The sequence below is a fragment of the Streptomyces sp. NPDC046931 genome (genome assembly GCF_040644655.1).
GTDB lineage: Bacteria > Actinomycetota > Actinomycetes > Streptomycetales > Streptomycetaceae > Streptomyces.
The window spans coordinates 1-54,809 of sequence record NZ_JBEYWX010000015.1; the positions used below are offsets into that span (position 1 = coordinate 1).

The window sequence follows — 54,809 nt, forward strand, 5'->3', positions numbered from 1 at the left end:
AAGCACGGTAACGTGTGGAGGTGACCGGTACTAATAGGCCGAGGGCTTGTCCTCAGTTGCTCGCGTCCACTGTGTCGGTTCTGAAACCACGAACAGCCCCATGTGCCACACATGGTGCGGCGTTCACAGTTTCATAGTGTTTCGGTGGTCATAGCGTGAGGGAAACGCCCGGTTACATTCCGAACCCGGAAGCTAAGCCTTACAGCGCCGATGGTACTGCAGGGGGGACCCTGTGGGAGAGTAGGACGCCGCCGAACAATTCTTGAGAAAACCCCGCACCGTTTCGGTGCGGGGTTTTTCTGCGCTCCGCGCGTACCTCCCACCCCTCTGCACCGCGGCGCGAACCATGCGGGTAAGGTCAGGGGGCATCGTTGGCTCGTTCTCCGCAGGAGGCCCCCGGGTGGAGGTCCAGGAGACCCGTGTCCAGACGGACCGGGTCCTCACCATCCCGAACATCCTCAGCATGGCGCGTCTCGTCGGCGTGCCCGTCTTCCTGTGGCTGATCCTCAGGCCCGAGTTCGGCGGGCCGAACAGCGACGGCTGGGCGCTGCTCGTGCTCGTAGCGAGCGGCGTCAGCGACTATCTGGACGGCAAGCTGGCCCGGCGCTGGAACCAGATCAGCAGCCTCGGCCGGCTCCTCGACCCCGCGGCCGACCGGCTCTACATCGCATCCACGCTGGTCGGCCTCACCTGGCGCGGGATCCTGCCGCTGTGGCTGACCGGCGCACTGGTGGCCCGTGAGCTGGTCCTGCTGGTGATGGTGGGCATCCTCAGGCGTCACGGGTATCCGCCGCCCCAGGTGAACTTCCTGGGGAAGGCTGCCACCTTCAACTTGATGTACGCCTTCCCGCTGCTGCTTCTCAGTGACGGAACAGGATGGATCGCGTCACTCGCTGCTATTTTCGGATGGGCGTTCGCCGGGTGGGGTACAACCCTGTACTGGTGGGCAGGAGTTCTCTACGTGGTCCAGGTCCGCCGCCTTGTCCAAGCGGATGCCAAGGCCGGTTGAGCTCGCCGATCGGCGGCCGCAGTGGCTCGATGGCCCGCGCAGGGAAACTGCGGGACAATCTAGACGGGTGAAGTCGGCTGGACCGTCGTCTCTTAGAGGAGGACGCTTCCGACATGAAGGCCGTCGTAATGGCCGGAGGCGAGGGCACACGCCTTCGCCCTATGACCTCGAGCATGCCCAAGCCGCTCCTGCCCGTGGCCAACCGCCCGATCATGGAGCATGTACTGAGGCTGCTCAAAAGGCATGGGCTCAACGAGACCGTCGTCACGGTTCAATTTCTCGCCTCACTGGTCAAGAACTATTTCGGTGACGGCGAGGAGCTCGGGATGGAGCTCACCTATGCCAACGAGGAGAAGCCACTCGGTACCGCCGGGAGTGTCAAGAACGCCGAGGAAGCGCTCAAGGACGACACCTTCCTCGTAATTTCCGGTGATGCGCTGACCGACTTCGACCTCACCGATCTGATCAATTTCCACAAGGAAAAGGGTTCGCTGGTCACCGTCTGTCTGACCCGTGTGCCCAACCCCCTGGAATTCGGCATCACGATCGTCGACGAAGAGGGAAAGGTCGAGCGATTCCTCGAGAAGCCGACGTGGGGTCAGGTCTTCTCGGACACCGTGAACACGGGCATCTATGTCATGGAACCCGAGGTCTTCGACTACGTCGAGCCCGATGTGCCCGTCGACTGGTCCGGCGACGTCTTTCCGCAGCTGATGAAGGAGGGCAAGCCGATCTACGGCTATGTCGCGGAGGGCTACTGGGAGGACGTCGGCACCCACGAGAGCTATGTGAAGGCGCAGGCCGACGTCCTGGAAGGCAAGGTAGACGTCGAGATCGACGGCTTCGAGATCTCTCCCGGCGTATGGGTGGCGGAAGGCGCGGAGGTGCACCCCGACGCCGTGCTGCGCGGCCCCCTCTACATCGGTGACTACGCCAAGGTCGAGGCCGGCGCAGAAATCCGTGAGGACTCCGTCGTCGGCTCGAACGTCGTCGTCAAGAGCGGGGCGTTTCTGCACAAGGCCGTCGTGCACGACAACGTGTACATCGGCCAGCACAGCAATCTGCGCGGCTGCGTGGTCGGAAAGAACACCGACATCATGCGGGCGGCCCGGATCGAGGACGGCGCCGTCATCGGCGATGAATGCCTCATCGGTGAAGAATCGATCGTGCAGGGCAATGTCCGGGTCTATCCGTTCAAGACCATCGAGGCCGGCGCGTTCGTCAACACCTCGGTCATCTGGGAGTCGAGGAGCCAGGCGCATCTGTTCGGCGCCCGTGGCGTGTCCGGGATCCTCAACGTGGAGATCACCCCGGAACTTGCGGTTCGGCTGGCCGGCGCCTATGCCACGACGCTGAAGAAGGGGTCGACGGTCACCACGGCCCGCGACCACTCCCGCGGCGCGCGTGCGCTGAAGCGTGCGGTCATCTCCGCGCTCCAGGCCAGCGCCATCGACGTACGCGACCTGGAGAACGTACCGCTGCCCGTCGCCCGGCAGCAGACCGCGCGAGGCAGCGCGGGCGGGATCATGATCCGGACGTCCCCCGGTGTGCCGGACTCCGTCGACATCATGTTCTTCGACGGACAGGGCGCCGACCTGTCGCAGGCCGGGCAGCGAAAGCTGGACCGGGTCTTCGCGCGGCAGGAGTACCGGCGAGCCTTCCCCGGTGAGATCGGGGACCTGTACTTCCCGTCCAGCGTCTTCGACTCGTACACCGGCTCGCTGCTGCGGAGTGTCGACACCTCGGGGATCGCCGAGTCGGGCCTCAAGGTCGTCGTGGACGCCTCGAACGGCAGCGCCGGCCTCGTCCTGCCGAGCCTGCTCGGCAAGCTCGGTGTGGACTCACTGACGATCAACCCCGGTCTCGACGAGTCCCGGCCCACGGAGTCCGCCGAGGCCCGGCGCTCGGGGCTCGTGCGACTCGGTGAGATCGTGGCGTCGTCGCGTGCGGCCTTCGGTGTGCGGTTCGACCCCGTGGGCGAGCGGCTGTCGCTCGTGGACGAGAAGGGGAAGATCGTCGAGGACGACCGGGCGCTGCTGGTGATGCTCGACCTGGTGGCCGCCGAGCGGCGCAGCGGGCGGGTGGCGCTGCCGGTGACCACCACGAGGATCGCCGAGCAGGTGGCGGCGTACCACGGGACGCAGGTCGAGTGGACGACCACCTCGCCCGACGACCTCACACGCGTGGGCCGGGACGAGTCGACCATCTTCGGCGGAGACGGGCGCGGCGGTTTCATCGTGCCCGAGTTCAGCAGCGTCTTCGACGGGACGGCCGCCTTCGTGCGGCTCATCGGACTGGTGGCCCGCACCCAGCTCACCCTCAGCCAGATCGACGCGCGGATCCCGCGGGCGCACGTCCTCAAGCGCGATCTCGCGACTCCCTGGGCCGTGAAGGGGCTCGTGATGCGCCGGGTCGTGGAGGCCGCAGGGGACCGCTTCGTCGACACGACCGACGGCGTGCGGGTCGTGGAGACGGACGGGCGGTGGGTACTGGTGCTGCCCGACCCCGCCGAGGCCGTCACGCATCTGTGGGCCGAGGGCCCCGACGACGCTTCCGCGCAGGCACTGCTGGACGAGTGGTCGGCGGTCGTGGACAGCGCCGGACGGTAAAACACCCACCACGCGCGTGTGCCGGACAAGTGTCCCCAAGGGGGCCTGTCCGGCACGCGGGCGGGGCCGTTCGGAGGTATCGCGCACGACGTGCGACGATGTGCGGCATGCCGCAGCCGCCCCCCGTTCGGAGCACAACCACGCGACCGTCGCGTCCGGACGCCTCCATGTCGTTGCTCACCAACGTCATGGACCACAGCCTCGACGACGGATACGCCGAGGCCGCCGCCCGGAAGGCCGGCGGCCCCGGTGGTATGCCCCGGACTGTGCGGGCCAAGCTCGGTCTCGCGGCCGGGCTTGTGCTGGCCGCCCTCGTGGTGACCGTGGGCGCCGCACAGGCCCGCATAGCGGCCCCGACGGTCGCCAAGGAGCGTCAGGAACTCATCGACCGCATCCAGCGGGAGACCGCGGCCGCGGACAAGCTCGAGGCCACGGTCGACAAGCTGCGCGACGACGTGAGCGCACGGCAGCGCGCGGCCCTGAAGAGCGACGGCGGAGACGACGACCTGGTGGGCATCCTGTCGGGCGCTGTCGCCGTCCACGGCCCCGGAGTGAAGCTCGTCGTGAACGACGCGAAGGAAGCCACCACGGGCGGTGGCGGCAATCCCCGCGAGACCTCCGGCTTCTCCGACACCGGGCGCGTACGCGACCGCGACATGCAGCGCGTCGTCAACGGGCTGTGGGAGTCGGGGGCCGAAGCGATCGCGATCAACGGACAGCGGCTGACGGCCCTGTCGGCGATCAGGGCCGCGGGCGACGCGATACTGGTGGACAACAGGCCGCTGGTGCCGCCGTACACGGTGCTCGCGGTGGGGGACGGGCAACGGCTGAGCACCCGGTTCCAGAACAGCGCCGACGGGCTGTACCTTCATGCGCTCCAGCAGAACTACGGGATCCGGACAGGCATCTCCACCGAGGCCGACGTCCGGCTGCCCGCCGCACCAAGTGTGATCGTACGTACAGCACAGCAGAGCACAGGGAAGGGCACATCGTGATCGCCGTACTGGGCCTCGTCGTCGGAGTCGTGGTGGGCCTGCTGGTCCGGCCCGAGGTTCCGGCGGTCGTCGAGCCTTATCTCCCGATCGCCGTCGTGGCGGCGCTGGACGCCGTGTTCGGCGGACTGCGGGCCATGCTCGACGGCATCTTCGACGACAAGGTCTTCGTCGTGTCGTTCCTGTCGAACGTGGTGGTGGCGGCGCTGATCGTGTTCCTCGGCGACAAGCTGGGGGTGGGCGCGCAGCTGTCGACCGGTGTCGTGGTCGTCCTGGGCATCAGGATCTTCTCCAACGCCGCGGCGATCCGCCGTCACGTGTTCCGGGCGTGAGGCCGATGAGCAACGACGACGCGACCCCCGGGCGGGAGCAGCACTCCGGGCGCGAGCCGGGGCCCGGGCAGGAACGGGAGCCCGAGCGCGAGCCGGGGCCCGGGCAGGAACGGGAGCCCCGGCCCGAGCGCGAGCAGGGTGCCGAGCACCGGCTGCGCAGGGAACTTCCGCAGGAGGTCCCCGCCCCGGCTCCCGGGACTCCGCCGGGACCCGAAGCGGTCGAGGACTCCGAGGCAGCGCTGACCGGCCGTCAGCGTCTGGCGAGGGAGCTGTGGCCGCCGCGGGTCGGCCGGGCCCAACTCATCGTCGCTCTCCTGCTGTTCGGCCTGGGCTTCGGCCTGGCCGTCCAGGTCGCCTCCAACAGCGAAGGAAGCAGTGCCCTGCGCGGCGCACGCCAGGAGGATCTTGTGCGCATCCTCGATGAACTGGACGACCGCACCCAGCGTCTTCAGGACGAGAAGCAGGGTCTCCAAGATCAGCAGGCCGAGCTGGAGAACAGCTCGGACCGTGCCGAGGAGGCCCGCAAGCAGACCGCCGAGAAGGAGAAGCAACTCGGCATCCTTGCGGGCACGGTGGCGGCGCAGGGACCCGGCATCACGATGACCATCGGGGACACGAAGGGAACGGTCCAGGCGGACATGCTGCTCGACGCGATCCAGGAGCTGCGCGCGGCCGGTGCCGAGGCCATCGAGGTCAACGGGGTCAGGGTCGTCGCCGGCACCTATCTGTCGGATTCCGGGAAGAGCGTCAGCGTCGACGGGAACAAGATCACCCAGCCCTATCGTTTCAAGGTCATCGGCAAACCGCAGGACCTCGAGCCGGCGCTCAACATCCCCGGAGGTGTGGTGCAGACCCTGGAGAAGGAGCAGGCCACCGTCGCCGTGGACCGTTCGACGAAGATCGTTGTGGACGCCTTGCGAGCGGCGAAGCAGCCTGACTACGCTCGGTCGTCCTCCCAGTGAACCGGCGGTGCATGGGGCCCATCCGACGAGGGCATCAGGTTGCGGGGGGTCGGCGCACCGAATGGGTGGTGCGTGGTGGAAACTGTCTGGTGGATACGGACGTTGTGAGGATGTCCGGATCGGCCGGTGTATGCAATCAGGGTTCGTCCTGCCCCACGGGCGGGTCTGTTTCGGTCAAGGGGAATCGCCCGTGAAGTTGTTTGCGAAGTTGTTCGGCAAGAGCGCGCGAGAGGGCAGCGGCGGCGCGGCTGCCCGACATCGCGCACAGCCGCAAGACGCGGAGGGTCAGCGCCCGCTGTTCCGGGACCAGATCACTGGTCCGGGTGGTGACATTTCCGGAGGTCAGGGCGCGCCGTCTGTTGACCCTGGTGCGTCCGGCCCCATAGGTTTCGGGGACATGTCGGCCCTGGTGTGTACGAGGTGCGGCCACCGCAACGCGGAGAACAGCCGCTTCTGCTCCAACTGCGGCGCGCCGCTTCGGCCCGGGGCGGTTCCGGAGCGTGCGTCGGAGACGACGTCCACGATCTCCATTTCCGGTCTGGAGGCGTACGACGCGGAGGCGACCGGCCAGACGGTCTTGCCCACGCTCTCCCCGGAGGCGCAGGCCGCGGTCGACGCGCTGCCGTTCGGCTCGGCGCTGCTGGTGGTGCGCCGCGGCCCCAACTCGGGCAGCCGTTTCCTGCTGGACAGCGATCTGACCACGGCGGGGCGCCATCCGCAGAGCGACATCTTCCTGGACGATGTGACGGTGTCGCGACGCCATGTGGAGTTCCGCCGCGGCCCCGACGGTTCGTTCACGGTCGCCGACGTCGGCAGCCTCAACGGCACGTACGTCAACCGTGAGCGCATCGACCAGGTCCTGCTCCACAACGGCGACGAGGTGCAGATCGGCAAGTACAGGCTGGTCTTCTACGCCAACCAGCGGGGCATCTGACCCTCCCGCCGACTCCGTCCGGGGGGACTCCCAGGGAAGGTCCCATGCTTCACACACCGAGCGGCGGTGCCGACAGCGGCACCGCCGCCCCGGACAGCGGGCTGATGAGCATCGGCACCGTGCTGAACGTGCTGCGCGAGGAATTTCCCGAGGTCACCGTCTCCAAGATTCGTTTCCTGGAGTCGGAGGGGCTCATCGAGCCGCAGCGCACCCCGTCGGGGTATCGAAAGTTCAGCGCACGGGACGTCGAGCGCCTCGGCCAGGTGCTGAGGATGCAGCGGGACCACTATCTGCCGCTGAAGGTCATCCGTGAGCACCTGGACGCCCTGGAGCGGGGCGAGGAGGTGCGGTTGCCGTCCTTGGGCCGTCCGCGTGACACCGGTGACGGAGAGCTGCTCGGGGACCTCCTGAGTGAGCCCGAGGCCGCTCCGGCCGCGCGGATCGCCCGCGAGGAGCTGATGGCGGCCGCCGGGATCAGCGCCGAGCAGATCGCGGAGTGGGAGTCGTATGGCCTGGTCACGCCGTATATGGAGGGGCTGTACGACGCAGAGGCCGTCACCGTGGCCACTCTGCTGGCCGAACTCGGCCGGCATGGGATCGAGCCGCGCCATCTGCGGGTGATGAAGGCGGCGGCGGACCGCGAGGCGGGCCTGGTGGACCAGGTGGTGGCACCGCTGCGGCGCCACCGCAACCCGCAGACCAGGGCGCACGCCGAAGCCCGCACGAAGGAGCTGGCCGGGCTCGCGGTGAAGCTGCACGCGGCGCTGGTGCAGTCCGCGCTGGGTGTGCGGCTGTCCTGAACCGGCGCGTTCGCCGAGGGCGGATCGCCCCGCCGTTCTGTGCCCGACTACCCAAACATCCCGACCACGGCCTAGGGTTGCTGTGTGAACGAGCTCGATGTCGTAGGTGTCCGGGTCGAGATGCCCTCCAACCAGCCGATCGTGCTCCTGCGTGAAGTGGGAGGCGACCGCTACCTCCCCATCTGGATCGGCCCCGGGGAGGCGACGGCGATCGCGTTCGCCCAGCAGGGCATGGCCCCCGCCAGACCGCTGACGCACGACCTGTTCAAGGACGTGCTGGAGGCCGTCGGTCAGGAGCTCACCGAAGTACGCATCACGGACCTGCGTGAAGGCGTCTTCTACGCGGAGCTGGTCTTCGCCAGCGGCGTCGAGGTGAGCGCCCGCCCGTCCGACGCCATAGCGCTTGCCCTGCGCACCGGGACGCCGATCTACGGCAGTGACGGGGTGCTGGACGACGCGGGCATCGCGATCCCGGACGAGCAGGAGGACGAGGTCGAGAAGTTCCGCGAGTTCCTCGACCAGATCTCTCCGGAGGACTTCGGTACGAGCAGCCAGTGACGGGGCCCTTAGGGACCTGTCGGACGGGGCGTGTGGGCCGAGGGGTGGCTGCGCGTGTGCGCGGCGAGCGTGGTCGGGAAGCAGAGGGCCGTGGAGTGCGTGGGATACCAGGCGCTGAAGCGTGGAGCCGCGCCCGGACGCTCAGGCTCGCCGAGGAACACCGAGTACGCGCAGCTCCGGTCGAAGGCGCGTACGCCGTCTCATGATCCGCGGCCAGGGCATTCGGCTAGCCTTTCCCCGCGGAAGGGCACGGGAAACCACTCGCAGGGTGATTATCACTCGGCGTGCCGAGTGTGGCGATCGTTGACGCACCCCCGGTGACTGCCTACCGTCGAGAAGGCAGGTCAAGGACGGAGGTCGGCGTGAGAAGCAGCGGCGGCGGCACGGCAGGGGGTGCCCCCGGACGCGGTCTGGGGGAGAGCGGCCCGTACCCTCCCTCAAGCTCTCGGCTCCGTTCCAGCGGGGGGTATCCCCCTCATGGTCATGCGTCCGGCTCCCCCTCCCAGCTGCCCGCGGCCGTGCCGGGGGACGCCGGGGCGGCTTCCGAGCACAACGACATCGGCTATCGAGGCCCCACGGCGTGCGCCGCCGCGGGCATCACCTACCGGCAGCTGGACTACTGGGCCAGAACGGGTCTCGTCGAACCGAGCGTGCGACCCGCCTACGGGTCGGGGACTCAGCGTCTGTACAGCTTCCGGGACGTCGTCGTCCTCAAGATCGTCAAGCGGTTCCTCGACACCGGTGTGTCCCTTCAGAACATCCGCACCGCCGTCCAGCACCTTCGGGAGCGCGGCTTCCGTGACCTGGAGCGGATGACGCTCATGAGCGACGGCGCGACGGTGTACGAGTGCACCTCGCCGGACGAGGTCCACCAGTTGCTCCAGGGCGGACAGGGCATCTTCGGCATCGCCGTGGGCGTCGTGTGGCGGGACGTGGAGAACGCGCTGTCGCAGCTGCACGGGGAGCGGGTCGACACCGGCGAGACGATCGTCGGCCACAATCCGGCGGACGAGCTGGCGCGACGCCGCAATCGGGCCGTCTGAGACGCACCGCGGTCGCCCCGCCGCATTGTCAGTGGCGTAGGGCAGCATCGGAAATGTGAGAACCGCGCCCACGATCCTGCATCTCGACATGGATGCCTTCTACGCCTCGGCGGAGCAGGCGGCCAAGCCGAGCCTGCGCGGGAAGGCCGTCGTCGTGGGCGGACTCGGGCCGCGCGGGGTGGTGGCGACGGCGTCGTACGAGGCTCGTGTCTTCGGCGTGCACTCCGCGATGCCGATGGCCCAGGCACGCAGGCTCGCGCCGAACGCCGCGTATCTGGTGCCGCGCTTCGGTTTCTACCGGCAGATCAGCGAACAGGTCATGGGACTGCTGCGGGCCTTGTCGCCGCTGGTGGAGCCATTGAGCCTCGACGAGGCGTTCGTGGACCTGGAGGCCGGGGGAGTGGCCTGGGACGAGGAGTCGGCGCGCCTTGTGGGAGTCGGACTGCGCGCGGACATCCGGTCGGTCACGGGACTGACGGGCTCCGTGGGACTGGCCGCCTCCAAGATGCTCGCGAAGATCGCCTCCGAGCAGGCCAAACCGGACGGCCTGGTGGTGATCCGGCCCGGCACCGAGCGGGCGCTGCTCGGGCCGTTGCCGGTGCGCACGCTGCCCGGGGTCGGGCCCGCCACCGGGGACCATCTGCGGCGGGCCGGGATCACCACGGTCGACGAGATCGCCGAGGCGGGGGAGGACGAACTCGTCAGGCTGCTGGGCAAGGCCCATGGGCAGGCGCTGTACGCGATGGCCCTGGCCAGGGACGAGCGGCCCGTCGTGGCGGAGCGGGAGGCCAAGTCGGTGTCGGTCGAGGACACGTACGACGTCGACATCCACGACCGGGTCCGGGTCGGCCTGGAGGTGCAGCGGCTCGCGGACCGATGTGTGCGGCGGCTGCGGGACGCCGGGCTTTCGGGAAGGACCATCGTGCTGAAGGTGCGCAGATACGACTTCTCGACCCTGACCCGCTCCGAGACCCTGCGCGGACCGACGGACGACCCGGCGGTGGTGCGCGAGGCGGCCGCGCGCCTGCTGGAGTCCGTGGACACCACCGGCGGGGTCCGGTTGCTCGGCGTCGGCGTCAGCGGGCTCGCCGACTACACCCAGGAGGACCTGTTCGCCCAGGCGCATCTGGCCGCGGGGGAGCCGGCGGCCGGGGAGCAGCCGGAGGCGGAGGCCACCGCCGTGCCCTCCGCGGAGGAGCCGGCGGTACCGGCCGAGCCGGTCTGGCGTGCCGGGCAGGATGTGCGGCACACCGACCACGGGCACGGCTGGGTGCAGGGCAGCGGTCTGGGCCGGGTGACCATACGGTTCGAGACCCCCGACTCCGGGCCCGGGCGCGTGCGTACGTTCCGTACCGACGACCCCGGGCTGGAGCCGGCGGATCCGTTGCCCCTGGTGCCACGAAGACCCGAGGCCGCCGAGACGCGGTCGACGCCGGGGGCCCGCGGGGCGTGAGGAGTCCGCCCGGCCGTGGCGTGCCCGGGCCGGAGGAGTCCCGCGCTCAGCTGCCGTCGGACTCCGCGAGCCGCCCGAAGTCGCGGTCCGGCGGCGCCGGCGGCGGGGCCACATCGAGGCCGTAGTGGTGGTAGAGCTGCAGCTCCTGTTCGGGGGAGAGGTGCCGGCCGACGCCGAAGTCGGGCGCCTCCTTGATCAGCGCACGTTCGAAGGGCACGTAGAGCGCGCCCTCGACGAGTCGGCTGGGCTCCAGCGGCACGAAGGCGTCCCTGCTGAACAGGCCCGTCCGTATGGCCGCCCACTCCGGCACTCCGGTCGCGTCGTCGAGATAGACCTCGTCGATCGTGCCGATCTTTACGCCATTCCGGTCGAACGCCTTGCGGCCGATAAGATTCCGCGGATCGATGTCGGTCTGCACGGTCCCTCCAACTGGTCGCAACACATCCGTAGCTCTACAAAAGAGCACATTCAGCACGGCGGCCACTCGAAGACTGTCTTGTTGTGTCCGCTGGTAGTCTGGCAAGCGGCTGCTGACCCCGTGCGGGAGAGCCCTTCGGAGGGATCCGAAGGCGCCGAAGGAGCAAACCCTCCCCGGAAACTCTCAGGCACACGTACCGCACGGACGAGGTCACTCTGGAAAGCAGGGCGGGCGCCGACGGCTCCCGCTCTCACCGACGGTGAAAACCGGAACGCCTTCGCGCGGACCGGTGAAGCTCTCAGGTCGAGATGACAGAGGGGGAGGCCGTCGGGGTACCCGCGCCGGGGTGCCCCTCGAAGGTCGCGTCAGACCAGGAGGCCTCCGCAATGACCGCCCATCGCACTCCGCTCTCCGAGCTCGAGCAGGGAACGCCCTTCGAGCAGCGCCACATCGGGCCCGACCAGGAGGCGCGGGCCAAGATGCTCGCGCACATCGGCTACGGCTCGCTCGACGAGCTCACGGCCGCAGCGGTCCCGGATGTGATCAAGAACGCCGACGCCCTGGACCTGCCGGGCGCGCGCACCGAGGCAGAGGTGCTGGCCGAGCTGCGTTCGCTCGCCGACCGCAACCAGGTCCTCGACTCCATGATCGGTCTGGGCTACCACGGCACCTTCACGCCCCCGGTGATCCTCCGGAACGTGATGGAGAACCCGGCCTGGTACACCGCCTACACCCCGTACCAGCCGGAGATCTCGCAGGGCCGGCTCGAGGCGCTGCTCAACTTCCAGACCATGGTCGCCGACCTCACCGGCCTGCCGACCTCCGGTGCCTCGCTGCTCGACGAGGGCACGGCCGCCGCCGAGGCGATGGCGCTGTCCCGGCGCATGGGAAGGAACAAGAAGGGTCTCTTCCTGGTCGACGCGGACGCGCTGCCGCAGACCATCGCCGTGATCCAGACCCGTGCGGAGCCCACCGGCGTCGAGGTCGTCGTCGCCGACCTCAGCGACGGAATCCCGGCCGAGGTCGCCGAGCGGGAGATCAACGGCGTACTGATCCAGTACCCGGGCGCCTCCGGTGCCGTACGCGACATCCGGCCTGTCATCGAGCAGGCCCACAAGCTGGGCGCGCTCGTCACCGTCGCCGCCGACCTGCTCGCGCTCACCCTGCTGACCTCCCCCGGTGAGCTGGGCGCCGACATCGCCGTCGGCACCACCCAGCGTTTCGGCGTGCCGATGGGCTTCGGCGGCCCGCACGCCGGCTACATGGCGGTGGGCGAGAAGTTCGCCCGGAGCCTGCCCGGCCGTCTGGTGGGTGTCTCCGTGGACGCGGACGGGCACAAGGCGTACCGGCTCGCGCTCCAGACGCGGGAGCAGCACATCCGCCGTGAGAAGGCGACCAGCAACATCTGCACCGCCCAGGTGCTGCTCGCGGTGATGGCCGGCATGTACGCCGTCTACCACGGGCCCGAGGGCCTGCGGACCATCGCGTGGCGCACGCACCGCTACGCCGCGATCCTGGCCGCGGGCCTCACCGCCGGCGGGGTCGAGATCGTCCACGGCTCCTACTTCGACACGCTGACCGCGCGGGTGCCGGGCCGGGCCGGCGCGGTGGTCGCCGCCGCCCGTGAGCGGGGCGTGAACCTGCACCTGGTCGACGCCGACCATGTGTCGATCGCCTGTGACGAGACGACCGGGCGGGCCCAGCTGGGTGCCGTCTGGACCGCGTTCGGGGTCGAGGGCGATGTCGCCGCGCTCGACGCGACCACCGAGGACGCGCTGCCGCAGGCGCTGCTGCGCACCGACGACTACCTCACGCACCCGGTTTTCCAGGAGCACCGCTCCGAGACCGCCATGCTGCGCTATCTGCGCAGGCTGGCCGACCGCGACTACGCGCTCGACCGCGGCATGATCCCGCTGGGCTCCTGCACCATGAAGCTCAACGCGACCACCGAGATGGAGCCGGTCACCTGGTCCGAGTTCGGGCAGCTGCACCCCTTCGCGCCCGCCGAGCAGGCGCAGGGCTACCTCACGCTCATCGGTGAGCTGGAGCAGCGGCTCGCCGAGGTCACCGGCTACGACAAGGTGTCCCTCCAGCCCAACGCCGGTTCGCAGGGCGAGCTGGCCGGTCTCCTCGCGGTGCGCGGCTACCACCGTGCCAACGGCGACGACCGGCGCACCGTGTGCCTCATCCCGTCCTCCGCGCACGGCACCAACGCCGCCAGCGCCGTCATGGCCGGTATGAAGGTCGTCGTCGTGAAGACCGCGGAGGACGGCGAGATCGACGTCGAGGACCTGCGCGCCAAGATCGAGCAATACCGCGACGAGCTCGCGGTGCTGATGATCACCTACCCGTCCACGCACGGTGTGTTCGAGGAGCACGTCGCCGAGATCTGCGCCGCCGTGCACGAGGCCGGCGGTCAGGTGTACGTCGACGGCGCCAACCTCAACGCCCTGGTCGGCCTCGCCAAGCCCGGCCACTTCGGCGGCGACGTCTCGCACCTCAATCTGCACAAGACCTTCTGCATCCCGCACGGCGGCGGCGGTCCCGGCGTCGGCCCGGTCGCGGTGCGCGCGCACCTGGCGCCGTACCTGCCGAACCACCCGCTGCAGCCCGCGGCCGGTCCGGAGACGGGCGTCGGCCCGATCTCGGCCGCCCCGTGGGGCTCGGCGGGCATCCTGCCGATCTCGTGGGCGTACGTCCGGCTCATGGGCGGCGAGGGCCTCAAGCGGGCGACGCAGGTGGCGGTGCTCTCCGCCAACTACATCGCCAAGCGCCTCGAGCCGCACTACCCCGTGCTGTACACCGGACCGGGCGGGCTGGTCGCGCACGAGTGCATCATCGACCTGCGCCCGCTGACCAAGGCGACGGGTGTGAGCGTCGACGACGTCGCCAAGAGGCTGATCGACTACGGCTTCCACGCGCCGACCATGTCGTTCCCGGTCGCCGGCACGCTGATGATCGAGCCGACCGAGTCCGAGGACCTCATCGAGCTGGACCGGTTCTGCGACGCGATGATCGCCATCCGCGCCGAGATCGAGAAGGTCGGCTCGGGCCAGTGGCCCGCCGAGGACAACCCGCTGCGGGGCGCCCCGCACACCGCCGCGGCGCTCGGCGGCACGTGGGAGCACGCGTACACGCGCGAGGAGGCCGTCTTCCCGGCCGGCGTGTCCGCCGCGGACAAGTACTGGCCGCCGGTGCGCCGCATCGACCAGGCCTTCGGCGACCGTAACCTGGTCTGCTCCTGCCCGCCGCTGGACGCTTACGAGGAGTAATCAGCGTCGGACATGCGTCGGGGCCGGTTCGGAGCGTTCGTCTCCGGCCGGCCCCTCGTATGACGGGGCGGTGTCCGCCCCTTGTGTCACGGGGCGGTTCCCTGCCCCGTGGTGCGCCGCTCAGGCGGCCGTCATCACCTGGTCCGTGCCCAGCGGGCGGTGCGGGGCGATGATCTGGCCGTCGGGCAGAAGCTCACCGGTGTCCTCGAAGAGCAGAACGCCGTTGCACAGCAGACTCCATCCCTGCTCCGGGTGGTGCGCCACGAGTCGGGCGGACTCCCGGTCGGCGGATTCGGCGGTCGGGCACGGTGGCTGATGCTGGCACATGGTGGATGGGATCTCTCGCTCTGACGTAATGGGTGAGATGGCTGTCGTGTCTGTCCTGCGGCTCGTCGCGTCGTTCATGGCCGCCCCCCGTTGGCGATACGTACCGGAACCCAGTGTTGCCTCACGGCCGTCGGTCCGCAGGCATTTCGCTGTACTGGCTCTCACAGGTTCATGACGCGTCACCCGCGCGGACGGTTCAGTCCAACTCCCCGTTCCTTCGGGTGGTTTCCGATGGCCGGAAGGGGCTAGTCCGTGTGGGTCGCCCGGCGCGTCGCCCTCGCCCCTGGGTGCCTCAGAGCGGTTTGACGGCCAGAAGGGTTTCGCGAGTTCGGTGCGCTGCCAGGAGGTGAGCCGGGCGCGGATGCGGTCGGTCTGGCCGCCGAGGGTCATGTTGCCGGCGATGAGGAGGCCGCCCGGACTCAGCGTCGCGGTCAGTGCGCCGACGGCGGCAGCGGTGGGGGCGAAGCCGTGGAAGAAGGCGATGTCCGCGCTCGTTGTGGCGACCGGGGGAAGGATGTCGCTGCCCTCGCCGGTGTGCAGGGTGACACGGTCGGCCAGGCGCCGGCGGGCCAGGTGGAGGGGCAGTAGCCGCATCCGTGCTGTTCGAGGTGGGCGAGGGTGGCGGCCCTGATGTCTCCGAAGCGGTCGCGGGCGGGAGCCTGGGTGGCGGCGGCGCGCCCGCCGGGGCGGCGGGAGCGGCGGGAGGTGGTCATACGGGCTTTCCGATCGCGGGGGCCCCTGGTGGACTCCGTGCAGGACAAGCTGAGACCCGTCCGGGGCCGAGGGGCCGGTCGGGCAGGTCCGGCCCCCGGCGCCGACGCTCCGGAAGCCGCAGCGGAGCCCGGGAGCCGAAGCCCGCGCGAGTGTGGTGTGCGTCGGCGCATGCACGCAACGTGCCCCGCGGCCGTTTCCGGCGGCGGGGCACGAGTCGGGGGCGGGCGGGTCGGTGTCTATGCGGGCGAGCCGAGCAGCGGGGCCGGAGTCATCCGCAGAGTGAGCACCGGCAGCAGGTCGGCGACGCGGTGCGGACGGTGGGCCGCGATGCCGGGCGGGGCCGGGGCGAGCGGAACCAGGAGATCGGTCGGGGCCGGGGAGCCCGTCGCGCCGTCGGCCGAGCAGTCGCCGTGCAGCCACAGGGTGAGCATGTACAGCGTCGGCACGGACAGCAGCCGGGCCTGGTAGGGCTGGGTCACCGCCTCCGCCTGGCGCAGGGCCTGTTCGGTGGCGGCGATGTAGGGGCCCTCGAAGAAGTGCGAGAAGGCCCAGCCGTCAGGGGTCAGCATGGTCTCGGCGGCGGCGACGGATCGGTCTCCGCAGCGGACGAGGAAACGCCACCCCGCGAGCCGGGTCGCCCACGCGCCCGCGGGGGTGATCCGGTCCAGTACGTGCACGGGCAGCGGAAGTTCGGGTGTCGTCGGGCCCTGGGCGGCTCGCAGGGACGGGGTACGAGCCTCCTGGACCGCGGTGGGGGAACCGAGTGCCGTGAGGACGGAACGGAGAGCGGGCGGGGGTGCCGGGGGGACATGCAGCAGCATGGTGGGTCGCCTCTCATTCGACAGGCACGGTGGCGCTGGGGGGCGGGGCGGGGCGGGAAAGGCGGGCGGACAGTGCTGTCAGCTCTCGGGGTCAGAGGAGCGGGGGAACTGTGCCCGGACGAATGGAGGCGCTTTGACGACAGGGCTCAGGACCGCGCGCACCAACTCTCTCTGCCCCGTGCGGAAAGTTTATACGACACATGTTCATGCAATGTTTCGTCTAGTCGTCCGACGTATGACGACAAGGGGATATCCGGTCGCTGATAAGCGGTATTCGTCCCGATACGGAGCGAGGCCACCGGTCGCCACCTCGGATGACTCGCCCGTAGCGGTCGGCCGGTTCTCGTCGGCGTTTTTCACGACATGGTTGCGCAGTGAAACTTCCTACTGCGACATGCCCTGGGAATGTGCCCGGTGATACTGCCCGCCCAGCCTAGCGGGTGGCGGCCGCACGCGAGGACGTTATCGATCGCGTAGCCGGGGCATCATCCACCGTGACCCGGGACAGCAGCGGCCGGAACGCCGGCCTGCCCATCTTAGGAGGGACGTACCCGATGGGAGAGAAGGTCGTGGCAGGGCCATTCGACCTGTCCGATCGTCAGCGCTACCGCGACAAGCTCAGGCAGTGCCTGACGGGACTTGCGCGACTGCTGGAGGAGAAGCGGTTCGATCGTCCGAAGAACCTTGTGGGTCTGGAGATCGAATTGAATCTCGCCGGGCCCGACGGCATGCCGAGAATGATGAATGCGGAAGTGCTGGAAAGGATTGCCAGCCGAGATTTCCAAACAGAACTCGCCATGTTCAACCTGGAAGTCAACATCGCTCCACACCGGCTGGGCGGCAGGGTATTCGACCGGCTTGCCGAAGAGCTGCGCACCTCGCTGGCCTATGCCCACCGGAAAGCGAACGAGGTCGACGCCGGCATCGTGATGATCGGCATTCTGCCGACGCTCGGCCGTGATGACCTGGTCTCCTCCAACCTCTCCGCCGTCGACCGGTACACCCTGCTCAACAATCAGATCATGGCCGCCCGCGGTGAGGACTTCACCCTCGACATCGAGGGGGTGGAGCGGCTTGTGTGCACCTCCCGTTCGATCGCGCCCGAAGCCGCCTGTACGTCCGTCCAGTTGCACCTCCAGGTGACTCCGGCCCGCTTCGCCGACGTCTGGAACGCGGCGCAGGCGGTCGCGGCGGCACAGATCGCCGTAGGCGCCAACTCTCCCTTTCTGTTCGGGCGTGAACTGTGGCGCGAGTCCCGGCCGCCGCTGTTCCAGCAGTCCACCGACACCCGGCCGCCCGAACTCCAGGCGCAGGGGGTGCGGCCGCGCACCTGGTTCGGCGAGCGCTGGATCACGTCGGCCTACGAACTCTTCGAGGAGAACCTGCGCTACTTCCCGGCGCTGCTGCCGATCTGCGACGACGAGGACCCCCTGCGCGTCCTCGACGAGGGCGGCACGCCCAAGCTCGCCGAACTCGTCCTGCACAACGGCACGGTGTACCGCTGGAACCGGCCGGTGTACGGCGTCGCCGGCGGTGTCCCGCATCTGCGGGTGGAGAACCGGGTGCTGCCCGCCGGCCCCACCGTCACCGATGTGATCGCCAACGCGGCCTTCTACTACGGCGTCGTCCGCGCCCTCGCCGAGGATGCGCGGCCGGTGTGGACGCGACTGCCGTTCGAGGCCGCCGCCGCCAACTTCGACGACGCCTGCCGCTACGGCATCGAGGCGCGACTGCTGTGGCCGCGGCGCGGACGGTACGGCGGCACCACCGAGGTGGAGGCCGTGGACCTGGTGCGCGACGAACTGCTGCCGCTGGCCGCGGCGGGGCTCGACGCGTGGGGGGTCGAGCCGGCCGACCGGGACTTCTACCTCGGTGTGATCGAGGAGCGGTGCCGGCTCAGGGCCAACGGCGCGACCTGGCAGGCCGCCACCTTCCACCGGGCCCTGGCGCAGGGGCTCGACCGGGACGCCGCGCTGGCCGCGACGACCCGGCGGTACGGCGAGCTGATGCACGCCGGTGAGCCGGTGCACACCTGGCCGGTCGGGTTGCCGGAACCGGTGCTGCTGGGCTGAGCGGTGACTCCCGTCCCCGGCCGTACGCCCGGCCGGGGACGTCGAGCGCTCCGGGCCGGCCCCCTGTTGAGTGCGTGCCGTGAAGCACCCGTATGGCAGAGCAGGAGGGAAGCGGGTACGCCCCGAACGACGTCCGTTCCCCCTACGGCCGGTCGCGCACGATCTTCGTCGTTTCTGCCGAGGCCCTGGCGGGGCGAAGATGGGACGAGGCGGGATCGCTCATGGCGCAACAGGAGGCGGGAGTGCAGGTGGAGACAGGGTCGGTGGCCGATACTTTTCCGGCGGAGCGGCCGACGCGACGGATTCTCCGTAACGAGACGCTGCTGGTGCTGGCGCTGTCGCTCGGTGCGAGCGGTGTGTCGGCGCTGATCAGCTTTGTCGGCTCGGTCACCAAGCCCGGCGGGCTCAAGGAGCAGGCGGCCACCCTCAACGCGTCGGCCGCCCCCGGCCGCCCCTGGCTGGATCTCGCCTGGCAGCTCTTCGGGATCGCGACCGCGCTGGTGCCGGTCGCGCTCGTCGCGCACTTCCTGCTGCGGGAGGGCGCGTCGCTGCGCACGCTCGGCTTCGACCGCGCGCGGCCGTGGCCGGACCTCGGGCGCGGGGCGGCGATCGCCGCGGTGATCGGTTCCACCGGCATCGCGTTCTATCTGGCCGCCCGGGGTTTCGGAGTCAACCTGACGGTGGTGCCGGAGGCGCTGCCCGATGTGTGGTGGAAGTTCCCGGTGCTCGTCCTGTCGGCGGTGCAGAACGCGGTGCTGGAGGAGGTCATCGTCGTCGGCTATCTGCTGCGCAGGCTCAGCCAGTTGGGATGGACCCCCGGCACGGCCCTGGTGGCCAGCTCCGTGCTGCGCGGCTCCTACCACCTCTACCAGGGCATCGGCGGCTTCCTGGGCAACATGGTGATGGGGGTGGTCTTCGTCTGTCTCTACCGGCGCTGGGGCCGGGTCGGCCCCCTGGTGGTGGCCCACTCGCTGCTCGACATCGGGGCGTTCGTCGGGTATGCCCTGCTGGCGGGGAAGGTGGGCTGGCTGCCCACGGCGTGAGGGACGACGGCGACGGGAAGGGTCGTACGGCACTACCGTACGACCCTTCCTCGTGACCCTCGTCCGCGTCAGCCCAGCAGTTCGCCCTCGATCACCGTGACCGCATGGCCGCTGAGCAGGGTGCGGTCACCGCGGAGTGCGGTGCGGACGCGGCCGGAGCGCGGCGAGGCCTGCAGACCGATGAGGTCCGGGCGGCCGAGACGCTCGGCCCAGTAGGGCGCCAGGGCGGTGTGGGCACTGCCGGTGACCGGGTCCTCGTCGATGCCGACGTTCGGGAAGAAACAGCGCGAGACGAAGTCGTATCCCCGTGAGGGGTCTTCGGCGCGGGCGGTCGCGATGACACCCCGCGGGGAGTGGTGGCCGAGCGCCCTGTGGTCGGGGGCGAGGCCGAGCACGGTCTTCTCGTCGGCGAGTTCGAGGATCAGGTCGCCGACGTCCGGGCCGGTGTCGACGGCGGTGAGAGGTTCGGCACCGAGGGCATCGGAGAGTCCTTCGGGGATCTCGGCGCGGGAGAGGGGGGCGGTGGGGAAGTCCAGGGTGATCGAGCCGTCCTCGTGCGGCGCGGCGCCCAGCACTCCGCCGCGGGTGGCGAAGCGTACGGGGCCCTCGTGGGCGCCCGTGGTGTGCAGCACATGGGCGGTGGCGAGGGTCGCGTGGCCGCACAGGGCGACCTCGGTGGCGGGTGTGAACCAGCGCAGCGCCCAGTCGGCCTCGCCGCCCTCGGGCAGACGGTGGGCGAACGCGGTCTCGGCGTGGTTGACCTCGCGGGCCACGTTCTGCAGCCAGTCGTCCTCCGGGAACGCGTCGAGGAGCAGGACACCGGCCGGGTTTCCGGTGAAGGGGCGGTCGGTGAAGGCGTCGACGATTCGAATCCGCATGGGCCGACGCTAGACCCCGCCGCACGGGCCGGGCCAAGGCCAATCCGCAGGGTCTGGACCCGAGTACCGAGAGCGGCAGGTTCCGCCTGAGAGGTCGGTCACTCGTGGGCGCTGATGGCGTCCCGCCGGGTGGTGTAGCCGATCAAGGCGCCGGAATCCGCAGGTCGGGGACGGTGACTCCGCCAGACCGAGTGCTCAACTCGCCTCAGCAGGGCGCCTCGTGGACCGCTGCCTTTCCGGAGATCGTCAGGGGCCTTGTACCGGAACGCGTATCGCTTGATCCCATACACCACGACGCGGGACACGACCTGGGCGCTCGTGCGGTTCCGGCCTGGCCTTGCCGGTCTTCGGTACCAGTAACTCGCTCAACGTGGTGCCCTTCATCCAGGACTCGAGCCGGTCGGCGTCGATCAGCGTCAAGCGACGGCGAGCGGCGGCCTTGCGTTCGCGCTTCGTGAACGGCCCGGGGGCGACAAGGATGGTCACCTCAGCAGTCGGCTGTACGCGAGCGGCGTCGTCGGAGGTTCGGATGCGGCGGGGGTCTACGGAGCGGTCGTCGCGCACTCGTTCGCACTCCACGGCAGCTTTTCGGCCGTCCGGCAGATAGCCGGTCATCTGGCCGCCCAGCGTGTCGCCCCTGACCCGCTGCACGCCGGCCATCGCGGCGGCACAGGCCGGCGATGTATTCCTCGAACGACGGCGTTCATCTCAAACACCGGCTCCGGCAAACGCTGGTACCGCTCGAACCCAGTCGTCCTCCCGGTCCCGCTGCATGTCGGTTCCCCGCTGGGTCTGGCGTGCGGCGCAGCATTCGCACGACCTCTACGAGCGGAGCTCGCCGCGCCCGTCGCCCTCACGCGCACATGATCCTTCCCGGCGCTGCGTGGCCGTCTTTTGACCGGCTGCTGCTCCGCGTTCGCGGCTGTTGGGCTTGCGAGCTCACAGCGTTGCAGGCGGAAGGCGTATCGCGAGCGCCGGTCAGGATTCGATGAGACGGAACGTACCGGTGGTCAGAAGTCAGCGAGACCGGTCGAACTTCCCTGAGACAGGTCATCCGAATGCCGGGAGGCGAGTCTTGTCATGCCAGCTCTTCCGATATATCGTTGACGTATCGTGACAGGTCGACGATGGATGGAGTGATGGCGATGCGTTCCCGTGGACAGGACTTCGGATTCGAACGGCACGGACACCACCACGGCGGCCCCGGTTACCGTGCGCGGGGTGGCTTCGAGACGCGGCGCGCGGCCTTCGGGCCCTTCGGGCCGGGTGGCCCTGGAGGCCCCGGCGGTCCCGGATTCGGCGGCCCGGGCTTCTTCGGGTCCGGCGGCCCCTGGGGCGGCCGCGGCCGGGGCGGACCGCGAGGCAGGGCGCGGCGTGGTGACGTACGGGCGTCGATCCTGGCTCTCCTCAAGGACCGGCCCATGCACGGCTACGAGATGATCCAGGAGATCGCCGAGCGCAGCGGCGGGGCGTGGAAGCCCAGCCCCGGCTCGGTGTACCCCACCCTCCAGCTGCTCGAGGACGAGGGGCTGATCGCCAGTGAGAGCGAGGGCGGCAAGAAGCTCTTCGCGCTCACCGAGGCGGGTCGTGCCGCGGCCGACGAGGGCCCGGAGGTCCCGTGGGAGGAGGCCTCGCGCGGCGTCGACTGGGAGGCGCTGCACGAGATCCGGCAGGCCGGCTTCGGCCTGATGGAGGCGTTCGGCCAGGTTTGGAAGGCCGGCAGCAAGGAACAGCGCGACAAGGCCCTCGCGGTCATCAACGAGGCCCGCAAGAAGCTGTACCTGATCCTCGCCGACGAGAGCTGACGGTACGACGGGTACGGCCCGTGCGGGCGCCCCGCGGCACACGGCCGCGGGGCGCCTTCGTGTCCGCCTGCTCAGGACACCAGTGCACCGAGCCGGCGCAGCGACTCCCGGAGCGCGGCCGTCGCCGAGTCCTTCAGCCTGCCTGCCATCAGGGAGACCGCCGCGCCGGTGAACTCGCCCTCGATGCGCACCGAGGTGCCCTCGCCCTGGGGTGTCAGCGTGTAGCGCGTGGCGAGGTTCACGGCCATCGGACCCGTGCCGCGGATGGCCAGGACACGTCCGGGCACCAGTTCCTCGATGGTCCAGGCGACCTCGGCGGGGAAGCCCATGAGCTTCATGTTCTCCTCGAAGGTCCCGCCCACTTCCAGGACCTGCGGGCCGCCCTTCGGGAAGCCGGTGTGGGTCGCGTTCCACTCGCCGTACGCCGACCAGTCGGTGAGCCGGGCCCACACCTTCTCGGCAGGCGCCGCCACACGTGTTTCCGCGCTGACTTCGGCCATACGACCACCCCTTGGCGTCGGCTGCTGCGGCGGGCGCAGCTACGGTGTCGCGGAAGGTAGCCCCGGGAACCCGAACATTCAAGACTGATGGACCGTCAGGAATGCGGGGGGGGCGATGGGCCCGGGCAAGGCGGCGCGCTGTTCGTCAGGGAAAACCGCGCGATCTCATCCGTAAGGAGGAGAAGCAGCTCAGCCATCCCCAACCTGCGTCGGATGCGAAGATGCTGCCCGCCGAGGATGACCCGGGCCGCCGGGACTGATGGGGTAGGGGATGTGCCACCCCGTCATTCCCAGCGGCCGGCCGCCGCACCCGGCGCGCACCACACCAGCCTCGATGCCAGGCTCACCGCCGAGCTGGCAGCGGTGGTCGCGGGTGCCCGCAGAAGGGCGGTGCGGGACGGTGACCGGCAGACCGACACGGCGCATCTGCTGCACACGCTCCTGGAGTCCGACGCCGAGGTGCGGTCCGTTTTCGACGGCCCGCAGGTCGCACGGCTGCTCGGTTACCTGGTCCAGCGGGCCATCGGCTACGGCCTGCGCTGGCAGAGCACGGTCGAGGACTCCGGCGCCCTGCCGGTGCTCGGCGAACCGGAGCGCTGGTCGCCGGCGGCGGCGAGCGCCCTGAGCGCGGCCTATGGGCGCGCGGCCCGGCGAGGCGTCGCACGCGCGCGGGGGCTCGATCTGCTCGCCGCGATCCTGGCGGACCCCGAGTCGCGGGCCGTCGAGGTCCTCGGCCGCGGAGGCGTCGACGTAGCGGCCCTCCAGGCCCGGATCCAGGCGGGGGCAGGGGCGGAGGGGTGCCCCGCCGGGCCCCCGGAGGCAGGGCACGTCCCAAGTGGGGACGGGACGCCGCCGACGGCGCTCCCGCCGCGGATCCCGCCCTGCCGAGCGCCCCGCCCGGGGGCGTGGACGTCCAGGCCCTGAGACAGGTGCCATCGGGAGTGACGCTCATGTCGTCGCCTGTCATCATGTGCCGATGCATATGTCTCAGGGGACTCAGGGGACCCGTGGCCGGGGCGTCGGCCTGGGGCTCGCGCTTGCGTCCGCGGTCGCCTTCGGCGGGTCCGGTGTCGCGGCCAAGCCGCTGATCCAGGCGGGTCTCGACCCGCTCCATGTGGTGTGGCTGCGGGTCGCGGGCGCCGCGCTCGTGGCGCTCCCGCTCGCCGTACGCCACCGCGCGCTGGTGCGCGAGCGCCCCGCGCTCCTCACCGGTTTCGGCCTGCTCGCCGTGGCCGGCGTGCAGGCCTGCTACTTCGCCGCCCTCTCCCGTATCCCCGTCGGTGTCGCCCTGCTCATCGAGTACCTCGCGCCCGCGCTCGTGCTCGGCTGGGTGCGCCTGGTGCAGCGGCGGCCCGTCACACGCGCCGCGGCGATCGGCGTGGTCCTCGCCGTCGGCGGGCTCGCCTGTGTCGTGGAGGTGTGGTCCGGGCTGAGCTTCGACCCCCTCGGGGTGCTGCTCGCGCTCGGCGCCGCCTGCTGCCAGGTCGGCTACTTCGTCCTGTCCGACCAGGGCAGTGAGGCGGGCGCCGAAGCCCCGGACCCGCTCGGCGTCATCGCGTACGGACTGCTCGTCGGGGCCGCAGTGCTCACCGTCGTCGCCCGTCCCTGGAACATGGACTGGTCCGTCCTCGCCGGCACCGCGAAGATGAACGGCACCCCGGTCCCGGCCGTCCTGTTGCTGGCCTGGATCGTGCTGATAGCCACGGTGCTCGCCTACATCACCGGCGTGCTCTCCGTGCGCCGCCTCTCGCCCCAGGTGGCAGGCGTCGTGGCGTGCCTGGAAGCGGTCATCGCCACCGTCCTCGCATGGGTGCTGCTCGGTGAGCACCTCTCGGCGCCCCAACTCGCCGGTGGTGCGGTCGTCCTGGTGGGGGCGTTCATCGCCCAGTCCTCGGCACCCGCACAGGGATCCCCGGAACCGGTCGCCAGCGGGGGTGCCGAAAGGAAGTTGTCGCCCCGGGGCACGGCCGCCTAAGGTGTCGATCATGCATTCCGACGCACTCGTTCTTCCGCCCCCGGCCGCCTGAGGGCGGGCCCCCGGAATCCACGCCCGGCACGCCGCCGGGCGGAACGGTGCTGCCCGCAGAAGAAGTCCACGGCCCCCGACGCTCGGGGCCCTTCCCGAACTTCTGCGTATTTGCGGAGACCACAACATGTCGAATGCCGTCTCCGGCCTGCCCGTCGGGCGAGGCCTGCTGTATCTGATCGTCGCCGGTGTCGCCTGGGGTACCGCGGGCGCGGCCGCCTCCCTGGTCTACCGGGCCAGTGACATGGGGCCCGTCGCCCTCTCCTTCTGGCGCTGCGCGGCCGGGCTCGTGCTGCTGCTCGCCGCCCGCCTGCTGCGTCCGCGCGCCCGCACCGCCGTACCGGAACCACGCGCGCGCAGGGCACTGCGGGCCGGGGCGACCGGCCTCGGGCTCGCCGTCTTCCAGACCGCCTACTTCGCGGCGGTCTCGGCCACCGGACTGGCCGTGGCGACCGTCGTCACCCTGGGCGCCGGCCCCGTGCTCATCGCGCTCGGCGCCCGGCTCACGATGGGGGAGCGGCTCGGCCGGGGCGGAGTGACCGCAGTCGCCGGAGCGCTCGCCGGACTCGGGGTGCTCGTCCTTGGCAGCGCGGGGGCGACCGTGCGCCCGTGGGGCGTGCTGCTGGCGGTCGTGTCGGCGGCCGGCTACTCGGGCATGACCCTGCTCACCCGATGGTGGGGCCGAGACGGCGCGTCCGACGTGGCCGGCACCACCGTGTCCACGTTCGCGGTCACCACTTTGATCCTGCTGCCGTTCGCCCTGACCGAGGGGCTGGTGCCGCACACCGCCGAACCGGTGCTCCTCGGGTGGACGGTGGCGTACATCGCGGCGGTCCCCACGGCCCTGGCGTATGCCCTCTACTTCGCGGGCGCGTCCGTCGTGCGGTCCGCCACGGTGTCCGTGGTGATGCTGCTCGAGCCGGTCAGCGCGGCGGTGCTCGCCGTGGCCCTGCTCGGTGAGCGGCTCACCGCGGCGACCACCGTCGGCACCGCGCTGATGCTCGGCTCGGTCGCGGGGCTCGCTCTGTCGGAGGCGCGCGGGGTACGGGCGCCGGAGGAGGAGCCGGTCCTGGTGTGACGGACCGGCACGGACCGGTCGGCGGACGGCGCGGCGAGGCCGCCGTCGGGCCGACCGAACCGGCGGGCGTGCGGGTGCGGGTGCGGGTCCGGCCGGACCCGCACCCCGGCCCCTCACGCCCCCCGTCGGCGCCGCAGATGCTCGAGGGCCGTCGCGTCGCCCGCGCCGTTGCGCCCCGCCAGTCCGGCCGCGATGCGGTCCTGCACCTGGTCCGTCTTGTTCCCCGCGTACTTGAACTTCGCCCGGACGTCCATCACTTCGAGCCGCAGGCCGCGGATGCCCGGCAGCATGCGGCCGTACGGGGCCTCGTCCGCCGCCGCCGGGGCCGAGCCTCCCTCCGGCTGGAAGTGGCCGATCTGGCGGTTGAGCAGGTCCGCCTTCTCGGCCGGATCGTCCACGATGCGGGCGAGGCACCGTAGTTGGACCGCCGCGTAGAAGCTCGTGGGCACGCCGTGTTCGGACGGGACCCCGGGCGCCGCCTGCCAGGGGCCCGGCACGTACACATAGTCGTCGACCACGCTCAGCAGCACGTCCGGGTTCGCCTCCAGGGCGGCCCAGAGCGGGTTCGGCCGCGCCAGGTGGCCCAGCGCCTCACCCCGCTTCGCGTCGTACGCGAAGTGCAGCGGCTGGACGTACGGCGGCTCGCCCGGCAGTCCGTTGACGGCGAGCTGCCCGAAGTCGTGGACGGCCAGCCAGCGGTGCCACTCGGCGTCGTCGTGGGGCGCGTCCCAGGGGTGTATGAGCATCACAGGACCGCCAGGTAGTCCGGCAGTGCGACACCGGGCGGCAGGCCGGCGTCGGCCTGTGGGGCGCCGTACTCCCTGCGGACCGGGACCACGCCGGCCCAGTACGGAAGGGAGAGGTCCTCGGGCTCGTCGTTCACCCCGCCGGTGCGCACCTTGGCCGAGACCTGCTCCAGGTCGAGCCGGATCACGGCCGTCGCGGCCAGCTCCTTCTTGTCGGCGGGGCGCGAGTCGCGGGAGCGGCCCGGGACCACGTGGTCCACCAGGGCGTCGAGGGCCGTCCGCCGCTCCCCGGCGTCGGTGACCTGGTGGGCGATGCCGTGCACCACCACCGACCGGTAGTTGATCGAGTGGTGGAAGGCCGAGCGGGCCAGGACCAGCCCGTCGACATGCGTCACCGTCAGGCAGACCGCGAGCCCGGGGTCCGCCTCGCCCGACATCCGCAGCGGACGCGAACCGGTCGAACCGTGGACGTAGAGCCGCTCGCCGACCCGGCCGTAGAGCGTGGGCAGGACGACCGGCGCGCCGTCGCGGACGAAACCGAGATGGCAGACATAGCCCTCGTCGAGTATCGCGTGCACCAGTTCCTTGTCGTACGACGCCCGGTCCGGAGAACGCGTGGGGACGGTGCGGTCGGTCGGCGTGTAGGCGGCGGGCGACGACGTCGGCTGCGAGGTCCCTGACATGGGCGCTCCTGATTGAACTAGTGCATAATCTTCTTTGTGCTAGGAGGGTATCGGATCGAAGGACGACGCGCAGCGGAGATCGCGGCGAGCGTCGAGCGTGCGGTGGGCGCAGGAGAGCTGGAGCCGGGCCGGCCGCTGCCACCACTACGGGAGTTGGCGGTCGAGCTGGGCGTGAATCCCAACACCGTCGCCGCCGCCTACCGCGTCCTGCGGGAGCGCGGAGTCATCGAGACCGCCGGACGGCGGGGCAGCCGGGTGCGGTCGGCGCCGGCCACGACGGGCCGGGACCACATCGATGTGGAGGTGCCCGAGGGGGTGCGCGATGTGTCGAGCGGGAATCCGGACCCCGCGCTGCTGCCGCCGCTGGCGGGGGCCTTCGCGGCCGCGGCGGCCGCGGGCGACGGCGCACCGGTGCTGTACGGAGATGTCGCCGTGGAGCCGGAGCTGGCCCGTCTCGCACGGGCCGGCCTGGACGCCGACGGGGTTCCGGACGGGCCACTCGCCGTGGTCTCCGGATCGCTGGACGCCGTCGAACGGGTCCTGGTGGCCCATCTGAGGCCAGGAGACACGGTCGCCGTCGAGGACCCGGGCTGGGGCCGGACTCTCGACCTCGTGCCGGCGCTCGGGCTGCGCACGGTTCCGGTCCGCGTCGACGACGAAGGACCGCTTCCGGACGGTCTGCGCGGTGCCCTGGAGGCCGGGGCGCGGGCCCTGATCGTCACGGACCGGGCGCAGAACCCGACCGGCGCCGCGGTGAGCGCCGCACGCGCGAGTGCCCTGCGCTCCGTGCTGCGGGAGCACCCCGGGATCCTGCTGATCGAGGACGACCACGGTCACGGCATTGTCGACGTGCCCCTCCATCCGCTCGCCGGCGCCACCCGGCACTGGGCGTTCGTGCGCTCGGCCGCCAAGGCCTACGGCCCTGACCTGCGGCTTGCCGTGCTCACCGGTGACGGGGTCACCGTGGACCGGGTGCGGGGGCGCCAGCGGCTGGGCCCCGGTTGGGTGAGCCTGATGACGCAGCGGGCGCTGGTCCGGCTGTGGGCCGACGGCGCGGTGGACGCACCGGCGGTCGCGGCGGCGTACGGCAGGCGTCGCGACGGACTGATCGCCGCGCTGGCGGCCCGCGGTGTCGCGGCCCACGGGGTCAGCGGGATGAACGTGTGGGTCCCGGTGCCCGACGAGACCGCGGTGGTCACGCGAATGCTGCACTCGGGCTGGGCCGTCGCGCCCGGCGCCCGCTACCGGATGAGCGCGCCGCCCGGCATCCGGATCACCGTCTCGACGCTGACGGAGGACGAGAACGGGCCGCTGGCTGACGCGGTCGCCGCCGCCCTCGGCCCGGGCCCCGCCCGCAGCTACGCCTAGGACCTCTCGTTTGGATCACGCCGGGCTGATCCGAACGAAAGACCCCAGTCCCGGCTGCGGTCCCCGTGCCCGGTCCGGCCGCCGGGCCTGGACCGGGCCTGCGTCAGCGCCGCGCCCGCCAGCACGATGACCGCTCCGACCGGGGTGGTCCAGGTCAGCGACTCGCCGAGGACCGCGACTCCCGCCGCGGTGGCGATGACGGGGATGAAGTACGTGACCATTTGGGCCGTCGTGGGCCCGACCTCCGCGACCAGGCCGTACTGGAGGAGCACGGCCAGCCCGGTGCCCAGCGCGCCGAGGGCCGCGACCGCGAGCAGCGGGAGCAGCGGGAAGCGGCTCGGCAGGGTGGTGAACAGCGGCGTGAGCACGGCCAGTTGGACGGTGGCGAGGAACAGCTGGGCACCGGTCAGGGACAGATGGGAGTGACCGGTGCCGGCCAGGGTGCGGCGCACGTAGATCCAGCCGACCGGGTAGCTGAGCGAGGCGAGCAGGGCCATGGCCGTGCCCGTCACATCCAGGCCGTGGAAGCCCTGCCAGGCGCCGAGCACCGTCAGCACGCCCAGGAAGCCGATGCCGAGCCCCGCGACCCGGCGCCGTGTCGGCCGGTCATCGGAGAGCGCGACCAGCGACAGGGCCATGCCCCACAGGGGCGAGGTGGCGTTGCAGATCCCCGCGAGCGTGGACGGGATCGTCAGCTCCGAGTAGGCGAAGAGCGAGAACGGCAGTGCGTTGAGCAGCAACGCCGCGACGGCCAGGTGACCCCAGGTGCGGGTGCCGCGCGGCAGGCGGTCGCGCTTGACGGCCATCGCGGCGGCGAGCACCGCCGTCCCGAACACCAGGCGGCCGAGGGTGACCTGGAACGGGGCGTACGCCTCCGTGCCGACCTTGATCAGGAGGAAGCTGAAGCCCCAGATCAGCGACAGGGCGCCGAAGCGGATCCGCCAGTCGAGGGCGGTTCGGCCGTGGGGCGTGACGGGGGTGTCGGTGGCGGCTCGGGTGGCGGCGGCGCTGCTCATGACCGTAACGATGCAGGAAGCAACCTCGTAGCACAATCGAGATTTCGCACCCGATATCTCGTAGCATTGCTTACATGTTGAATCTGGAGCGCCTGCGCACTCTCGACGCCCTCGCCCGGCACGGCTCGGTCAGCGGGGCGGCCGAGGCGCTGCACGTGACCACCTCGGCCGTCTCCCAGCAGATGGCCAAGCTGGAGCGTGAGGCGGGCCAGCAGCTCCTGGCCAGGAACGGCCGGGGCGTGCGGCTCACGGACGCGGGCCGGCTCCTCGCCGATCATGCGGCACGCATCCTGTCCCAGGTGGAGCTCGCCCAGGCCGATCTGGAGGCACAGCGCGGGCAGGTGGCCGGGGAGCTGCGCCTGTCGGCCTTCCCGACCGCGGCGCGTGGGCTGTTCCCGAGGGCGCTCGCCGCACTGCGGTCCGGCCATCCGGCCCTGCGCCTGCGGTCGTGCGAGCTGGAGCCGGAGGCCGGGGTCGCCAAAGTGGTGCGCGGCGACCTCGACCTCGCGGTCGTCCTGGACTGGTACAACAAGCCCATGCCGCTGCCCGACGGACTCGTGAAGGCGGCGATCCTGGACGATCCGGCGGATGTGGCGGTGCCCGAGGGCCATCGGCTCGCCGACCGGCCCGAGGCGGACCTCGGGGAGTTCGCCGACGACGAGTGGATCACCTGGGGCGAGGGCGAGTTCTGCCATGAGTGGCTCATCTTCACCCTGCGCTCCAAGGGCATCGAACCCCGCATCGGCCACCGTGCCGCCGAGACCCACACCCAGCTGGGCTTGGTGGCCGCCGGACTCGGTGTGTGCATCGCCCCGCTGCTGGGGCGCGATCCGATGCCGGCCGGCGTGGTCACCGTGCCCCTGCGCCAGCGGGTGCGCAGACATGTCTACGTCGTCTGGCGCGCCGACGCCGACCGCCGTCCGTCCATCCGGGCGGCCGTGGAGGCGCTCCGGGCGGCGGGGCAGGCCGTGTCGGCCGGGTGACCGGTCACGGCCGCCGCCGGGCGGCCTACCGAGAGCCCAGCTTGCGGAAGTCCCAGGAGACGATCTTGGCCGGGGTCAGCCGCAGCCAGGCATGGCGGCCGTCGTACGGCATCTCGTCCAGTCCGAAGTTCTTGCGCGCGAACAGGGTCTCCGGGATGTCGAGTTCGGCACACAGCTCTCCGGTACGCGGACTCTCGCCCACGAACTCGATCGTGCCGGACAGCTCGGCACCTCTGAGCTGCTCGTACTCCTCGCCCGTGTCCACGATGATCGCCACGCGCGGGTCGCGGCGCAGATCGGCCCAGCGCTTGCTGCGCACGACGGAGTACAGCCACAGCGAGGTGCCGTCCCACGCGAACCACAGGGCGCTGACGTGCGGGGTGCCGTCGGCCGACACCGTCGCCACCCGGCAGGTGCGCTGGCTGACCAGGAATTCGTCCAGCTCGCCGGGCGTCATCATGATCTTCCGGCCTCGGCGCTGAGTGTCGGCCATACGGTCCCCCTCTTCTTCTCCCACGTCGTGCCAGAGAGATCCTCTGACATCACGTCAGAAAAGAATGGTGCCTTCTCAGCCCACCCGCAATGGCCGTCGTCCACCTGTGGCCGGCCACACCCCGCCCGCCATCGGCCACACCCCGCCCGTCAACGGCCGCCGTTCCTGTCACGCCCGCGGCGTTCGTCCTTCCGTCCTCCCGCGACGCTCGCTACCCTCGCCCGCCCGACCGCCGACGCCAGGGGGAGCCATGCCGTCGTACGAACAGCTCAGCGAACTCCTCGACCCGCGGACCACGGTGCTGCTCACCGTCGAGTGCCAGCAGGGCGTCGTGGGCCCGGACAGCGCGCTGCCCGAACTCGCCCGGCAGGCACACTCCTCGGGCGCGCTGGCCCGTGTGGCCCGGCTGGTCGCCGCCGCACACCAGGGCGGGGTCCAGGTGATCCACGCGATCGCCGAACGCCGCCCCGACGGCCGGGGCGCGAACCGCAACGCGCGCCTCTTCCGAGCGGCCGAGCGGCTCCCGGTCCAGCAACTGTCCGGCACCCCGGCGGTCCGCGTCGCGCCCCCCATCGAGGCGACGGAGGAGGACTTCGTCGTACGCCGGCTGCACGGCCTGTCGCCCCTCGCGGGCACCGAGGTGGACGCGCTGCTGCGCAACCTCGGCTGCCAAACCCTGATCGTCACCGGGGTCTCGGCCAACGTGGCGATCCCGAACACCGTCTTCGACGCCGTCAACCGCGGCTATACCGCGGTCGTGCCCGCGGACGCCATCGCGGGGGTGCCCCCCGACTACACCCCCGCGATGATCCGCAACACCCTTGCACTGGTCGCCACGGTCGCGACCACGGACGAGGTGCTGGCCTGTCTCACCCGGCGATGCCGGGCACCACGGGCCTGAACGGGCACGGGGTCAGGCCAGCTTGATCTCGCCCCCGGACACCGTGATCTTGGTGGCCGGCAGCGGCTGGGTCGCAGGGCCCTTCTTCACGCTGCCGTCGGTGGTGGAGAAGTGGCTGTCGTGACACGGGCAGGTGATCACGCCGTTGGCGATCTCCTTCACCGCACAGCCCTGGTGGGTGCACTTGGACGAGAACGCCTTGAACGTGCCCGCCGACGGCTGGGTGACCACCACGCCCTGGTCGGCGAAGACCTTGCCGCCGCCCTCGGGGATGTCGGAGGTCTTCGCGAGCACCGCGCCGCTGCCCTCGCCCGTGCCGCCACTGCTCCCTGTGCTGCCAGTGCTTGGCGTGCTGCCGCTGCTCGCCGTGCTGTCGTTCTGGGAGCCGACGGAGCTCGATGAGCTGTCGTCCGAGCTCCCGCACGCGGTCAGCGCGACGGCGAGTCCCGTCGCGCCGACCGCAGCCACGACGGTGCGGCGGGCCGGCGCCGAGACGGGCTGGAGCGATTCGCTGGTCATGCTGACGTTCCCTTCCACGGATGTCCCTTGCTCTGCCTGGTGGTACGGCCTGCGGTCAAACGCTGTTCAGATGCTTTCGAGATCTTGACTGCTTCGAGATCAGGCGGGCGTAAGACACGGCTGTGATTGCGCTGTCAGGGGGACGCGACGCCCGACCGGCCGCCGCCGGCCGTCGCCGACGCGCCAGTAACCTGGGGCGATGCTCAAGGAAGTCATCGCGACCCGGTACATCACGCCGCTGCGTGAGGGCGGCTCGCTGCCGGGGCTCGTCGAGGCCGACGACCTCGGGACCTACGTCATGAAGTTCACCGGCGCGGGGCAGGGCCGCAAGACTCTCGTCGCCGAGGTCGTCTGCGGCGAACTCGCCCGCCGTCTGGGCTTCAGGGTGCCCCGGCTGGTGACGGTCGACCTCGATCCCGTGCTGGGGCTCGCCGAGCCCGACCAGGAGGTCCAGGAACTCCTCAGGTCGAGCGGCGGGCTCAACCTCGGCATGGACTTCCTCAGCGGCGCGCTCGGCTACGACCCGCTCGCCTTCGGGATCGGCCCCGAGGAGGCCGGGCGGATCGTCTGGTTCGACGCGCTCGTGGGCAACGTCGACCGCTCCTGGCGCAACCCCAACCTGCTGATGTGGCACGGCGACCTCTGGCTCATCGACCACGGTGCCACCATGATCTGGCACCACAACTGGCCCGGCGCCGACGCCTCCGCCGCGCGGCCCTACGACGCCTCCGACCACGCCCTGACCCCCTTCGCGCCCGATGTCGCGGGCGCGGCCGCCGCGCTGGCGCCCATGGTCACCGAGGAGTTGCTGGCCGAGGTGACCGCCGAGATTCCGGACCAGTGGCTCGCCGATGAGCCCGGCTTCGACACACCGGACGCGCTGCGCCGAGCGTACGCCCGGCCCCTGCTCGCCCGCGCCGCCGGCGTCCACGAACGCATCGACGGAATCGAGGAGGCACGGTGAGCGAGCGCCACATCGTCAGCAGCCGGGTGAGCGACCGGGAGGTCTTCGAGTACGCCCTGCTCCGGGTCGTGCCGCGGGTGGAGCGCGGGGAGTGCATCAACGCGGGCGTGCTCGTCTACTGCCGGGCCAAGGGCTACGTCGGCGCCCGCACCCACCTCGACGAGGCCCGGTTGCTGGCCCTCGACCCTGAAGCGAACGTGGCGGGAGTGCGGGCCGCGCTGAGCGCCGTCGAGGGGGTCTGCGCGGGCGGCGCGGCGGCCGGGCAGGCGGCGCGCGACGACGCCGGACGGCGCTTCCGCTGGCTGATCGCGCCCCGCTCGACGATCGTCCAGCCCGGGCCCGTGCACACCGGTCTGACCACCGACCCGGCGGCCGAGACCGAGCGGTTGCTCGACCTCCTGGTGAGGTAATGGATCACATGCACCCGGTGTGCCGTTGACACCGGGTGCCAGGGCTTCTAGCGTCACGTCTGCTGAAGGTACTAAGCGGTCGCTCACCTGTCGGGCGTACCGTGGGAGCCGCAGACTTTCCGAAGGTGTTCCAGGCTTTCCAAGGGCGAGGAGAACCAGCAATGTCCACCACTGAGCAGCGGGTCGCCGTCGTGACCGGCGGTGCGCGCGGCATCGGCGCCGCCACCGCCGTACGACTGGCCGCCGAGGGCCGTGCCGTCGCGGTGATCGACCTCGACGAGGCCGCGTGCAAGGACACCGTCGAGAAGATCACCGGCGCCGGCGGCAAGGCCATCGCCGTCGGCTGCGACGTCTCGGACGAGGCGCAGGTCGAGGCGGCAGTCGCGCGCATCGCCGAGGAGCTGGGCGCGCCGACGATCCTCGTCAACAACGCGGGTGTGCTCCGCGACAACCTGCTGTTCAAGATGAGCGTCTCCGAGTGGGACACCGTCATGAACGTGCACCTGCGCGGAGCCTTCCTGATGTCGCGCGCGGTGCAGAAGCACATGGTCGACGCGAACTTCGGCCGGATCGTCAACCTCTCCTCGTCCTCCGCGCTCGGCAACCGCGGCCAGGTGAACTACTCCGCCGCCAAGGCCGGTCTCCAGGGCTTCACCAAGACCCTGGCCAAGGAACTCGGCAAGTTCGGCGTCACCGCCAACGCCGTCGCCCCGGGCTTCATCGCCACCGAGATGACCAAGGCCACGGCCGATCGGGTCGGGATGGGCTTCGAGGACTTCAAGGTTGCGGCCGCCACCCAGATCCCCGTGCAGCGCGTGGGTGAGCCCGAGGACATCGCCAACGCGATCGCCTTCTTCACGGGCGACGCGGCCGGATTCGTCTCCGGCCAGGTGCTGTACGTGGCCGGCGGACCGCTCGACTAGGGCCCGGGAGAACACGGACATGACGGAACTGCCCGAACTCTCCGGCAAGGTCGCCCTCGTCACGGGCGCCAGCCGCGGCATAGGCTACGGCGTCGCCGAGGCGCTCGTCGCCCGCGGCGACCGGGTCTGCATCACCGGACGCACCGAGGAGGCCCTCAAGGAGGCCGTCGAGAAACTCGGCGCCGACCGCGTCATCGGTGTCGCCGGCAAGGCCCACGACGAGGCCCACCAGGCGATCGCCGTGGAGCGCACCATGGAGGCCTTCGGCCGGGTCGACTTCCTGGTCAACAACGCCGGGACGAATCCGGTCTTCGGCCCGATCGCCGACCTCGACCTGAACGTGGCACGCAAGGTGTTCGAGACCAACGTCGTCTCGGCGCTCGGCTTCGCCCAGAAGACCTGGCACGCCTGGCAGAAGGACAACGGCGGCGCCATCGTCAACATCGCCTCGGTGGCCGGCCTGTCCGCCTCGCCGTTCATCGGCGCCTACGGCATCAGCAAGGCCGCCATGATCAACCTGACGGTGCAGCTCGCGCACGAGTACGCGCCCAAGGTGCGGGTCAACGCGATCGCTCCCGCCGTCGTGAAGACCAAGTTCGCCGAGGCCCTGTACGAGGGCCGGGAGGCGGAGGCCGCCGCGGCCTACCCGCTCGGCCGGCTCGGTGTGGCCTCGGACATCGGCGGCACCGCCGCGTTCCTGACGTCCGACCAGTCCGACTGGATCACCGGCCAGACGCTCGTCGTCGACGGCGGGATATTCCTGAACGCCGGCGTCGGATGAGCTGAGCGACCGGCACGGGCGCCCATGGACGGAAGGGTCGCCCGTGCCGACGTACACGAGACATACAGACACATGACAACGTCGTCATGGACGCGCTGATCACAAGCCCTCCACGAACCCCGTCCCGTAGGCCGAAGGCTGCGGTAGGGTCTGCCGCCAAACTGGAATGGCAGATCGAGGAGTGCGCGCGTGTTCAACCGGAACCGTTCTCTGCGTCGGCTGGCGGCGGTCACGTCCCTGTCTCTCGTGGCCGGCTGCGGTGCGCTCTCCTCCGGTTCCTCCGAGGATCGAGGACCGATCGTCGTGGGCACCACCAGCGCCCCCAGCACACTGGACCCGGCCGCGTCCTGGGACGGCTCGTGGGAGCTGTTCCGCAACATCTACCAGACCCTGCTCAGCTACCCGACCGGTGCGTCGGTGCCCCAGCCCGACGCCGCCGACTACTGCGCCTTCACCGACGCGACGAACCTCACCTACCGCTGTGTGCTGCACAAGGGCATGACCTTCTCCGACGGGGCGGTGCTGGACGCGCGCGCCGTGAAGTACTCCATCGACCGGATCCGCGGGATCAACGTGCCGGGCGGTCCCGCGGGCCTGCTGGGCAGCCTCGACCGCATCAGCACGCGCGGCGACCGGGAGGTCGTCTTCCACCTCAACAAGCCCGACGCCACGTTCCCCTTCGTGCTGGCCACCCCCGCCATGTCCATCGTCGACCCCGACGACTACCCGGCCCACGCGCTGCGCAAGGACGACAAGGTCTTCGGCTCCGGCCCCTACAGCCTGAAGTCGTACGAGGAGGGCAAGCAGGCCGAACTCGTCCGCAACACCCGCTACAAGGGTTTCGCCGGCCTCCACAACGACGCGGTCACCATCCGCTACTTCCAGGACTCGGGCGCGATGGTCTCCGCGCTGCGCGAGAAGCAGATCGACGTCACCTACCGCGGTCTCGCCGCCCCGGACATCGTCTCCCTGCAGAGCAAGGCGTCCAAGGAGTCGCTCCAGCTCATCGAGGGCGCGGGCACCGAGATCAGCTACCTGGTCTTCAATCCGAAGGACCCCTGGGCGGGAAAGCTCGCCGTGCGCCGCGCCGTCGCCCAGATCGTCGACCGCCCGGCGATCGCCCACAAGGTGTACAAGGACACCGTGGACCCGCTGTACTCGATGGTGCCCAAGGGGCTCACCGGACACACCACGGGGTTCTTCGACGACTACGGGGACCCCAATACCTCCAAGGCGCGCAAGATCCTCCAGGATGCGGGCATCACCGGACGGGTGCCGCTCACCCTCTGGTACACCACCGACCGCTACGGCTCCGAGACCGCCCCGGAGTTCCAGGAGCTCAAGAGACAGCTCGAGAACTCGGGCCTGTTCACCGTCACCCTCAAGAGCCGCCCCTGGAAGACCTACGAGGCGGGCTACCGCAAGGGCGAGTACCCGGTGTTCGGGCGCGGCTGGTTCCCCGACTTCCCGGACGCGGAGAACTTCATCGCCCCCTTCGTGGGCGAGCAGAACGCGCTCGGCACGCCCTATCCGGCGCCGAGGATCACCGGGGTGCTGTTGCCGGAATCCCGGCGTGAGAGCGACCGCGCCAACGTGGTCAAGCAGTTCGAGCAGGCCCAGCAGATCCTCGTCGACGACGCCCGGCTGCTGCCGCTGTGGCAGGGCAAGCAGTTCATCGCGGCCAGCGAGGACATCTCCGGCGGGGAGCAGGCACTCGACCCGTCGACGATCATGACGATGTGGCAGCTGTCCCGTAAAACCAGCTGGTAGACCGGGTACCGGGCAGGGTCCGGGCGCCGGTTGTCAGTGGTCGCCTGTAGGTTCTTGACCTGGAAGTGACCGCACATCGGAGGAAGTTGACGTGACCGACATCGCCATGCTGCCGGAGTCCTGGCGGGGCGTTCTGGGCGACGAACTGCAGCAGCCCTACTTCAAGGAGCTGACGGAGTTCGTCGAGGAGGAGCGCGCCAAGGGTCCCGTCTACCCTCCGCGTGAGGAAGTCTTCGCCGCGCTCGACGCCACGCCGTACGACAGGGTGAAGGTGCTCGTCCTCGGCCAGGACCCGTACCACGGCGAGGGCCAGGGACACGGTCTGTGCTTCTCCGTGCGCCCCGGGGTGAAGACCCCGCCCTCGCTGCGGAACATCTACAAGGAGATGCACGAGGAGCTGGGCACGCCGATCCCGGACAACGGCTATCTGATGCCCTGGGCCGAGCAGGGCGTGCTCCTGCTGAACGCGGTGCTCACGGTGCGGGCCGGCGAGGCGAACTCGCACAAGGGCAGAGGCTGGGAGAAGTTCACCGACGCGGTGATCCGGGCCGTGGCCGGCCGGCCGGATCCGGCGGTGTTCGTGCTGTGGGGCAACTACGCACAGAAGAAGCTGCCCCTCATCGACGAGACGCGGCACGTCGTCGTCAAGGGCGCGCACCCCTCGCCGCTGTCCGCGAAGAAGTTCTTCGGATCGCGTCCGTTCACGCAGATCAACGAGGCGGTGGCCCGTCAGGGACACGAGCCGATCGACTGGACCGTTCCGAACCTGGGGTGAGACGGCGCGAGGCGGCGCCGGACCGGTCCGGCCCGCCCCGCCACCGGTCGCCCCGTGTCGTCACCGGCTTGGCGCAGCGCCCTGCGGAGCCGCCTGAGCGTGATTGTCGGCGGGGGCGGCTAGCGTCGTGGTGACGGGCGACGAGCGTGGAGGACGCGGTGGCGGAGCGACAGGGGCAGACGGCGCCGGACGCCGTGATGAGCCGGATCGGTCAGGTCGTCATGCTGCACCACGGCGGCGACCGCGAGGAGGCCCGGGACCGCTTCCTGGGGCTGTGGGCCGAGATCGGCGAGGACGGCGACCCGCTGCACCGCTGCACGGTGGCGCACTACATGGCGGACACACAGGACGACCCGGCGGACGAGCTGGCCTGGGATCTCAGGGCACTGTCCGCCGCCGAGGAACTGAGCGACGAACGCCTCGGCCGGCACGACGGGGTGCTCGCCGTCCGCGCGTTCTTCCCGTCCCTCCATCTGAACCTGGCCGCGGACTATGTGAAGCTGGGCCGCTGCGACGCCGCCCGCACCCATCTGCACCGGGCGCGCGGCGCGGCCGGCGCACTCGGCGACGACGGCTACGGTGACGGCATCAGGTCGGCGATCGCCCGCCTGGAGCGGCGGCTCGCGACGGAGACACCGACGAACAGCCCACCCGAGCCCGGACCCCCGGAGGGCCCGGGCGGAGAGACCCTGGGCCCGCCGAGACGGCGGTCGTGAACGCCGGGTATCGCCGGCCGGACGAGGCGGGCCGACGGCCGTACGGGGCTCTCGGCGCCGCGTCCGATCACCGGCCGTAGGTGCTCCCACAGAGGTCCGCCTCCGGGCTGCCCGGCCGCCACCCCCCGTATCTGCGGCCGAGCGCGCATACGTCCGGGTTCCGGGAAAGCCCCTCCGGGACCGCCGGCGGCACCTCGCCGCGCTGCCCGGGACGGTCACGCCCCGGCTGCGCGGGCGCCGGCCGACGGTGCGGGGCGGCCGTCCGTACGGGGACCGGCCGGGGAGTGCCGCGCCGGGCGGTGTCCGGGGCGGACGCAAGGCGGGAGGGCCCCACCATCTCCAGCGCCTCCCGCGCCGGGGCCTGCACCACGCGCGGCTCCACGCTGCCGTCCGCCCGCGGTGCCGAGGACTGGGACGGCGCCCGCGGCGCGAGCGGAGCGGGCGGCCGCTGGACGGTCACACACCCGGTGAGCGCCGAGACGGCCACGGAGACCAGGAGCGTTGCAGTCGTCGTCGTTCGATGCACTCGCGCAACTCTGCTGCCTCCGGGCGGGTTTCGGGGATGGACGGGCGCAGGATGCCCCGCACGGGTGACCTCCGTCCCCGGCGGCCCGTCGATCCGTCGCCACCGGCGAACTCCGGTCGGCGCCCCGTCCCGTAGGCGGCCGTATGCTTCCGGCGAGGCACCCGTAGGCAACCCCAGGAGACGCCCCGTGAAGGTCGGCTGCATCGGACTCGGTGACATCGCGCAGAAGGCGTACCTGCCGGTGCTCGGGGTGCAGCCGGGAATCGAACTGCACCTGCAGACCCGGACCGCCGCGACCCTGCACCGCGTCGCCGACGGTCTGCATCTGTCCCCACAGCAGCGGCACGCCGGTCTGGACGCACTCCTCGACCAGAACCTCGACGCGGCGTTCGTCCACGCGCCCACCGTCGCCCACCCTCAGATCGTCGCCCGGCTCCTGGAGGCGGGCGTGCCCACCTACGTCGACAAGCCCCTCGCCTACGAATTCGCCGACTCCGAACGGCTGGTGCAGCTCGCGGAGGACCGGGACGTCAGCCTCGCGGTGGGCTTCAACCGGCGCTACGCACCCGCGTACGCGCAGTGCGCCGATCACCCGCGCGAGCTGATCCTCATGCAGAAGAACCGCATCGGACTGCCCGAGGAGCCCCGCACCATGATCCTCGACGACTTCATCCACGTCGTCGACACGCTGAGGTTCCTGGTCCCGGGGCCGGTGGACGACGTGACGGTACGCGCTCGCCTCGAGGACGGACTGCTGCACCATGTGGTGCTCCAGCTGGCCGGCGACGGGTTCACCGCGCTCGGTGTGATGAACCGGCTCAGCGGTTCCGCCGAGGAGATCCTGGAGGTCTCCGGGCAGGACACCAAGCGCCAGGTTCTCAACCTCGCCGAGATCATCGACCACAAGGGCCAGCCGACCGTGCGGCGGCGCGGGGACTGGGTGCCGGTGGCCCGGCAGCGCGGGATCGAGCAGGCAGCGCTCGCCTTCCTCGACGCTGTCCGGGCCGGCAAGGTGATCAGCGCCCGTGACGCACTGGCGACCCATGAGCTGTGCGAGCGGGTGGTAGGTGCGGTGCAGGAGCGCCCCGCCGTCCTCTGAAAGCCCGGACACCCTCCGTGGCGAACAGCGCGGCGATCACCAGCAGGGCTCCGTGCACCGGCCAGTCGCCGTAGCGGACGTAGGGCGTGATGCCGTGGGCGAGCGGCACGTCGTAGACCTCCGACGTGCTCCGGCTCGTCCCCAGCCAGGAGCCGACGCTCTCGCCGCCCGGCCCGTAGACGGCCGAGACGCCGGTCAGCGTGGCATGCACCATCGGGCGGCCGGTCTCCGCGGCGCGCAGTGCGGCCAGCGAGGCGTGCTGCTCCGGGGCCCAGCTGTGCTGGAACGTGGACGTTGAGGACTGGGCGAGCAGCAGCCCGGCGCCGTCCTCGGTGAGATGGCGGCTCATGTCCGGGAAGGCGGACTCGAAGCAGACCATGGGGCCCACGCGCAGTCCGTGACCGGCGCTCATGACCACCTGTTCGGTGCCGCGCCTGCGGTCCTCGCCGGCCGCCCTGCCGACGGAGGTGGCCCAGCCGAGCACGGACCGCGCCGGGATGTACTCGCCGAACGGGACGAGCCGCATCTTGTCGTAGCGCTCGCCCGTCGGGCCGTGCGGGCCGACGAGCACGGAACTCTTGTAGATGCCGGGGTGGTCGGAGCGGCGGGCATCGACGTTGACCAGGATGTCGGCCTTCACCAGCCGGGACAGCGCCGCGATGCGGCCGGCCAGGTCGGGCCGCTGCGCGAGATCGAAACCGACGCTGCTCTCGCCCCACACCACCAGGTCCACGTTCTGCCCGGCGAGCCGCCTGGTCAGCTGCTCCTCGCGCTCGAACCGTCTGTTGCCGCTGTCCGTGCCGTCTATGACCCCCGGCTGGACGACGGCTATGCGCACCCGCCCGTCCAGGTCCGGGCGCGGCGACCAGGCCCATGCCGCCGACGCCGCCGCGGCCGTCACCACGAGCCCGGCCACGGCCGGGATGCGCGAGGCACGCACCGCCACGAGCATCGCCAGGGCGATGTTGACGCCGACGACGAGGAGGCTCAGCAGCCATACCCCGCCGATCGAGGCCAGCCGCAGTGCGGGCTCCACCTGCCACTGACTCGAGCCGAGCAGTCCCCAGGGGCCACCGAGCCCCTGCCAGGAGCGGACGAGTTCGACCATCAGCCAGCCGGAGGGCAGCACGAGGAGGGCGGCGCCGAGCCGCCCCGGTGAGGGCACCCCGCCCAGGAACCGCCGCACCAGCAGGCCCCAGGGCGCCCACAGCGCCCCCAGCAGGGCCGCGATGACGAACGTGAAGACGTTGAGACTCGGTAGCAGCCAGTGGTGCACGGCGGTCATGAAGCCGAAGCCGCCGAGCCAGCCGTCATAGGCGGCCCGCCTGGCGGTCGGCGCGGACCGGACGAGCAGGATCCACGGGACCAGAGCGACGTAGGCGAACCACCACCAGGAAGGCGCGGGGAAGGCGAACACCGGCAGCGCACCCGCGAGAACGGCGCCGGTACCGCGCCACCAGCGCGAGGCGAGCCAGTCGTCGGGCATTCTCATGCGGCGCATCCCTCCCCGGTGCATGTCTCCAGTGTGCGCGCCGGGGAAGATCTCCGACAGAGGGCATGAGGGCCCGCGGCGGCGCGGGGCGGCTCAGCTGACAGGGTCCTTCGGGGCCTGGCCGGAAACGGTGCGCCACTTCTCCTGGACGACCACCTCGCGCAGCCGCCACCCGTCCTGCGTCCGCAGCAACGCGAATGCGTACCGGCCGCCGCAGACGAAGTCCGGTACCGACGGGCCGCCCTCCGCGTCCGCGCCACGCATCGGATTGACGTAGTCGGCCCGGACCCCGGCGGTGTCGCCGACGTCTTGTGCCAGGGCGCCGAAGCGCACGCGCCGGTTGACGATCAGGTGCTGGCGCACCGGGAACAGCCGCATGGCCTTTTCCAGCCATCCGGCGACCTGACCGGCGTCGCCCTCGATGCCGCCGGCCGAGCGGTAGTCGGCCCGCCCGTCCGGGGTGAACAGCTCTCGGTACGCCTCCCAGTCACCGTCGTCCACGGCCGCCGCGTACTCGGTGACGAGTCCGTCGACAGCCAGGCGGTCCATCACGGTCGCGAGCTCCACACGCTGGGTCATCGGCTCAGTGTTGGGGACGCGGCCGCCGCAGCCAAGGGGCGTGCGCGGGGTTTCGGGGGGTCCGGGCAGGTGCCCGGGGCACGGACGGCCGGCGCGGGTGGGGCCCGGGTGCGGCGCCGTCGTGGTCGCAGGACGGGGGCACCCGGCTCCCGCGCCGGCCGTGGCGTCGGGTGGTGACGTGTTGTCCGGCCGGTGCCGCGTCACCACTCGTCTTCGTGGTCGAGCACCCGGAAGCTGCCCGCGACACCGTCGTCGGGCCGGAACAAGTTGCCCCCGCCGAAGGAGTCGTCCTGGCGCCCGGTGCTAGGGACGACGCCGAAGGTGCTGCCGTGGGGACCGACGATGGCGACGGGAGCGCCGTTGTCGCAGGTGAAGCCCCGGTAGACCTCAACGATCTTGTTGCTGTCGTTGTCGATGCTGAAGCTGGTGGACCCCAGCCCGCTGGCCGCGGGGACGCAGCCTTCCGTGGCGGCGGAGTACGTCCGTTCGTTGAAGTGGATCCACCCGTGCTCCCTGTGGTCGCGGTCGTGGTCGTTGCCTCGCCGACCGCCCTCGTCCCGGTTGCCGCTCGTCACGCGTGCGGCGCTTTCGTCCGGAGCCGCGGAGTGGGCGTCCGGTTCGGCCTGCGGGGCGGCGGCGTGCGGGGCCGGGTGGGCGGCGTGCGCGGCTTTCGGGGCCGCGTGCTTCTCGGACGGGGCCGCCTCGGTGGATCCTACGGTCGAGGCGTAGGTGATCCCGGTGGTGGCGAGGACCGCTGCGCTCACCACGGCGGCGGTCACGGCGAAGGTACGCGTGGGCATGTCACTTCTCTCTTTCGCAGAGGCGCCGGCCGGGCAGCCGAACTGCGATGAAAGTACTGACAGCCCCTCATAACTGTCATATCGGACAGGCGCCCGGTGTGATGGCACAGGGCCGATCGGACGTATGTCCGGCGTGGCGAGTCGACGGGTGCCTGACGGCCTTTCACCGCGCGTCCCGGACGCGGCGGCACGCCGATGTCCTCACCGTGGCCCCTGGGTGCGCCTTCAGGCCGCCTCGATGACCTCACCGCGCATCGCCGCAGCCCACTCCACGACCAACAGCTCGTACTCCGCACGCTCTTGAGCCGACAGAGAGCCGCCCGAGCGCAGCCACAGCGCGCGGATCCGCTCGTTTAAGTCGTCGGCAGACCGCACGGAACCAGGGGTCTGGGAATCGGGGGACATGCGGGCAAGCCTAGGGGGAAGCGGTGACAGCGCGCCACCGCGCGACTGCGCACACCGTATGTGTTCGGTCACGGTCGACTTCGCGCGCCGCGGTGGAGGATTCCGACAGGGCCGGAAGGTCAGCCCGCCGACTCGGCCGCGTGCGGGCTGAGCACGCCCGCCGCGACCAGTGCGACGATGGCGATGCCCAGCGCGATGCGGTACCAGACGAACGGCATGAAGCTCTTGCTCGAAATGAACTTCATGAACCAGGCGATGACGGCGTACCCGGACACGAACGCGATGACCGTGGCGAACAGCGTGGGCCCCCAGCTCACATGTCCCGTCTCCGCGGCGTCCTTGAGCTCGAACGCACCCGACGCCAGGACGGCCGGAATGGCGAGCAGGAAGGAGTAGCGGGCAGCGGCCTCGCGCCGGTAGCCGAGGAACAGACCGCCGCTGATGGTGGCGCCGGACCGGGAGACGCCGGGGATCAGGGCCATCGCCTGGCAGACGCCGAAGACCAAACCGTCCCTGACGTCGAGATCGCTCAGCGTCTTGCGCTGCTTCGGCAGCCGGTGCCGGCCGCCGGCCTCGTCACGCGCCGCCAGCCGGTCCGCGACCCCGAGGATCACACCCATGACGATCAGCATGGTCGCCGTGACCCGCAGATCCCGGAAGGGGCCCTCGATCTGTTCCTTCAGGGTCACACCGAGCACCCCGATGGGTATGGAGCCGACGATCACCAGCCAGCCCATCCGCGCGTCGCGGTCCTGCCGCATCTTCTTGTCGAACAGCGAACGGAACCAGGCGGAGAGGATGTTCGCGATGTCCTTGCGGAAGTAGATCAGCACCGCGGACTCCGTGCCGATCTGCGTGATCGCGGTGAAGGCCGCTCCCGGGTCCGTCCAGCCCGCGAAGGCCGCGGTCAGCCTCAGATGGGCACTGGAGGAGACGGGGAGGAATTCGGTCAGCCCCTGGACGAGTCCGAGGATGAGGGATTCAAGCCAAGTCATGGAGTGATCGGGTCCAAGTGCTGATCGTGGAAGCGACGGCGGGCACACCGGGCCGCGGCATGCCGGGCGGCGGCCGGTGATCAAGTGTTGGACGGCAGCGTAGCGCTCCGGGATGACCATGCCATCACCGGGGCTTTACCAGCGCTTGGGGAGACCGGGAGGCAGTGCCCCGGGTTGCCGGCCTGCACTCGGTCGGCACACCTGCGCCGAAGGCGGCCGAAATCGGCGTCGCCCCGGGCTGCGGCGGACACCGGAGTCGGGTGGGTGACTGCCGGGTCGGCCGGGGCGGCCGTCCACGCCGGGGACCGGAGCCGGCCGGCCGAGTTCATCGCCCCGGTCCTGGGCCTGGTGGTGGGTGCCCCGATGGGGTCCCTCCCGCCCGTCGACTTCGGCAACGGTGTCACGTACTGCGCCGACCCCCGCCACACCGGGCCGGGCAGGACGAACCCTCCGTTCGGCGGCTGCGGGTGCCTACTTCGACGACCCGGACGGCCACAACACGGAGATCATGACCGCCCCTGCGTGCGCCCCTGGCTCTCGCCCGGGGCGGGGTGTACCGCCCGTGCGGGGCCGCGTGCGTCGGCCTGGGCTGTGGCCGGTCCCGACACCGTCCAGCCCGGCGCCCGGGGGTGCGCCCTCAGGTCCTCGTGACGGACCTCCCCGCCACAGGCGGAGCAGGTGACGAGCGCAAGCAGCTCGTGGCCGCAGTTGTGCTCGATCACCATGGGGCGATCGTCGTCTCCCCGGAGATGGCGGTCGCCCCATGCCATGAGGGTCATCAGGGCCCCCTCGAGCTCCAGGCCCGCCGTCGTGGCCCGGTACTCGAAGCGCTGCGGGCGCTCGCTGTATCTCCTCTTCGCCAGGATCCCGCCGTCCACCAGGCGCTTCAGGCGCGCGGCGAGGACGTCGCGAGGGGCGCCGATGTTGCGCACGAGCTGGTCGAAGCGCCCGTTGCCCAGGTACACCTCGCGCAGCACGAGCAGGGAGTACTTCTCGCCGACGAGGGCCAGGGTGTCGGCGATGGAGCAGGGGCGCGGATCTCGGGTGGCGGCCATACACCCAGTCTAGGTGAGGGTTTGATTTTCAAACTCTGGCAGTTATGGTGGGTCCAGATTTCCTACTCACCAGTAATCGCCGCTCCGGCAGCACTGGGCAAGGAGGCCCGCACCATGCGTGACGCTGTGATCGTGGAAGCCGTACGCACCCCGGTGGGCAAGGGCAAGCCCAACGGCGCCCTCGCCCACGTCCACCCCGTGGAACTTCTCGCGCACACCCTGCGCACCCTCGTCGAACGCTCCGGCATCGACCCGGCGCTGGTCGACGACGTCATCGGCGGCACCGTCGACCAGGTCGGCGAGCAGGCCATGAACACCACCCGGTACGCCGTGCTGTCCGCCGGCTTCCCGGAGACGGTGCCCGCGACCACCGTGGACCGTCAGTGCGGCTCCTCCCAGCAGGCCGTGCACTTCGCCGCCCAGGGCGTGCTGTCGGGCGCGTACGACATCGTCGTGGCCTGCGGCGTGGAGTCCATGAGCCGGGTGCCCATGTGGTCGAACGTGCCCGCCGGAAAGGACCCCTTCGGACCCGGAGTGGCCGCGCGCTACCCGGAGGGCCTCGTACCTCAGGGCATCAGCGCCGAGCTGATCGCCGCGAAGTGGTCGATCACCCGCGAGCAGATGGACGCCTTCGCCGTGTCCTCCCACCAGAAGGCCGCGGCCGCGTGGGACGCCGGCCTGTTCGACGCGGAGACGGCGCCCCTGGAGGGCCTCACACGCGACGAGTCCCTGCGTCCGTCCACCACCGCCGAGGCGCTCGCCGGGCTCAGGCCCGCCTACCACGACCCGGGCTTCGCCGAGCGGTTCCCGCAGATCGAGTGGAATGTCACGGCCGGCAACGCGAGCCCGATCAACGACGGCGCCTCGGCGGTGCTCATCACCACCAGTGAGACCGCGGCCCGTCTCGGTCTGCGCCCGCTCGCCCGGCTGCACAGCTTCGCCGTGACGGGCTCCGACCCCCTGCTGATGCTCACCGGAGTCATCCCCGCCACGGAAAAGGTGCTCCACAAGGCGGGTCTGGCGCTGGGCGACATCGACCTCTTCGAGGTGAACGAGGCCTTCTCCAGCGTCGTCCTGGCCTGGCAGCAGGAGACGGGCGCCGACCTGGCCAAGGTCAACGTCCACGGTGGGGCCATCGCCATCGGCCACCCGCTGGGCGCGAGCGGCACACGGCTGACGACCACCCTGGTGCACGCGCTGCGCGCGCGAGGGGCCCGGTACGGACTGCAGACGATGTGCGAGGCGGGCGGACTCGCCAACGCGATGATCCTCGAAGCGGTCTGAGGTCTGTCTTTCCGGGCAGACCCGAAAAGGCAGGCCCTAGTTGCCCTGCCCGGCCCTCGCGGTGGCCCGGTCGTCCCGGTCGGTCCGGCCCTCGTCCCTGAGGTGGTGGCGCTTGCGCCAGGCCACCACCGCGCCGGCCACTGCCGGCACCGCGATGAAGGCCATCGCGATCAGGAAGGCCGGTGAGGTCGGCCGCGAGGCCCGGGCACCGGCGACGACGTACGCGGCGGTGTTCGGGACCGACCCGAGCGCCGTCGCGATCAGGAACGGGCCCCAGCGCATCCGGGAGACCGCGGCGCAGTAGTTGGCCGCCCAGAACGGCACCCCGGGGAACAGCCGGGCCGCCATCATCGAGCGGAAGCCGTGCCGGCTGAGCTGCCCGTCCGCCGCCCTCAGCCAGCGGCCCCGCAGCAGCGGACGCAGCGCGTCCTGCCCCAGCACCCGGCCGAGCCCGAAGGCGACCCCCGCGCCGAGCACCGTGCCCGCGAGGGCCGAGCCGGTGCCCGGCTGCGAGCCGAACAGCGCGCCCGCCGCGAGGTTGAGCAGCGGGCGCGGCACGAACGCGACCGTGCACAGCCCATACGCCACCGCGAAGACGACGGCCGCCGTGACACCCCCGAGCTGCGGCGGCCAGCCGCGCGTCAGCAGTCTCTGCGGCTCGAACGCCAGCACGCAGGACGCCGCGGCCGCGAGCAGCACCACGAGCAGGGACAGACGGGCCCAGGGCGACAGCAGCGCTCGCGTGCAGCGGGCGCGGAGACCGAGCGGTACGGCGACGGCCGGCGCGGCGGTGAACTCCCTGCCGACGCAGGGGGAGACCGTGGCGGTGAGATCCGTGGCGGCGGCCCGGGGAGAGGCCGTGGCGGTGCCCCCAGAGCGGGTGGTGGCATCGAGCATCCGGCGACACTAACCGACCGATGTGTGTGATCGCCGTATGGTTCCTCTCGTGGGGGCCACAGGTTCCGGAACAACAGCCGTGCCGTCCGTGCCGCCGCCGAGCGGCCTCGCGGACGCCGTGATGGAGCGGCTGACCGTCGCGTACGCCGCCGCGGCCGATCCGGAGCGGGCCGCGGCGATGCGCGCCTACATGAAGGACGTCGCGCCCTTCCTGGGCCTGACCACTCCCGTCCGCCGGGCTCTGTCCCGCACCGTCCTGGCCGGCACGCCCCGCCCGGACGAGACCGACTGCACGGCGATCGCCCTGCGCTGCTGGGCGCTGCCGGAGCGCGAGTACCACTACTTCGCCGTCGACTACCTGCGCCGCCATGTGAGGCGACTCTCCTCCGGTTTCCTTCCCATGACGCGCCATCTGGTCTCCACCGTCCCCTGGTGGGACACCGTCGACGCGCTCGCCTCGCATGTGGTGGGAGGACTCGTCACCGCCGACCCCGGGCTGCGGAACGCCATGGACACATGGATCGAGGACGACCACCTGTGGATCGCCCGGACCGCCCTGCTCCACCAGCTGCGCCACAAGGAGGCGACCGACACCAGGCGCCTCTTCGCGTACTGCGTACGCCGCTCCGACCACCCCGACTTCTTCATCAGAAAGGCGATCGGCTGGGCCCTGAGGGAGTACGCCAAGACGGATCCGGAAGCCGTGCGGGAGTTCGTGGCCCGGGAAGAGGCACGGCTCTCCCCGCTGTCGGTGCGGGAAGCACTCAAGAACCTCTGACCGGCTCGTGAACCGGACCTGCGGGAAAAAACCATTCGACGTCGCCGCCCGGGTCGACCATGCTCTAGGGCATGTTCCGGTACGCCTTCGTCCTCGCAGCATCCGCCGCAGCGGATGCGCCGAAGGCTGCCGTCCCGCTCTTCCTGGCCGCCGTCGACGGCGCCCGAAGCTGACCCTTCCCGGATCGTCCGGCGACCCCGCAGGGGGAGGGTCGGCAAGTCCCTGGGGTCCCCGTTCCCGGCCGGATCGTCCGACGCCGGGGCCGTCACTGAGCACCACCGAAGAGACTTCGAGGAACAGCCATGCCCAAGACGGCATACGTGCGCACCAAACCGCATCTGAACATCGGCACGATGGGGCACGTCGACCACGGCAAGACCACCCTGACCGCCGCGATCACCAAGGTCCTGGCCGGCCGCGGAACCGGCACCTTCGTCCCGTTCGACCGGATCGACCGGGCCCCGGAGGAGGCTGCGCGGGGCATCACCATCAACATCGCGCACGTCGAGTACGAGACGGACACCCGGCACTACGCGCATGTGGACATGCCGGGCCACGCCGACTACGTCAAGAACATGGTCACCGGGGCCGCCCAGCTGGACGGGGCGATCCTCGTCGTCTCGGCGCTCGACGGGATCATGCCGCAGACCGCCGAACACGTGCTGCTGGCCCGGCAGGTGGGCGTGGACCACATCGTCGTGGCGATCAACAAGGCCGACGCGGGGGACGAGGAACTCACCGACCTCGTCGAGCTGGAGGTCCGTGAGCTGCTGAGCGCACAGGGCTATCCGGGCGACTCCGTCCCGGTGGTCCGTGTCTCCGGGCTCAAGGCCCTGGAGGGCGACCCCCGTTGGACCGCGGCGATCGACGCGCTGCTCGACGCGGTGGACACCTATGTGCCCATGCCCGAGCGGTACCTGGACGCGCCGTTCCTGCTGCCGGTGGAGAACGTGCTCACCATCACCGGACGCGGCACGGTCGTCACGGGCGCGGTCGAGCGCGGCACGGTGCGGGTCGGGGACTGGGTCGAGGTGCTCGACGCCGACGTGGAGACGGTGGTCACCGGTCTGGAGACCTTCGGCAAGCCCATGGGGGAGGCGCAGGCCGGGGACAATGTGGCGCTGCTGCTGCGTGGGGTGCCGCGCGACGCGGTCCGGCGCGGGCACATCGTCGCGGCGCCCGGCAGCGTCGTGCCGAGCCGCCGATTCTCGGCGCGGGTGTACGTCCTGTCGGCACGCGAGGGCGGTCGCACCACCGCGGTGTCGACCGGATACCGGCCGCAGTTCTACATCCGCACCGCGGACGTGGTCGGCGACATCGACCTCGGCGAGACGGCGGTCGCCCGGCCCGGCGACACGGTCACCATGACCGTGGAACTGGGCCGCGAGGTCCCGCTGGAGCCCGGTCTCGGCTTCGCGATCCGCGAGGGCGGCCGGACCGTCGGCGCGGGCACGGTGACGACCGTGGACTGAGCCGTACGCACCGCCGACGGCCGCCGACCCTGCATCAGCCGGGTCGGCGGCCCCGTCCCGGGGCGTCCCGGGGCCCGGCACAATGGAGTCGTGACCGAGCCGATACCCGTGACGCGAGCCGTGGATCACGGGACCGCCAAGCTGATGCCCGACGTGGACCGTGACCGGGCCTGGCTGCTGACGGTCGACGGGGCACCGCAGTCGTACGTGGATCTGGACGCGCCGACGCATCTGGAGTTCGAATACGCACGACGGCTCGGCCATGCCCTGGACACGGTGGCCGAGCCGGGACGTCCGCTGGACGTGCTGCATCTCGGCGGAGGCGGGCTGACCCTGCCGCGCTACGTCGCCGCGACCCGGCCGGGCTCGCGGCAGGACGTGGTCGAGGCCGACCGGGGCCTGCTGGACCTCGTCGTGGAACATCTGCCCCTGCCCGAGGGCGCCGACGTCAGGCTGCATCCGGCCGATGCGCGCGCCTGGCTGGAAGCCGCACCGCAGGACTCGGCGGACATCGTGATCGCGGACGTCTTCGGAGGCTCCCGCGTGCCCGCCCACCTGACGACCGTGGCCTACGCACACGCCGTCGAGCGGGTGCTGCGCGCGGACGGCGTGTATCTCGCGAACCTCGCGGACGCCGCGCCCTTCGCCTTCCTCCGCTCCCAACTGGCCACGCTCGCCGTGGTGTTCGAGGAACTGGCGCTGATCGCCGAGCCGGGTGTGCTGCGCGGGCGCCGCTTCGGCAACGCCGTACTCGTCGCCGCCCACGAGCCCCTGGACACGGCCGCCCTCGCCCGCCGTACGGCCGCGGACGCGTTTCCGGCCCGGGTGGAACAGGGCGCCGCGCTGGAAAGCTTCATCGTCGCCGCCCGGCCGGTCCATGACGAGAACGCCGTCCCGTCACCCGTACCGCCCGAGGGGACCTTCACCATCGGGTGAGCGGGCCGGCCCGAAACCGCCGGGTGCCGCAGCGTTCGTACAGGGCCGCGCCTCTCTTGCCGCCTTGTGCCGGGTGATGGTCAGGCGACCCTGGTCCAGATCGCTACTCGCAGGTAACATGCCGCGCATGAGCGCAGACCAGATGTCGATCGGCGAGATGCTCGCCGCCACCGTGCCGATGGCCAGGACCCTTAACCTGGAGTTCCTGGAGACCACGCCGGACAAGGCCGTGGTGGCCCTGCCCGACCAGAGCGACTACCACAACCACGTCGGTGGGCCGCACGCCGGGGCGATGTTCACCCTGGGCGAGTCGGCGAGCGGCGCCATCGTGCTGGCTGCCTTCGGTGAGCAGCTGTCGAGGGCCGTGCCGCTCGCCGTCAGGGCCGAGATCGCGTACAAGAAGCTGGCGACGGGTCCGGTCACCGCGACCGCCACCCTCGGCCGCCCCGCCGCCGACGTCGTCGCGGAACTGGACGCGGGGGAGCGCCCCGAGTTCCCCGTTTCGGTCGCCATCCAGCGCGGGGACGGCGCGGTCACCGGTGAGATGACCGTCGTCTGGACCCTGCGTCCGAACAGCTGACGCGGCTCTTTGTCATTCCCCGGCCTTCGTCGTTCGCCCGGACGACGGAGGCGCGCAGCACTCGGCCGACGCGCGGGGCGAGGAGCCGCATCACCATGTGGGGAAGTGCGGCGAGGCCGAGCACGATAACCAGTTCCAGGCTGAAGAAGTCGAGCTTGCTGGCGGTGCCGCCGCCTTAGCGCAGTCCCGGCTCGAGGAAGCGGTGCCCGAGGCCGCTGCCCCGCTCGGCGCCCGACAGGAGCGCCCCCACGTTCCAGTGGAAGCGGGCCGGCACGACCACCGCCATGACCGCCACCCTTGACACCAGCATCACGGCCTTGACGATCTGGACGAAGGTCGCGCCGGGCATGCCGCCGAGTGCCGCGTACACCACCGATGACGGCCACGCACAGGGTGCGTGTGGCCTGGCTCGGCTCGCCGACGAACTGTGGCGACAGCGCTACGGCGCCGACCGGTTGGGCGACGAGATACAGCGTGGTGACGACCAGGGTGCACAGGGCGAGGGCAAGGCGCACGGGCCGCTGGAGGCGGGGCAGCCGCAGCGCGAGGGTGTCCCCCAGGGTGAACCGGCCCGCGTTGTGCAGTGGTTCGGCGATGACAAGCAGCACCGTCATCCACGCGGCCGTGGTTCCGGCCAGATGGAGGAGGCCGTCGTAGCCGGTGAGGGCGACGAGGCCGGTACGGCCCAGCAGGGTCGCCACCGACAGATAGTCGCCGCACATCGCCAGGCCGTTGCGCAGCGGGGACAGGTTCCGGTTGCCGAGTAGAACTCGCCGATCTCGTCCCGCTGCGGAGCGGTCAGCAGCGCGGTGAAGAGGGTGACCACGAAGACGGACACGAAGAGGACGAAGGTCAGTTGCAGGCTGGTCCGGTTCGTGACACCCGCGGAGACCGTCACCACGTTCGCGGCCACTTCTGCTGTGCGGGGCGAGGCCGGCCGATCGGTCGTGTGCGCTCCAGTTCCGAGCGCAGCCGGCGCGCCGCCGGGTCGACATGTCGACGCCGGTGCACGGTGTAGCGCCACACCACGAAGGCCATGAGGCCGAACTGCGCGAGGCTGAGCGGTCTGTCGGGTGTCGACGGGGCCGGAAGCGGAGTATTGCAGTGGGGCCATTGGCCTATCAACCGCTTGTGCGGAAGGGGTATCTGAACAGAATCGTTTCCGCTTTCCCGGTCGCTTCGAGCGGAAGCAAGCCGAAGCGAGGCCGGGCCGGCCCGCCCGTACGCATGCGGCGGTCCGCCCGTACGCGTGCGGCGGTCCGCGTGTGTGCGCGGACGGTCCAGGGCACGCCGCCGTGACGGGGCGAGCAGGTAGGCTTCCCGGGGGGTTGCCCGAGCCGGGCGTGCCCCGGCAAGACGGGACGCGAATCGGGAGGATGCGGCGTTGCACGTCCAGGAATGGCTCGACACGGTACCCGCGGTCGCCGTCTACGCCGTGGTGGCCCTCGTCATCGGTGTGGAGAGCCTGGGCATCCCGCTGCCGGGCGAGATCGTCCTGGTGTCGGCGGCGCTGCTGTCCTCCCAGCACGCAGGCGTCAACCCGGTGGTCCTCGGGGCCTGCGCCAGCATCGGTGCCGTCGTCGGCGACTCCATCGGCTACGCGATCGGCCGCAGGGGCGGACGTCCGCTGCTGGCCTGGCTCGGGAAGAAGTTCCCCAGGCACTTCAGTGAGGGGCATGTCGCGACGGCCGAGCGGTCCTTCGAGAAGTGGGGCATGTGGGCGGTCTTCTTCGGCCGCTTCGTCGCCCTGCTGCGGATCTTCGCCGGACCACTCGCCGGTGTGCTGCGGATGCCGTACTGGAAGTTCCTGACCGCCAATTTCCTGGGCGGCGTGGTCTGGGCGGGCGGCACCACCGCGGTCATCTACTACGTCGGTGTCGTCGCCGAGTCGTGGCTGAAGAAGTTCTCGTGGCTGGGGCTGGTGGCGGCGGTCCTCGTCGGCCTGGCATCGATGCTGGTGGTCAGGCACAAGGCCAGGAAGGCGGCGGCACGGCGCGAGGCGGCCGAGCCGGAGACCGTGCCGGCAGCCGACTAGGGCCTGTCCGACGGGCCGCGTGACGGGACGGGCGGGGCGCTGATCGTTCCGCCCCGCCCCCGAACACCGTGGATTCAGCGGGTCTGGTAGTCGACCAGGGTCACGATCATGCGCTGAGGCGCACCGCAGGCGGCCTTCGACAACTTGTTGACGCCCACCCACGGGCCGTACGCCAGATGCTTGCTGCCCGTGATGCCGTCCTGGCACGTGATCTTGACCCGCACCTGGCCGGTGCCGGTCCGGCAGATGGCCGTCCCCGTGTTGCTGTCGGGGTGGCCCACCTGACACCCGCTCGGCTTGGCGCTTGCGGCGGTCGCGCCCGCGATCGGAGCGGCGACGGCGATGCCTGCCAGCACCAGCGGCGTCATGGCGATCGATGCCAGTTTCTTCCCGTTCATGACTTGCTCCCCCTTCGTTGTGCCTGCAAGGCAGGCCGCAAGGGCCACCGAAACAGGCCCAGGCAATGGTCACCGGGAGGCTATCCAAGATCTGTTCGGCGTGTCCATGACTTTAAGGCCGACCCCAGGTGCGCCCGGGCGCCGACGAGCGCACCCGGCCGCCGGCCGGCGCCCCGGCTCAGTCCTGTCGGTGCGCCTCGTGGTGGGCCTTCGCCAGTTCCGCGTACATGGTGCCGTTCAGCGTGATGCCCTCGCGCTCCTCGGCGGTCAGTTCCCGTTTCACCTTGGCGGGCACTCCGGCCACAAGGGAGCCCGGGGGCACCCGCATGCCCTGCGGCACCAGGGCCTGGGCCGCCACCAGGGAGCCCGCGCCGATCACCGCTCCATTGAGGACCGTGGCGCCCATACCGATCAGGCAGTCGTCCTCGACGGTCGCGCCGTGGACCACGGCGTTGTGCCCGATGGAGACCCGCTCGCCGACGGTGAGCGGGAAGCCCGGGTCGGCGTGGAGCGTGCAGTTGTCCTGGACGTTGCTGCGCGCGCCGACGGTGATCCGTTCGACGTCGCCGCGCAGCACCGCGCCGTACCAGACGCTCGCGCCCGCGTGCAGCGTGACGCCGCCGATCACCACGGACGTGGGGGACACGAACGCCTCCCCGTCCACCTCCGGGTCCCTGCCGCCGATGCCCGCGATCAGCGCCCTCTGCGTCATTGCCGTCTCCTCGTGGTCGGTCCACGGGCACCGTACGCCATTCCGTAGGGCGAAGATCACAGCGGTGCGGGC

At 71.0% G+C, this 54,809-nt stretch carries 54 protein-coding genes, 1 rRNA gene, 3 pseudogenes and 1 riboswitch; of the genes and pseudogenes, 36 read left to right on the forward strand and 22 right to left on the reverse strand.

Features of this window, described 5'->3' with window-relative positions:
* Positions 1-140 precede the first annotated feature (140 nt).
* The 11 genes from rrf to ABZ876_RS24255 all read left to right on the forward strand — a co-directional run bounded on the left by rrf (position 141) and on the right by ABZ876_RS24255 (position 10,692).
* A 5S ribosomal RNA gene (gene rrf / locus ABZ876_RS24205) occupies positions 141-257 on the forward strand.
* Positions 258-400: 143 nt separating this feature from the next.
* Positions 401-1,009: a CDP-alcohol phosphatidyltransferase family protein gene (locus tag ABZ876_RS24210; RefSeq protein WP_361784846.1), complete on the forward strand. Its 609-nt coding sequence runs from the start codon at positions 401-403 to the stop codon at positions 1,007-1,009.
* Positions 1,010-1,122: 113 nt separating this feature from the next.
* Positions 1,123-3,618, forward strand: coding sequence for a mannose-1-phosphate guanyltransferase (locus ABZ876_RS24215; RefSeq protein ID WP_361784849.1), 2,496 nt, complete (start codon positions 1,123-1,125; stop codon positions 3,616-3,618).
* A 98-nt stretch (positions 3,619-3,716) separates the two neighbouring features.
* Entirely contained in the window at positions 3,717-4,613 is an 897-nt protein-coding gene (locus ABZ876_RS24220) for a DUF881 domain-containing protein (protein WP_361784852.1), read from the forward strand.
* Positions 4,610-4,942, forward strand: coding sequence for a small basic family protein (locus ABZ876_RS24225; RefSeq protein WP_019708255.1), 333 nt, complete (start codon positions 4,610-4,612; stop codon positions 4,940-4,942). Before ABZ876_RS24220 ends, ABZ876_RS24225 begins: the two co-directional genes overlap by 4 nt.
* Positions 4,943-4,947: 5 nt before the next feature.
* Positions 4,948-5,904 carry a DUF881 domain-containing protein gene (locus ABZ876_RS24230; protein ID WP_361784855.1) on the forward strand — a complete coding sequence of 319 codons (957 nt, stop codon included), beginning with the start codon at positions 4,948-4,950 and terminating at the stop codon, positions 5,902-5,904.
* Positions 5,905-5,965: 61 nt separating this feature from the next.
* Positions 5,966-6,838 (forward strand): FHA domain-containing protein, encoded by an 873-nt coding sequence (locus tag ABZ876_RS24235; protein WP_361784858.1) that lies wholly within the window; start codon positions 5,966-5,968, stop codon positions 6,836-6,838.
* 44 nt (positions 6,839-6,882) lie between these two features.
* Positions 6,883-7,638 (forward strand): MerR family transcriptional regulator, encoded by a 756-nt coding sequence (locus ABZ876_RS24240; protein WP_361784861.1) that lies wholly within the window; start codon positions 6,883-6,885, stop codon positions 7,636-7,638.
* Positions 7,639-7,722: 84 nt separating this feature from the next.
* Positions 7,723-8,196: a bifunctional nuclease family protein gene (locus tag ABZ876_RS24245; RefSeq protein WP_004002801.1), complete on the forward strand. Its 474-nt coding sequence runs from the start codon at positions 7,723-7,725 to the stop codon at positions 8,194-8,196.
* Between the two features lie 362 nt (positions 8,197-8,558).
* Positions 8,559-9,239, forward strand: coding sequence for a MerR family transcriptional regulator (locus ABZ876_RS24250; protein WP_361784864.1), 681 nt, complete (start codon positions 8,559-8,561; stop codon positions 9,237-9,239).
* Positions 9,240-9,294: 55 nt separating this feature from the next.
* On the forward strand, positions 9,295-10,692 hold the full coding sequence (locus ABZ876_RS24255; RefSeq protein WP_361784867.1) for a DNA polymerase IV: 1,398 nt from the start codon (positions 9,295-9,297) through the stop codon (positions 10,690-10,692).
* 46 nt (positions 10,693-10,738) lie between these two features.
* On the opposite strand, the gene ABZ876_RS24260 is transcribed toward ABZ876_RS24255, so the two are convergent.
* Complete coding sequence (locus ABZ876_RS24260; RefSeq protein WP_361784870.1) at positions 10,739-11,110, reverse strand: PRC-barrel domain-containing protein; 372 nt, start codon at positions 11,108-11,110, stop codon at positions 10,739-10,741.
* Between the two features lie 113 nt (positions 11,111-11,223).
* A riboswitch (glycine riboswitch) is annotated at positions 11,224-11,319 on the forward strand.
* A 177-nt stretch (positions 11,320-11,496) separates the two neighbouring features.
* Here ABZ876_RS24260 and gcvP point away from each other — a divergent pair.
* Positions 11,497-14,382, forward strand: a complete 2,886-nt coding sequence (gene gcvP, locus ABZ876_RS24265; RefSeq protein WP_361784873.1) for an aminomethyl-transferring glycine dehydrogenase — start codon at positions 11,497-11,499, stop codon at positions 14,380-14,382.
* 120 nt (positions 14,383-14,502) lie between these two features.
* Here gcvP and ABZ876_RS24270 read toward each other — a convergent pair whose 3' ends face one another.
* Complete coding sequence (locus ABZ876_RS24270; protein WP_103840200.1) at positions 14,503-14,709, reverse strand: DUF5999 family protein; 207 nt, start codon at positions 14,707-14,709, stop codon at positions 14,503-14,505.
* 950 nt (positions 14,710-15,659) lie between these two features.
* On the reverse strand, positions 15,660-16,244 hold the full coding sequence (locus ABZ876_RS24275; protein ID WP_361784877.1) for a hypothetical protein: 585 nt from the start codon (positions 16,242-16,244) through the stop codon (positions 15,660-15,662).
* Between the two features lie 554 nt (positions 16,245-16,798).
* Here ABZ876_RS24275 and ABZ876_RS24280 point away from each other — a divergent pair.
* Positions 16,799-18,316, forward strand: coding sequence for a glutamate-cysteine ligase family protein (locus tag ABZ876_RS24280; protein ID WP_361784880.1), 1,518 nt, complete (start codon positions 16,799-16,801; stop codon positions 18,314-18,316).
* A gap of 242 nt (positions 18,317-18,558) precedes the next feature.
* On the forward strand, positions 18,559-19,359 hold the full coding sequence (locus tag ABZ876_RS24285) for a type II CAAX endopeptidase family protein (RefSeq protein ID WP_361785414.1): 801 nt from the start codon (positions 18,559-18,561) through the stop codon (positions 19,357-19,359).
* A 68-nt stretch (positions 19,360-19,427) separates the two neighbouring features.
* On the opposite strand, the gene ABZ876_RS24290 is transcribed toward ABZ876_RS24285, so the two are convergent.
* Positions 19,428-20,237: a PhzF family phenazine biosynthesis protein gene (locus ABZ876_RS24290; protein WP_361784883.1), complete on the reverse strand. Its 810-nt coding sequence runs from the start codon at positions 20,235-20,237 to the stop codon at positions 19,428-19,430.
* Positions 20,238-20,483: 246 nt separating this feature from the next.
* Positions 20,484-20,897: a restriction endonuclease gene (locus ABZ876_RS24295; protein ID WP_361784886.1), complete on the reverse strand. Its 414-nt coding sequence runs from the start codon at positions 20,895-20,897 to the stop codon at positions 20,484-20,486.
* Between the two features lie 485 nt (positions 20,898-21,382).
* Here ABZ876_RS24295 and ABZ876_RS24300 point away from each other — a divergent pair, with 485 nt between their 5' ends.
* A complete protein-coding gene (locus tag ABZ876_RS24300) occupies positions 21,383-22,042 on the forward strand; it encodes a PadR family transcriptional regulator (protein WP_361784889.1) in 660 nt (219 codons plus the stop codon).
* A 71-nt stretch (positions 22,043-22,113) separates the two neighbouring features.
* Here the strand turns inward: ABZ876_RS24300 and ABZ876_RS24305 are convergent, their stop codons facing one another.
* Positions 22,114-22,542, reverse strand: a complete 429-nt coding sequence (locus tag ABZ876_RS24305; RefSeq protein WP_361784892.1) for an SRPBCC family protein — start codon at positions 22,540-22,542, stop codon at positions 22,114-22,116.
* Positions 22,543-22,779: 237 nt separating this feature from the next.
* Between ABZ876_RS24305 and ABZ876_RS24310 the strand changes: the two genes are divergently transcribed.
* The 3 genes from ABZ876_RS24310 to ABZ876_RS24320 all read left to right on the forward strand — a co-directional run bounded on the left by ABZ876_RS24310 (position 22,780) and on the right by ABZ876_RS24320 (position 25,646).
* Complete coding sequence (locus tag ABZ876_RS24310; RefSeq protein ID WP_361784895.1) at positions 22,780-23,466, forward strand: Clp protease N-terminal domain-containing protein; 687 nt, start codon at positions 22,780-22,782, stop codon at positions 23,464-23,466.
* A gap of 52 nt (positions 23,467-23,518) precedes the next feature.
* Entirely contained in the window at positions 23,519-24,517 is a 999-nt protein-coding gene (locus ABZ876_RS24315; protein WP_361784898.1) for an EamA family transporter, read from the forward strand.
* A 178-nt stretch (positions 24,518-24,695) separates the two neighbouring features.
* Entirely contained in the window at positions 24,696-25,646 is a 951-nt protein-coding gene (locus tag ABZ876_RS24320; RefSeq protein ID WP_361784901.1) for an EamA family transporter, read from the forward strand.
* A gap of 113 nt (positions 25,647-25,759) precedes the next feature.
* Here ABZ876_RS24320 and ABZ876_RS24325 read toward each other — a convergent pair whose 3' ends face one another.
* Positions 25,760-26,392, reverse strand: coding sequence for an FMN-binding negative transcriptional regulator (locus ABZ876_RS24325; RefSeq protein WP_361784904.1), 633 nt, complete (start codon positions 26,390-26,392; stop codon positions 25,760-25,762).
* The gene (locus ABZ876_RS24330) at positions 26,392-27,075 is read right to left on the reverse strand and encodes a pyridoxamine 5'-phosphate oxidase family protein (protein ID WP_361784907.1); all 684 of its coding nucleotides are present in this window, start codon (positions 27,073-27,075) and stop codon (positions 26,392-26,394) included. The genes ABZ876_RS24325 and ABZ876_RS24330 overlap by 1 nt, the downstream gene beginning before the upstream one ends.
* 36 nt (positions 27,076-27,111) lie before the next feature.
* On the opposite strand from ABZ876_RS24330, the gene ABZ876_RS24335 reads away from it, so the two are divergent.
* Positions 27,112-28,443 (forward strand): aminotransferase class I/II-fold pyridoxal phosphate-dependent enzyme, encoded by a 1,332-nt coding sequence (locus tag ABZ876_RS24335; RefSeq protein WP_361784910.1) that lies wholly within the window; start codon positions 27,112-27,114, stop codon positions 28,441-28,443.
* Here the strand turns inward: ABZ876_RS24335 and ABZ876_RS24340 are convergent.
* Entirely contained in the window at positions 28,440-29,459 is a 1,020-nt protein-coding gene (locus tag ABZ876_RS24340) for a DMT family transporter (RefSeq protein ID WP_361784913.1), read from the reverse strand. The genes ABZ876_RS24335 and ABZ876_RS24340 overlap by 4 nt on opposite strands.
* Before the next feature lie 74 nt (positions 29,460-29,533).
* Between ABZ876_RS24340 and ABZ876_RS24345 the strand changes: the two genes are divergently transcribed.
* Positions 29,534-30,442 carry a LysR substrate-binding domain-containing protein gene (locus tag ABZ876_RS24345; RefSeq protein ID WP_361784916.1) on the forward strand — a complete coding sequence of 303 codons (909 nt, stop codon included), beginning with the start codon at positions 29,534-29,536 and terminating at the stop codon, positions 30,440-30,442.
* A 25-nt stretch (positions 30,443-30,467) separates the two neighbouring features.
* Here ABZ876_RS24345 and ABZ876_RS24350 read toward each other — a convergent pair whose 3' ends face one another.
* A complete protein-coding gene (locus ABZ876_RS24350; protein WP_361784919.1) occupies positions 30,468-30,935 on the reverse strand; it encodes a pyridoxamine 5'-phosphate oxidase family protein in 468 nt (155 codons plus the stop codon).
* Between the two features lie 250 nt (positions 30,936-31,185).
* Here ABZ876_RS24350 and ABZ876_RS24355 point away from each other — a divergent pair, with 250 nt between their 5' ends.
* The gene (locus ABZ876_RS24355; RefSeq protein ID WP_361784922.1) at positions 31,186-31,836 is read left to right on the forward strand and encodes an isochorismatase family protein; all 651 of its coding nucleotides are present in this window, start codon (positions 31,186-31,188) and stop codon (positions 31,834-31,836) included.
* 12 nt (positions 31,837-31,848) lie between these two features.
* Here ABZ876_RS24355 and ABZ876_RS24360 read toward each other — a convergent pair whose 3' ends face one another.
* Complete coding sequence (locus ABZ876_RS24360; RefSeq protein WP_361784925.1) at positions 31,849-32,355, reverse strand: Rieske (2Fe-2S) protein; 507 nt, start codon at positions 32,353-32,355, stop codon at positions 31,849-31,851.
* Between the two features lie 199 nt (positions 32,356-32,554).
* Between ABZ876_RS24360 and ABZ876_RS24365 the strand changes: the two genes are divergently transcribed.
* The 7 genes from ABZ876_RS24365 to ABZ876_RS24395 all read left to right on the forward strand — a co-directional run bounded on the left by ABZ876_RS24365 (position 32,555) and on the right by ABZ876_RS24395 (position 38,694).
* Entirely contained in the window at positions 32,555-33,319 is a 765-nt protein-coding gene (locus tag ABZ876_RS24365; protein ID WP_361784928.1) for a HipA family kinase, read from the forward strand.
* A 26-nt stretch (positions 33,320-33,345) separates the two neighbouring features.
* Positions 33,346-33,729 (forward strand): DUF3037 domain-containing protein, encoded by a 384-nt coding sequence (locus tag ABZ876_RS24370; protein WP_361785416.1) that lies wholly within the window; start codon positions 33,346-33,348, stop codon positions 33,727-33,729.
* Positions 33,730-33,890: 161 nt separating this feature from the next.
* The gene (gene fabG, locus ABZ876_RS24375; RefSeq protein ID WP_361784931.1) at positions 33,891-34,652 is read left to right on the forward strand and encodes a 3-oxoacyl-ACP reductase FabG; all 762 of its coding nucleotides are present in this window, start codon (positions 33,891-33,893) and stop codon (positions 34,650-34,652) included.
* 19 nt (positions 34,653-34,671) lie between these two features.
* Entirely contained in the window at positions 34,672-35,433 is a 762-nt protein-coding gene (locus tag ABZ876_RS24380) for an SDR family oxidoreductase (protein ID WP_361784934.1), read from the forward strand.
* Positions 35,434-35,622: 189 nt separating this feature from the next.
* Complete coding sequence (locus ABZ876_RS24385) at positions 35,623-37,203, forward strand: ABC transporter substrate-binding protein (RefSeq protein ID WP_361784937.1); 1,581 nt, start codon at positions 35,623-35,625, stop codon at positions 37,201-37,203.
* Between the two features lie 91 nt (positions 37,204-37,294).
* A complete protein-coding gene (gene ung, locus ABZ876_RS24390) occupies positions 37,295-37,978 on the forward strand; it encodes a uracil-DNA glycosylase (protein ID WP_361784940.1) in 684 nt (227 codons plus the stop codon).
* A gap of 158 nt (positions 37,979-38,136) precedes the next feature.
* Complete coding sequence (locus ABZ876_RS24395; protein ID WP_361784943.1) at positions 38,137-38,694, forward strand: hypothetical protein; 558 nt, start codon at positions 38,137-38,139, stop codon at positions 38,692-38,694.
* A 67-nt stretch (positions 38,695-38,761) separates the two neighbouring features.
* On the opposite strand, the gene ABZ876_RS24400 is transcribed toward ABZ876_RS24395, so the two are convergent.
* Positions 38,762-39,220 (reverse strand): hypothetical protein, encoded by a 459-nt coding sequence (locus ABZ876_RS24400; protein WP_361784946.1) that lies wholly within the window; start codon positions 39,218-39,220, stop codon positions 38,762-38,764.
* Between the two features lie 187 nt (positions 39,221-39,407).
* Between ABZ876_RS24400 and ABZ876_RS24405 the strand changes: the two genes are divergently transcribed.
* Positions 39,408-40,319 (forward strand): Gfo/Idh/MocA family oxidoreductase, encoded by a 912-nt coding sequence (locus ABZ876_RS24405; RefSeq protein WP_361784949.1) that lies wholly within the window; start codon positions 39,408-39,410, stop codon positions 40,317-40,319.
* Here the strand turns inward: ABZ876_RS24405 and lnt are convergent.
* The 5 genes from lnt to ABZ876_RS24430 form a co-directional block, all read right to left on the reverse strand.
* Complete coding sequence (gene lnt, locus ABZ876_RS24410; RefSeq protein WP_361784952.1) at positions 40,237-41,811, reverse strand: apolipoprotein N-acyltransferase; 1,575 nt, start codon at positions 41,809-41,811, stop codon at positions 40,237-40,239. The two genes, ABZ876_RS24405 and lnt, sit on opposite strands and share 83 nt — an antisense overlap.
* Before the next feature lie 93 nt (positions 41,812-41,904).
* Entirely contained in the window at positions 41,905-42,390 is a 486-nt protein-coding gene (locus ABZ876_RS24415) for a nuclear transport factor 2 family protein (RefSeq protein WP_361784955.1), read from the reverse strand.
* 200 nt (positions 42,391-42,590) lie between these two features.
* Positions 42,591-43,190 (reverse strand): hypothetical protein, encoded by a 600-nt coding sequence (locus ABZ876_RS24420; protein ID WP_361784958.1) that lies wholly within the window; start codon positions 43,188-43,190, stop codon positions 42,591-42,593.
* Between the two features lie 225 nt (positions 43,191-43,415).
* Positions 43,416-43,595, reverse strand: coding sequence for a hypothetical protein (locus tag ABZ876_RS24425; protein WP_361784960.1), 180 nt, complete (start codon positions 43,593-43,595; stop codon positions 43,416-43,418).
* 119 nt (positions 43,596-43,714) lie between these two features.
* Positions 43,715-44,590 carry an undecaprenyl-diphosphate phosphatase gene (locus ABZ876_RS24430; RefSeq protein WP_361784963.1) on the reverse strand — a complete coding sequence of 292 codons (876 nt, stop codon included), beginning with the start codon at positions 44,588-44,590 and terminating at the stop codon, positions 43,715-43,717.
* A 264-nt stretch (positions 44,591-44,854) separates the two neighbouring features.
* Here ABZ876_RS24430 and ABZ876_RS24435 point away from each other — a divergent pair.
* Positions 44,855-45,122 (forward strand): annotated as a pseudogene (locus ABZ876_RS24435) (VOC family protein); the annotation flags it as partial.
* Positions 45,123-45,177: 55 nt separating this feature from the next.
* Here the strand turns inward: ABZ876_RS24435 and ABZ876_RS24440 are convergent.
* Positions 45,178-45,645 (reverse strand): annotated as a pseudogene (locus tag ABZ876_RS24440) (helix-turn-helix domain-containing protein); the annotation flags it as partial.
* A gap of 114 nt (positions 45,646-45,759) precedes the next feature.
* Between ABZ876_RS24440 and ABZ876_RS24445 the strand changes: the two are divergent.
* Positions 45,760-46,929 (forward strand): thiolase family protein, encoded by a 1,170-nt coding sequence (locus ABZ876_RS24445; RefSeq protein WP_361784966.1) that lies wholly within the window; start codon positions 45,760-45,762, stop codon positions 46,927-46,929.
* A gap of 36 nt (positions 46,930-46,965) precedes the next feature.
* On the opposite strand, the gene ABZ876_RS24450 is transcribed toward ABZ876_RS24445, so the two are convergent.
* Positions 46,966-47,826, reverse strand: a complete 861-nt coding sequence (locus tag ABZ876_RS24450) for a TVP38/TMEM64 family protein (RefSeq protein WP_361784969.1) — start codon at positions 47,824-47,826, stop codon at positions 46,966-46,968.
* 49 nt (positions 47,827-47,875) lie between these two features.
* On the opposite strand from ABZ876_RS24450, the gene ABZ876_RS24455 reads away from it, so the two are divergent.
* The 4 genes from ABZ876_RS24455 (at position 47,876) to ABZ876_RS24470 (ending at position 51,592) form a co-directional block, all read left to right on the forward strand.
* Entirely contained in the window at positions 47,876-48,604 is a 729-nt protein-coding gene (locus tag ABZ876_RS24455; protein WP_361784972.1) for a DNA alkylation repair protein, read from the forward strand.
* 302 nt (positions 48,605-48,906) lie between these two features.
* Complete coding sequence (gene tuf / locus ABZ876_RS24460; RefSeq protein ID WP_361784974.1) at positions 48,907-50,076, forward strand: elongation factor Tu; 1,170 nt, start codon at positions 48,907-48,909, stop codon at positions 50,074-50,076.
* Positions 50,077-50,166: 90 nt separating this feature from the next.
* A complete protein-coding gene (locus tag ABZ876_RS24465) occupies positions 50,167-51,012 on the forward strand; it encodes a fused MFS/spermidine synthase (protein WP_361784977.1) in 846 nt (281 codons plus the stop codon).
* Between the two features lie 127 nt (positions 51,013-51,139).
* Complete coding sequence (locus ABZ876_RS24470; protein WP_361784980.1) at positions 51,140-51,592, forward strand: DUF4442 domain-containing protein; 453 nt, start codon at positions 51,140-51,142, stop codon at positions 51,590-51,592.
* A gap of 34 nt (positions 51,593-51,626) precedes the next feature.
* Here the strand turns inward: ABZ876_RS24470 and ABZ876_RS24475 are convergent.
* Positions 51,627-52,493: pseudogene (locus tag ABZ876_RS24475) on the reverse strand (cation acetate symporter); the annotation flags it as partial.
* A 483-nt stretch (positions 52,494-52,976) separates the two neighbouring features.
* On the opposite strand from ABZ876_RS24475, the gene ABZ876_RS24480 reads away from it, so the two are divergent.
* Complete coding sequence (locus ABZ876_RS24480) at positions 52,977-53,627, forward strand: DedA family protein (protein ID WP_361784983.1); 651 nt, start codon at positions 52,977-52,979, stop codon at positions 53,625-53,627.
* Positions 53,628-53,701: 74 nt separating this feature from the next.
* Here the strand turns inward: ABZ876_RS24480 and ABZ876_RS24485 are convergent, their stop codons facing one another.
* Positions 53,702-54,025 carry a hypothetical protein gene (locus tag ABZ876_RS24485; protein ID WP_361784986.1) on the reverse strand — a complete coding sequence of 108 codons (324 nt, stop codon included), beginning with the start codon at positions 54,023-54,025 and terminating at the stop codon, positions 53,702-53,704.
* Between the two features lie 178 nt (positions 54,026-54,203).
* Positions 54,204-54,737, reverse strand: coding sequence for a gamma carbonic anhydrase family protein (locus ABZ876_RS24490; RefSeq protein WP_361784989.1), 534 nt, complete (start codon positions 54,735-54,737; stop codon positions 54,204-54,206).
* Positions 54,738-54,809 lie beyond the last annotated feature (72 nt).

Bases quoted from the DNA above. Each gene is read 5' to 3' on its own strand.
- ABZ876_RS24360 (WP_361784925.1), bottom strand. From the start codon at position 32,355: ATGACCAGCGAATCGCTCCAGCCCGTCTCGGCGCCGGCCCGCCGCACC.
- ABZ876_RS24340 (WP_361784913.1), bottom strand. From the start codon at position 29,459: ATGAGCAGCGCCGCCGCCACCCGAGCCGCCACCGACACCCCCGTCACG.
- ABZ876_RS24380 (WP_361784934.1), top strand. From the start codon at position 34,672: ATGACGGAACTGCCCGAACTCTCCGGCAAGGTCGCCCTCGTCACGGGC.
- ABZ876_RS24290 (WP_361784883.1), bottom strand. From the start codon at position 20,237: ATGCGGATTCGAATCGTCGACGCCTTCACCGACCGCCCCTTCACCGGA.
- ABZ876_RS24305 (WP_361784892.1), bottom strand. From the start codon at position 22,542: ATGGCCGAAGTCAGCGCGGAAACACGTGTGGCGGCGCCTGCCGAGAAG.
- ABZ876_RS24275 (WP_361784877.1), bottom strand. From the start codon at position 16,244: ATGCTGCTGCATGTCCCCCCGGCACCCCCGCCCGCTCTCCGTTCCGTC.
- ABZ876_RS24310 (WP_361784895.1), top strand. From the start codon at position 22,780: ATGACCCGGGCCGCCGGGACTGATGGGGTAGGGGATGTGCCACCCCGT.
- ABZ876_RS24430 (WP_361784963.1), bottom strand. From the start codon at position 44,590: ATGACTTGGCTTGAATCCCTCATCCTCGGACTCGTCCAGGGGCTGACC.
- ABZ876_RS24230 (WP_361784855.1), top strand. From the start codon at position 4,948: ATGAGCAACGACGACGCGACCCCCGGGCGGGAGCAGCACTCCGGGCGC.
- ABZ876_RS24425 (WP_361784960.1), bottom strand. From the start codon at position 43,595: ATGTCCCCCGATTCCCAGACCCCTGGTTCCGTGCGGTCTGCCGACGAC.
- ABZ876_RS24280 (WP_361784880.1), top strand. From the start codon at position 16,799: ATGGGAGAGAAGGTCGTGGCAGGGCCATTCGACCTGTCCGATCGTCAG.
- ABZ876_RS24315 (WP_361784898.1), top strand. From the start codon at position 23,519: ATGCATATGTCTCAGGGGACTCAGGGGACCCGTGGCCGGGGCGTCGGC.
- ABZ876_RS24415 (WP_361784955.1), bottom strand. From the start codon at position 42,390: ATGACCCAGCGTGTGGAGCTCGCGACCGTGATGGACCGCCTGGCTGTC.
- ABZ876_RS24470 (WP_361784980.1), top strand. From the start codon at position 51,140: ATGAGCGCAGACCAGATGTCGATCGGCGAGATGCTCGCCGCCACCGTG.
- ABZ876_RS24445 (WP_361784966.1), top strand. From the start codon at position 45,760: ATGCGTGACGCTGTGATCGTGGAAGCCGTACGCACCCCGGTGGGCAAG.
- ABZ876_RS24330 (WP_361784907.1), bottom strand. From the start codon at position 27,075: ATGTCAGGGACCTCGCAGCCGACGTCGTCGCCCGCCGCCTACACGCCG.
- lnt (WP_361784952.1), bottom strand. From the start codon at position 41,811: ATGAGAATGCCCGACGACTGGCTCGCCTCGCGCTGGTGGCGCGGTACC.
- ABZ876_RS24355 (WP_361784922.1), top strand. From the start codon at position 31,186: ATGCCGTCGTACGAACAGCTCAGCGAACTCCTCGACCCGCGGACCACG.
- ABZ876_RS24365 (WP_361784928.1), top strand. From the start codon at position 32,555: ATGCTCAAGGAAGTCATCGCGACCCGGTACATCACGCCGCTGCGTGAG.
- ABZ876_RS24295 (WP_361784886.1), bottom strand. From the start codon at position 20,897: ATGGCCGGCGTGCAGCGGGTCAGGGGCGACACGCTGGGCGGCCAGATG.
- ABZ876_RS24240 (WP_361784861.1), top strand. From the start codon at position 6,883: ATGCTTCACACACCGAGCGGCGGTGCCGACAGCGGCACCGCCGCCCCG.
- ABZ876_RS24300 (WP_361784889.1), top strand. From the start codon at position 21,383: ATGCGTTCCCGTGGACAGGACTTCGGATTCGAACGGCACGGACACCAC.
- ABZ876_RS24220 (WP_361784852.1), top strand. From the start codon at position 3,717: ATGTGCGGCATGCCGCAGCCGCCCCCCGTTCGGAGCACAACCACGCGA.
- fabG (WP_361784931.1), top strand. From the start codon at position 33,891: ATGTCCACCACTGAGCAGCGGGTCGCCGTCGTGACCGGCGGTGCGCGC.
- ABZ876_RS24420 (WP_361784958.1), bottom strand. From the start codon at position 43,190: ATGCCCACGCGTACCTTCGCCGTGACCGCCGCCGTGGTGAGCGCAGCG.
- ABZ876_RS24320 (WP_361784901.1), top strand. From the start codon at position 24,696: ATGTCGAATGCCGTCTCCGGCCTGCCCGTCGGGCGAGGCCTGCTGTAT.
- ABZ876_RS24270 (WP_103840200.1), bottom strand. From the start codon at position 14,709: ATGTGCCAGCATCAGCCACCGTGCCCGACCGCCGAATCCGCCGACCGG.
- ABZ876_RS24350 (WP_361784919.1), bottom strand. From the start codon at position 30,935: ATGGCCGACACTCAGCGCCGAGGCCGGAAGATCATGATGACGCCCGGC.
- ABZ876_RS24485 (WP_361784986.1), bottom strand. From the start codon at position 54,025: ATGAACGGGAAGAAACTGGCATCGATCGCCATGACGCCGCTGGTGCTG.
- ABZ876_RS24450 (WP_361784969.1), bottom strand. From the start codon at position 47,826: ATGCTCGATGCCACCACCCGCTCTGGGGGCACCGCCACGGCCTCTCCC.
- gcvP (WP_361784873.1), top strand. From the start codon at position 11,497: ATGACCGCCCATCGCACTCCGCTCTCCGAGCTCGAGCAGGGAACGCCC.
- ABZ876_RS24235 (WP_361784858.1), top strand. From the start codon at position 5,966: ATGGGTGGTGCGTGGTGGAAACTGTCTGGTGGATACGGACGTTGTGAG.
- tuf (WP_361784974.1), top strand. From the start codon at position 48,907: ATGCCCAAGACGGCATACGTGCGCACCAAACCGCATCTGAACATCGGC.
- ABZ876_RS24345 (WP_361784916.1), top strand. From the start codon at position 29,534: ATGTTGAATCTGGAGCGCCTGCGCACTCTCGACGCCCTCGCCCGGCAC.
- ABZ876_RS24490 (WP_361784989.1), bottom strand. From the start codon at position 54,737: ATGACGCAGAGGGCGCTGATCGCGGGCATCGGCGGCAGGGACCCGGAG.
- ABZ876_RS24325 (WP_361784904.1), bottom strand. From the start codon at position 26,392: ATGCTCATACACCCCTGGGACGCGCCCCACGACGACGCCGAGTGGCAC.
- ABZ876_RS24215 (WP_361784849.1), top strand. From the start codon at position 1,123: ATGAAGGCCGTCGTAATGGCCGGAGGCGAGGGCACACGCCTTCGCCCT.